The organism is Delftia sp. DLF01 (genome assembly GCF_014852125.1).
Lineage (GTDB): Bacteria > Pseudomonadota > Gammaproteobacteria > Burkholderiales > Burkholderiaceae_C > Comamonas > Comamonas acidovorans.
Genome location: NZ_JACVAZ010000003.1, coordinates 1 through 57,671, shown reverse-complemented (window position 1 = coordinate 57,671; position 57,671 = coordinate 1). Strand labels below are relative to the sequence as shown.

48 protein-coding genes and 1 riboswitch are annotated in these 57,671 nt (G+C 63.7%); of the genes, 30 read left to right on the top strand and 18 right to left on the bottom strand.

Annotated elements, in window-relative coordinates; translation table 11 throughout:
- Window positions 1-99: 99 nt before the first annotated feature.
- Entirely contained in the window at window positions 100-363 is a 264-nt protein-coding gene (locus IB269_RS15475; protein ID WP_013802460.1) for a hypothetical protein, read from the bottom strand.
- A gap of 212 nt (window positions 364-575) precedes the next feature.
- Here IB269_RS15475 and IB269_RS15470 point away from each other — a divergent pair, with 212 nt between their 5' ends.
- Both IB269_RS15470 and IB269_RS15465 read left to right on the top strand, forming a co-directional pair.
- Window positions 576-980: a hypothetical protein gene (locus tag IB269_RS15470; protein ID WP_192367579.1), complete on the top strand. Its 405-nt coding sequence runs from the start codon at window positions 576-578 to the stop codon at window positions 978-980.
- 155 nt (window positions 981-1,135) lie between these two features.
- A complete protein-coding gene (locus tag IB269_RS15465; protein WP_012205554.1) occupies window positions 1,136-1,456 on the top strand; it encodes a heavy metal-binding domain-containing protein in 321 nt (106 codons plus the stop codon).
- Between the two features lie 42 nt (window positions 1,457-1,498).
- Here IB269_RS15465 and IB269_RS15460 read toward each other — a convergent pair whose 3' ends face one another.
- Both IB269_RS15460 and IB269_RS15455 read right to left on the bottom strand, forming a co-directional pair.
- Window positions 1,499-2,443: an ABC transporter substrate-binding protein gene (locus IB269_RS15460; RefSeq protein ID WP_192367578.1), complete on the bottom strand. Its 945-nt coding sequence runs from the start codon at window positions 2,441-2,443 to the stop codon at window positions 1,499-1,501.
- A 5-nt stretch (window positions 2,444-2,448) separates the two neighbouring features.
- Window positions 2,449-4,353, bottom strand: a complete 1,905-nt coding sequence (locus tag IB269_RS15455) for a TonB-dependent receptor domain-containing protein (protein WP_192367577.1) — start codon at window positions 4,351-4,353, stop codon at window positions 2,449-2,451.
- A 69-nt stretch (window positions 4,354-4,422) separates the two neighbouring features.
- A riboswitch (cobalamin riboswitch) is annotated at window positions 4,423-4,650 on the bottom strand.
- A 95-nt stretch (window positions 4,651-4,745) separates the two neighbouring features.
- On the opposite strand from IB269_RS15455, the gene IB269_RS15450 reads away from it, so the two are divergent.
- Together IB269_RS15450 and IB269_RS15445 are read left to right on the top strand one after the other, a co-directional pair.
- The gene (locus IB269_RS15450) at window positions 4,746-5,135 is read left to right on the top strand and encodes a hypothetical protein (RefSeq protein WP_017406629.1); all 390 of its coding nucleotides are present in this window, start codon (window positions 4,746-4,748) and stop codon (window positions 5,133-5,135) included.
- A gap of 111 nt (window positions 5,136-5,246) precedes the next feature.
- Entirely contained in the window at window positions 5,247-5,438 is a 192-nt protein-coding gene (locus IB269_RS15445) for a helix-turn-helix transcriptional regulator (protein WP_192367576.1), read from the top strand.
- 9 nt (window positions 5,439-5,447) lie between these two features.
- Here the strand turns inward: IB269_RS15445 and IB269_RS15440 are convergent, their stop codons facing one another.
- Window positions 5,448-6,254: a sulfite exporter TauE/SafE family protein gene (locus IB269_RS15440; protein WP_192367575.1), complete on the bottom strand. Its 807-nt coding sequence runs from the start codon at window positions 6,252-6,254 to the stop codon at window positions 5,448-5,450.
- Window positions 6,255-6,382: 128 nt separating this feature from the next.
- Here IB269_RS15440 and IB269_RS15435 point away from each other — a divergent pair, with 128 nt between their 5' ends.
- The gene (locus IB269_RS15435; protein ID WP_013802455.1) at window positions 6,383-7,150 is read left to right on the top strand and encodes an AraC family transcriptional regulator; all 768 of its coding nucleotides are present in this window, start codon (window positions 6,383-6,385) and stop codon (window positions 7,148-7,150) included.
- On the opposite strand, the gene IB269_RS15430 is transcribed toward IB269_RS15435, so the two are convergent.
- On the bottom strand, window positions 7,147-8,358 hold the full coding sequence (locus IB269_RS15430; protein WP_192367574.1) for an MFS transporter: 1,212 nt from the start codon (window positions 8,356-8,358) through the stop codon (window positions 7,147-7,149). The two genes, IB269_RS15435 and IB269_RS15430, sit on opposite strands and share 4 nt — an antisense overlap.
- Window positions 8,359-8,434: 76 nt before the next feature.
- On the opposite strand from IB269_RS15430, the gene IB269_RS15425 reads away from it, so the two are divergent.
- A complete protein-coding gene (locus tag IB269_RS15425) occupies window positions 8,435-8,884 on the top strand; it encodes a winged helix-turn-helix transcriptional regulator (protein WP_192367573.1) in 450 nt (149 codons plus the stop codon).
- A gap of 3 nt (window positions 8,885-8,887) precedes the next feature.
- Window positions 8,888-9,379 carry a rod shape-determining protein gene (locus IB269_RS15420; RefSeq protein WP_225614155.1) on the top strand — a complete coding sequence of 164 codons (492 nt, stop codon included), beginning with the start codon at window positions 8,888-8,890 and terminating at the stop codon, window positions 9,377-9,379.
- 95 nt (window positions 9,380-9,474) lie between these two features.
- Here the strand turns inward: IB269_RS15420 and IB269_RS15415 are convergent, their stop codons facing one another.
- The 8 genes from IB269_RS15415 to IB269_RS15380 form a co-directional block, all read right to left on the bottom strand.
- Window positions 9,475-11,472, bottom strand: coding sequence for a TonB-dependent receptor domain-containing protein (locus tag IB269_RS15415; protein WP_013802452.1), 1,998 nt, complete (start codon window positions 11,470-11,472; stop codon window positions 9,475-9,477).
- 331 nt (window positions 11,473-11,803) lie between these two features.
- Entirely contained in the window at window positions 11,804-13,252 is a 1,449-nt protein-coding gene (gene cycA / locus IB269_RS15410; protein WP_192367571.1) for a D-serine/D-alanine/glycine transporter, read from the bottom strand.
- 276 nt (window positions 13,253-13,528) lie between these two features.
- Entirely contained in the window at window positions 13,529-13,939 is a 411-nt protein-coding gene (locus IB269_RS15405; RefSeq protein WP_071955864.1) for a polyhydroxyalkanoate granule-associated phasin, read from the bottom strand.
- An 82-nt stretch (window positions 13,940-14,021) separates the two neighbouring features.
- Window positions 14,022-15,113 carry an MBL fold metallo-hydrolase gene (locus IB269_RS15400; RefSeq protein ID WP_099750885.1) on the bottom strand — a complete coding sequence of 364 codons (1,092 nt, stop codon included), beginning with the start codon at window positions 15,111-15,113 and terminating at the stop codon, window positions 14,022-14,024.
- Window positions 15,114-15,281: 168 nt separating this feature from the next.
- Complete coding sequence (locus tag IB269_RS15395) at window positions 15,282-16,916, bottom strand: DHA2 family efflux MFS transporter permease subunit (protein WP_013802448.1); 1,635 nt, start codon at window positions 16,914-16,916, stop codon at window positions 15,282-15,284.
- A 45-nt stretch (window positions 16,917-16,961) separates the two neighbouring features.
- Window positions 16,962-18,323, bottom strand: coding sequence for an efflux RND transporter periplasmic adaptor subunit (locus IB269_RS15390; protein ID WP_192367570.1), 1,362 nt, complete (start codon window positions 18,321-18,323; stop codon window positions 16,962-16,964).
- A gap of 132 nt (window positions 18,324-18,455) precedes the next feature.
- Complete coding sequence (locus tag IB269_RS15385) at window positions 18,456-19,931, bottom strand: efflux transporter outer membrane subunit (RefSeq protein WP_192367569.1); 1,476 nt, start codon at window positions 19,929-19,931, stop codon at window positions 18,456-18,458.
- A gap of 70 nt (window positions 19,932-20,001) precedes the next feature.
- Window positions 20,002-20,538, bottom strand: coding sequence for a MarR family winged helix-turn-helix transcriptional regulator (locus IB269_RS15380; protein ID WP_043791990.1), 537 nt, complete (start codon window positions 20,536-20,538; stop codon window positions 20,002-20,004).
- A 531-nt stretch (window positions 20,539-21,069) separates the two neighbouring features.
- Between IB269_RS15380 and IB269_RS15375 the strand changes: the two genes are divergently transcribed.
- The 8 genes from IB269_RS15375 (at window position 21,070) to IB269_RS15335 (ending at window position 33,763) form a co-directional block, all read left to right on the top strand.
- Window positions 21,070-21,762, top strand: a complete 693-nt coding sequence (locus IB269_RS15375; protein WP_192367568.1) for a hypothetical protein — start codon at window positions 21,070-21,072, stop codon at window positions 21,760-21,762.
- 184 nt (window positions 21,763-21,946) lie between these two features.
- Window positions 21,947-26,035 carry an RHS repeat protein gene (locus IB269_RS15370; RefSeq protein WP_192367567.1) on the top strand — a complete coding sequence of 1,363 codons (4,089 nt, stop codon included), beginning with the start codon at window positions 21,947-21,949 and terminating at the stop codon, window positions 26,033-26,035.
- Window positions 26,032-26,358, top strand: coding sequence for a hypothetical protein (locus IB269_RS15365; RefSeq protein WP_192367566.1), 327 nt, complete (start codon window positions 26,032-26,034; stop codon window positions 26,356-26,358). The genes IB269_RS15370 and IB269_RS15365 overlap by 4 nt, the downstream gene beginning before the upstream one ends.
- Window positions 26,359-26,463: 105 nt before the next feature.
- On the top strand, window positions 26,464-27,360 hold the full coding sequence (locus IB269_RS29255; protein ID WP_318652161.1) for an RHS repeat-associated core domain-containing protein: 897 nt from the start codon (window positions 26,464-26,466) through the stop codon (window positions 27,358-27,360).
- Complete coding sequence (locus tag IB269_RS15355; protein WP_192367565.1) at window positions 27,311-27,601, top strand: hypothetical protein; 291 nt, start codon at window positions 27,311-27,313, stop codon at window positions 27,599-27,601. Before IB269_RS29255 ends, IB269_RS15355 begins: the two co-directional genes overlap by 50 nt.
- A gap of 415 nt (window positions 27,602-28,016) precedes the next feature.
- Window positions 28,017-32,477, top strand: coding sequence for an RHS repeat-associated core domain-containing protein (locus IB269_RS15345; RefSeq protein WP_192367563.1), 4,461 nt, complete (start codon window positions 28,017-28,019; stop codon window positions 32,475-32,477).
- Between the two features lie 437 nt (window positions 32,478-32,914).
- The gene (locus IB269_RS15340; protein WP_225614154.1) at window positions 32,915-33,370 is read left to right on the top strand and encodes a hypothetical protein; all 456 of its coding nucleotides are present in this window, start codon (window positions 32,915-32,917) and stop codon (window positions 33,368-33,370) included.
- Between the two features lie 3 nt (window positions 33,371-33,373).
- Complete coding sequence (locus IB269_RS15335) at window positions 33,374-33,763, top strand: hypothetical protein (protein WP_192367561.1); 390 nt, start codon at window positions 33,374-33,376, stop codon at window positions 33,761-33,763.
- 249 nt (window positions 33,764-34,012) lie between these two features.
- Here the strand turns inward: IB269_RS15335 and IB269_RS15330 are convergent, their stop codons facing one another.
- Together IB269_RS15330 and IB269_RS15325 are read right to left on the bottom strand one after the other, a co-directional pair.
- Window positions 34,013-34,483 (bottom strand): macro domain-containing protein, encoded by a 471-nt coding sequence (locus IB269_RS15330; protein ID WP_192367560.1) that lies wholly within the window; start codon window positions 34,481-34,483, stop codon window positions 34,013-34,015.
- 68 nt (window positions 34,484-34,551) lie between these two features.
- Window positions 34,552-34,866: a DUF4148 domain-containing protein gene (locus IB269_RS15325; protein WP_192367559.1), complete on the bottom strand. Its 315-nt coding sequence runs from the start codon at window positions 34,864-34,866 to the stop codon at window positions 34,552-34,554.
- A 331-nt stretch (window positions 34,867-35,197) separates the two neighbouring features.
- Between IB269_RS15325 and IB269_RS15320 the strand changes: the two genes are divergently transcribed.
- From IB269_RS15320 to IB269_RS15305, 4 genes are all read left to right on the top strand, one after another.
- Window positions 35,198-35,935: an AzlC family ABC transporter permease gene (locus IB269_RS15320; protein ID WP_192367558.1), complete on the top strand. Its 738-nt coding sequence runs from the start codon at window positions 35,198-35,200 to the stop codon at window positions 35,933-35,935.
- 3 nt (window positions 35,936-35,938) lie between these two features.
- On the top strand, window positions 35,939-36,235 hold the full coding sequence (locus IB269_RS15315; RefSeq protein ID WP_012205574.1) for an AzlD family protein: 297 nt from the start codon (window positions 35,939-35,941) through the stop codon (window positions 36,233-36,235).
- A 63-nt stretch (window positions 36,236-36,298) separates the two neighbouring features.
- Entirely contained in the window at window positions 36,299-36,643 is a 345-nt protein-coding gene (locus tag IB269_RS15310) for a FlxA-like family protein (RefSeq protein WP_192367557.1), read from the top strand.
- A 281-nt stretch (window positions 36,644-36,924) separates the two neighbouring features.
- Window positions 36,925-38,508, top strand: coding sequence for a methyl-accepting chemotaxis protein (locus IB269_RS15305; RefSeq protein WP_192367556.1), 1,584 nt, complete (start codon window positions 36,925-36,927; stop codon window positions 38,506-38,508).
- A 155-nt stretch (window positions 38,509-38,663) separates the two neighbouring features.
- Here the strand turns inward: IB269_RS15305 and IB269_RS15300 are convergent, their stop codons facing one another.
- On the bottom strand, window positions 38,664-40,607 hold the full coding sequence (locus tag IB269_RS15300) for an AMP-dependent synthetase/ligase (RefSeq protein WP_192367555.1): 1,944 nt from the start codon (window positions 40,605-40,607) through the stop codon (window positions 38,664-38,666).
- 276 nt (window positions 40,608-40,883) lie between these two features.
- Complete coding sequence (locus IB269_RS15295; RefSeq protein WP_012205578.1) at window positions 40,884-41,519, bottom strand: GntR family transcriptional regulator; 636 nt, start codon at window positions 41,517-41,519, stop codon at window positions 40,884-40,886.
- Between the two features lie 114 nt (window positions 41,520-41,633).
- Between IB269_RS15295 and scpA the strand changes: the two genes are divergently transcribed.
- The 5 genes from scpA to IB269_RS15270 all read left to right on the top strand — a co-directional run bounded on the left by scpA (window position 41,634) and on the right by IB269_RS15270 (window position 49,855).
- Window positions 41,634-43,811, top strand: a complete 2,178-nt coding sequence (gene scpA, locus IB269_RS15290; RefSeq protein WP_013802440.1) for a methylmalonyl-CoA mutase — start codon at window positions 41,634-41,636, stop codon at window positions 43,809-43,811.
- A 25-nt stretch (window positions 43,812-43,836) separates the two neighbouring features.
- The gene (gene meaB, locus IB269_RS15285) at window positions 43,837-44,883 is read left to right on the top strand and encodes a methylmalonyl Co-A mutase-associated GTPase MeaB (protein WP_225614213.1); all 1,047 of its coding nucleotides are present in this window, start codon (window positions 43,837-43,839) and stop codon (window positions 44,881-44,883) included.
- A 56-nt stretch (window positions 44,884-44,939) separates the two neighbouring features.
- Window positions 44,940-46,472, top strand: coding sequence for an acyl-CoA carboxylase subunit beta (locus tag IB269_RS15280; RefSeq protein ID WP_012205581.1), 1,533 nt, complete (start codon window positions 44,940-44,942; stop codon window positions 46,470-46,472).
- 215 nt (window positions 46,473-46,687) lie between these two features.
- The gene (gene accC, locus IB269_RS15275; protein ID WP_099750875.1) at window positions 46,688-48,736 is read left to right on the top strand and encodes an acetyl-CoA carboxylase biotin carboxylase subunit; all 2,049 of its coding nucleotides are present in this window, start codon (window positions 46,688-46,690) and stop codon (window positions 48,734-48,736) included.
- 147 nt (window positions 48,737-48,883) lie between these two features.
- Window positions 48,884-49,855, top strand: coding sequence for a chemotaxis protein (locus tag IB269_RS15270; protein WP_012205585.1), 972 nt, complete (start codon window positions 48,884-48,886; stop codon window positions 49,853-49,855).
- A 36-nt stretch (window positions 49,856-49,891) separates the two neighbouring features.
- Here IB269_RS15270 and IB269_RS15265 read toward each other — a convergent pair whose 3' ends face one another.
- On the bottom strand, window positions 49,892-50,986 hold the full coding sequence (locus tag IB269_RS15265; RefSeq protein WP_192367553.1) for a LacI family DNA-binding transcriptional regulator: 1,095 nt from the start codon (window positions 50,984-50,986) through the stop codon (window positions 49,892-49,894).
- 156 nt (window positions 50,987-51,142) lie between these two features.
- On the opposite strand from IB269_RS15265, the gene IB269_RS15260 reads away from it, so the two are divergent.
- From IB269_RS15260 to eda, 6 genes are all read left to right on the top strand, one after another.
- Complete coding sequence (locus IB269_RS15260) at window positions 51,143-51,730, top strand: gluconokinase (RefSeq protein WP_225614153.1); 588 nt, start codon at window positions 51,143-51,145, stop codon at window positions 51,728-51,730.
- A gap of 18 nt (window positions 51,731-51,748) precedes the next feature.
- Complete coding sequence (locus IB269_RS15255) at window positions 51,749-52,255, top strand: TRAP transporter small permease (RefSeq protein WP_192367552.1); 507 nt, start codon at window positions 51,749-51,751, stop codon at window positions 52,253-52,255.
- A 12-nt stretch (window positions 52,256-52,267) separates the two neighbouring features.
- The gene (locus tag IB269_RS15250; RefSeq protein ID WP_013802434.1) at window positions 52,268-53,548 is read left to right on the top strand and encodes a TRAP transporter large permease; all 1,281 of its coding nucleotides are present in this window, start codon (window positions 52,268-52,270) and stop codon (window positions 53,546-53,548) included.
- A gap of 28 nt (window positions 53,549-53,576) precedes the next feature.
- The gene (locus tag IB269_RS15245; protein WP_192367551.1) at window positions 53,577-54,596 is read left to right on the top strand and encodes a TRAP transporter substrate-binding protein; all 1,020 of its coding nucleotides are present in this window, start codon (window positions 53,577-53,579) and stop codon (window positions 54,594-54,596) included.
- Between the two features lie 110 nt (window positions 54,597-54,706).
- Window positions 54,707-56,533, top strand: coding sequence for a phosphogluconate dehydratase (gene edd / locus IB269_RS15240; RefSeq protein ID WP_192367550.1), 1,827 nt, complete (start codon window positions 54,707-54,709; stop codon window positions 56,531-56,533).
- Window positions 56,518-57,156 carry a bifunctional 4-hydroxy-2-oxoglutarate aldolase/2-dehydro-3-deoxy-phosphogluconate aldolase gene (gene eda / locus IB269_RS15235; RefSeq protein WP_192367549.1) on the top strand — a complete coding sequence of 213 codons (639 nt, stop codon included), beginning with the start codon at window positions 56,518-56,520 and terminating at the stop codon, window positions 57,154-57,156. The genes edd and eda overlap by 16 nt, the downstream gene beginning before the upstream one ends.
- Window positions 57,157-57,671 lie beyond the last annotated feature (515 nt).

The window sequence follows — 57,671 nt, the reverse complement described above, 5'->3', positions numbered from 1 at the left end:
GGTCTTGCCCTCATCTGTGGTCGCGCGTACTACCCCGCACGGCCGCAGCGATCACGCCAGATGGAATATCCCGCGTTACACCGGCCTGGCAAGGCAGCCCTAAGCTTCCAAGCTGCGAACGAATTCGCTCCCCACCTCGACTCCTAGAAGCGAGTCCACGGCCGCCACCCGCTTCAGCGCTTCGTCGGCGCTGAAGCCATTTCCCTCCAGCACGGCCAATGCATCGTTGTGCAGGGCATAGGCCAGGTGCGCTGCGATCCGTACGCTCGGATCCGCATCCACGTTGCTCCCCAGATATCCGCTAAGGAGAAGACGGATCTCGTATATGGCTTTCGCCAGGATTTTTGACTCATTGGTGCGCATGGGATGGTCCTGCCATGAATACTGGCGACTGTGTACCGGAACCATGAATGTAAGTACTTGGGCCATCTACGGCCCGGCGTGATGGCGGGCATCAAGGCAAATCTCGCCATACTTTGCGACACAATCCGCCTCTTGAATACCTCTGAAGGAGATGGCCTGTGCCAGTGCCCCGCCATTGGATCGAATTCGTTGAGGACTGGCGTTCCGAACCCATGGCCTACTGGGTGCATGCCGAGCAAGAGGTTGGGCTCTGGTGCCGCGCCAGCCGTTACCTGCCCTCGGCACCTGCTCACATTCCCCACAAGGGCTTTGCCGTTCTCTGCGTGGAGTTTGGGGCGCATGTACTGCGTTTTTCCTCTGCGGCTCAGCTCGATGAGTGCATTCGTGTACTTTCCATGAAACCCTTGCCCACATCGCGCCAGTTGTCCAACCTGCGCGTCACGTCGCTGGGGCCAAACGGGCATTGGTTGAGCCGGCTGCCGGTGGCGATCAAATCCGGAAAGGCAAGAGGGCGGGTGGTGATGGGGCTTGAACAGACGCGGGCAGCGATAGTAGGCAAGTCCGATGGGGGGACGTGCCAGAACTCGGCTGAGCGGACCAATGCCCTGGCGAGCTGACAGCATCATTACAACTGGCACAGACTGCACCGCAGCAGCGGCCAAGTCGCTCCGTGTCTAGGATCAAATCTCCAAACAATCGCTTGACGGTTCACAGCTAGTCCGGCCGAGTGGCGAAAGCTCGGCACTCCCATCACCAACACCCAGGAGCTTCAATGATCATCACCACCACCCCCCAGATCGAAGGCCGCCGCATCACCCGCTACTGCGGCGTGGTCGCGGGCGAGGCGATTTTGGGCGCCAATGTGTTCAAGGATTTGTTTGCCGGGCTGCGCGACATCGTGGGCGGGCGGTCGGCCACCTATGAGCGCGAGTTGCAGCGGGCGCGCGAGATTGCGCTCAAGGAGCTGGAGGAACGCGCCCAGGAACTGGGCGCGAATGCCGTGGTGGGGGTGGACCTGGATTACGAAGTGCTGGGCCAGGGCAACGGCATGTTGATGGTGTCTGCCAGCGGCACGGCCGTGGTGCTGGAGTAGGCAAGGCTATCGGCCAAGCGGGTCAAGCTCTGGCCAGCGAAGTCAACGCGGCGCCGTGCCCCGCATCTCCAGGCAGCGGCCCAGCGCCCGCGCTGCCTCGCCCAGGCGCGGGCCGGGTCGGGAGACCACGTCCGTCTCGACCAGGTCCAGCGCGCAGATGCGGCCTGAGCGCACGGCGGGCATGCGGCTCCAGCCGGGGCGGGTGGCAAAGCTGGCCGATGGCGTCTGCGGCGTGTGGATGATGAGTTCTGGCTGCTGGCGCAGCACGTATTCGGGCGTGATGCGGGGGAAGGGCCCCAGGTTCTGCGGCAGCACATTGCGCGCGCCCAGGCGCTGCAGCAGCTGGCCTATGAATGAGTCCGGCCCCGCCGCATAAGGCGTGGCGTCCACCTCGAAATACACCTTCTGCCCGGCGGGCGCATGCGCCGCCAGCGCCTTGGCCTGCTGGTCCACCTCGGCCTGCATGCGCGCCAGCAGGGCGTTGGCGCGCTGCACCTGCAGCAGCTGGTCGAGCTTGTGCAGCACCTGCTCCAGCTGCGCCATGTCGTTGGCGTCCAGCGCCAGCACCGGAATGCCGAAGCGCTCCAGCTGCGCGATGACGGGTGCGGAATACGCCATCAGCACCACGTCGGGCCTGAGCCGCACGGTGGCCTCGACCAGCGGGGCAAAAGTGTGGCCCAGCTTGGGCAGGGCGGCCACGCGCGCCGGGTGGTTGGAGAACTCGTCCACGCCCACGATGCGCTCACAGGCCTCCAGCGCGCACAGCGATTCGGTCAGCGAGGGCAGCAGCGAGACGATGCGCTGCGGCACGCGCTCCAGGCGCACCTGGCGCCCGCGCATGTCGGTAATGGTGTAGGGAGTGGCTGTGCTTGTGCTGCCTTGGCTCGCGTCTCCCGTCTTTTGCGCATGGGCGTTGCTGGCGCCGCCCGCGCAGGCCAGGGCGGCGATCAGCAGCAGAAGGCGGGGCAGGCGCACAAGCAGGTGCATGGCGGTCAGGGCAGGGGAGTCCAGCGCACGCTGACGAACACGGTGCGGCCTGCGTTCGCATAGCCGCGCGTGGGGGCGTAGTCGCGGTCGGCGATGTTGTTGACCCGGGCCAGCAGCGTCCATTGCCTGGTCAGCTGGCGCTGGGCGTAGAGGTTGACCACGCCGTAGCCGCCCAGCTTGAAGGTATTCGCCTCGTCTGCGTAGCGGCCGCTGTACAGCTGCGCTTCGCCGCCCAGCGTCCAGCCGGCCGCCTGGGTGTCGGCGTTGAGCTTGAGCATGCGCTTGGAGCGGTAGGGCAGCAGCTTGCCGGTCTCCAGGTTCTCGGGGTTCATGAAGTCCAGCGAGGCGCCCAGGTTGGCGCTGCCCAGGCGCGTGCTGCCCGACAGCGTCAGGCCGGTGATTTCCACGCTCTGCCAGTTGCGGTAGCAGTTGCAGGGAACCGCGCTGTTCCAGTCGTATGTGATGAGGTTCTTGAACTTGTTGCGGTAGACCACGGCCGAGAGGCGGTTGGCACCGGCCGCATAGTGCAGGCCCGTTTCCACGTTGGTGCTGCTTTCGGGCTTGAGGTCGGCCGCCGCCTGGCCCGTGAAGCGCTCGTACAGCGTGGGCGTTCTGAAGGCCGTGCCGGCCGATGCCACCCAGCGCCAGCGCTCGTCGATCTGCAGGCCGTAGCCCAGGCCGCCCGTGGTCTTGTTCTGCTGGTCGCGCACCTGGTCGTGGCGCAGGTTGGCGTCGAACTGGTGGCGTCCCTCCGTCAGGCGCCAGCCGGCCGACAGGGAGTTCTGCACGCGCCGGCTGTCGGTGTTCTGGGTCCAGGCGTATTGCGTGTCCAGCTTGTCCTCGCGGCGCTCCAGGTCGATGTTGAAACGGTGCTGGCCCAGCGTGAACAGGTTCTGCAGCAGGTAGTTGGTGGAGCGGCCCTTGGCGCTTTCGGGCGACTGGGTGTGGCGGTCGCTTTGGCTGTCGGTATGGGAGATCTGGACCACGCTTTTGTAGATGGCGTTCCAGCCGGCCTGCCAGCGCAGGCTGCCGGTGGTGTTCTTGACCACGTCGTAGTCGTCGAACGGCGGCGGGCTCTGGTCGTAGTGGGTGCGCAGGCGGCTGTGCAGCAGGCTGGCATCGATCTGGTGGATGCCCGTTTTGTAGCCCGCGTTCAGGCCCAGCGAGGTGTTGCTGTAGCCATCCTTGTCCGGGTTGGGCGAGAAGGTGTTTCCGGGGTAGACGTCGAAGCCGTCACTGCGCTCGTCAGCCAGGTTCAGCCCATAGGTGAAGCCGTTGGCACCGCCCTGAAATCCCGTGGCGAGCTTGCTGGTGCCCTGGTTGCCTATGCCGGCCTCGGCATAGGCGCGGGTCTGGCCGTCCGCCCGCTTGGTGAAGATCTGGATCACGCCGCCCATGGCGTCTGAGCCATAGATGGCGGCGGCCGGGCCGCGCAGCACTTCGATGCGCTCGATCTGCGCCAGCGGCAGGGTGGACCAGACCGCGCCGCCCTGCAGCTCCTGCGAGCTGTAGCGCACGCCGTCGATGAACACGGCAGTGTGCTGGTTGCTGGTGCCGCGCAGGTAGACCGAGGTGACCTGGCCCGGCCCGCCATTGCGGTTGATCTGCACGCCCGGCACCTGCACCAGCAGGTCGGCCACGCCCGTGGCGCCGCTGCGGGCAATGGTCTCGGCGTCGATCACGGTCATGTCGGCCGTGACGGTGTGCAGGGACTGTTCGCTGCGCGAGGCAGTGACGACCACGGTATCGAGCTGGGAGGCCTGTGCGCGCTGCGCCTGTTGTGCCTGTGCTTGGGCCTGGCAGGCCAGCAGCGAGGCCGCAGCCAGGGCGGACAACGTGCGCAGTACGGGAAACGCCGAGGGCGAGCGAAGAGCGGCGCCAGGGGCGCGCGCGAGGGCGAGGGTGTGCATGGATGCGAGCCAGTTGCGCGCCAGCGACCCCGCCGGCACGGAAACCACAAAGACCGGCTGCGCTGCATGCGCGGCCGGCCGCCTGTTGGCCGGTATCCAGACTGGTGACGCACTCGCCAAGGCCTTCCCGGGCTGTACGCCCAGTGGCACGGGTTTGGCGGGGGCCGGTGCCATGCACGCGGCGTTTCACTCACTGTTGCGGGGGCAGTACATGCGGGCGGCTTTATCTGGCCGCCCCATGTTTCCCGTTTAACCGCAGCCCCTGGGGCTGCTGGCACCAACGGCGGCGATTGTACGGCGGGGCGTTCAGTACCGATGTAAAGCTTGCTTGACATGTCCGCGGATGGCATTGCACAATGTCAAGCATCCTTTACACATTGCGAGAGACTTCCATGAATCAAACAACGGTCACCAACCGCCGCTATCAGAAGGAACTTGGATTTGCGCTGCTGCTCTACATGGCGCTGCTTGTGGGGGCGCTTTTGCTCAGCGCCGACATGCAGGCCGGGGCCCTGCGCACGGCGCTGCTGCTGAGCCCCATGCTGGCGTTTGCGCTGGCCGTGCGGGCCATCGTGCGCCTGGTGCGCGATACCGACGAGTTCCTGCGCAAGTCCATGCTGGAGCAGCTGGCGATTGCGGCGGCGGGTACGGCGGGCCTCACCTTCACCTACGGATTCCTGGAAATGGCAGGTTTTCCCAAGCTCAGCATGTTCATGGTATGGCCCTTGATGGGTGCGCTCTGGGTGGCGGCTTCGGTGGCCCACTGGCTGCGCAGCCGATGAGCTGTTCCGCCAAAGTGCCCCTCCCATGAAAAATGACCCCCGCGCTCCCCTTGCTGTGCAAGGTCCGCTGCCCCCCGAGGGGGTGCCTTTTCATCTTGGGGCGGCCCTGCGATGAAAAACACCATCCGTGAACTGCGCGCCGAGCGCGGCTGGAGCCAGGCTGCGCTGGCGGACCTGCTGGGCGTGTCGCGCCAGACCGTGAACGCGATCGAGACAGGCCGCTACGACCCCAGCCTGCCGCTGGCATTCGCCATCGCCCGGGTGTTCGAGACCCGTATCGAGTCCATCTTTGAAGAGGGATGAGCGCCGCGTTCAGGCCACGATCATGACCAGCAGCACCAGGCCCAGCAGGGCCAGGTAGGCCTTGGCATGCAGGGCATCGGGAATGCGGCCGATCAGCGGGGCCGCCAGCCTGATGCCGGTCCACGATCCGGCCGTCAGCAATGCAAAGGCCTGCAGGTCCACATAGCCCACATGCCAGGGGCCCAGCCCCGCGCCCCGCGATGCCAGCATGTAGGCAGCGGTGCCCGCCACGGCCATGGGCAGGGACAGCGGGCTGGCCATGGCCGTGGCCGCCGCCATGCTGGCGCCACGCCTGCGCATCAGCGGCACGGTCATCACGCTGCCGCCCACGCCCAGGAAGGCTGCAATCGCGCCAATCGCCAGGCCTGCGATGGCGGCGGGCCTGCGGCCCATGGGCTGCAATTGGGCGGTGGTGCCGTGCACGAAGCCCGGGCGCAGCAGCGCGTCGGCAATGGTCAGCGCAAGGTAGGCAATGAAAGCCCAGCGCACCCATTCCCCGCTGATCCAGGTGGCGGCCGCCGCGCCCGCCACGGCGCCGGCCGCGATGAAGCCGGCCAGTGCCCGCACCTGATCCCAGGGCAGAGCGCCCGCGCGGTGCTGGCGCAGCGTGGCCATGGAGGCGCCGAAAATCATCACGCAGGTGGAGGTGGCCACGGCAATGTGCATGGCAGCCTGGCCAACGGCGGAGTCCGCGCCGTGGATGGAGGTCAGCAGCGCATAAAGCAGCGGAACGGCCACGAAGCCGCCGCCAAAGCCGAAGAGCACGGTGGTCACGCCGGCAAGCACACCGAAAGCCAGCAGCAGGAGAGGGAACACAGACAGTCCTTTGGAAAAAACGAGCAAGGACTGAACCTTAGGATGCTGCGGTTTGGCCTGCTTTCGCGGATAGGTCAATAATCCTCGAATTCCTGCCAAAGCCTGTTGGCTGTTTTCCGGACATCCCCATGCTCAACATCCCGCTGCATTCCGTGGACGCCGTGGCTCGCGACGTGCTGGCCATCGGCACCGACTACACGCCTGGCACGCTGCTGCCCACGCACAGCCACCGGCGTGCCCAGTTTCTCTATGGGATGAGCGGGCTGATGGAAGTGGAAACCGACGACGGCGCCTGGACCATCCCGCCCTACAGCGGCGTGTGGATTCCGGCCAGCAAGCCGCACAGCGTGCGCATGCAGGGCGTGAGCACGCGCAGCCTGTACATCGAACCGGCTGCTGCGCCTCGCCCGGGTGTGCATTGCGAGGCCCTGGTCGTCACCCCGCTGCTGCACCAGCTGCTGCTGTCCTGCGCCGACCTGCCGGCGCTGTACGACGAAGCAGGCCGCGACGGCGCCCTGGTCACGCTGGTGCTGCATGAGCTGGCCTCGGCCCGCAGCCTGCCGCTGTTCGCGCCCATTCCCCGCGATGAAAAGCTGGCCGCCCTGTGCAAGCAGTTCCTGGCCCAGCCCAGCATCCGCGCCACGCCCCAGGATTGGGCACAGGCGTTGAACAAGAGCCTGCGCACCTTCAGCCGGTTTTTCCAGCAGCACACAGGCATGGCCTTTGGCGCCTGGCGTCAGCAGGCCTGCCTGCTGGCGGCGGTGTCGAGGCTGTCTGCGGGCGCATCGGTCACGCAGGTGGCCCTGGACCTGGGCTATGACAGCCCCAGCGCGTTTTCCACCATGTTCCGCAAGGCGCTGGGCCGGGTGCCTTCGGAGCTGGTGAGCCGGGTCTAGGCGGGGACGCTGGCCTGGGCAGCCGTCTCCCGCGTCATGGCCCAGAACACCAGGGCCGCCAGGCTGAACGCCGCCCCCGCCACGCAGACGCCGTGCCAGCCAAACCGCGCGTAGGCGTTGGTGGAAATCAGCGCGCCCAGCCCGCTGCCCACGGCATAGAACAGCATGTACAGGCCCACCAGCCGGCTGTGGGCCTGCGGGTTGCTGCGAAAGATCAGGCTCTGGTTGGTCACATGCAGGGCCTGGCCGCCCAGGTCCAGCAGCACGATGCCGACTACCAGCGCCCACAGCGATTGCTCCAGCAGCGCAATCGGCGCCCAGGCCAGCAGCAGGATCACCAGCGCGCCCAGGCTGGTGCGCTGCGCGAAACCCTGGTCGGCCCAGTGGCCGGCACGGGCTGCTGCCAGTGCGCCCACCACGCCCGCCAGGCCAAAGGCGCCGATGGCCGTGAGCGACAGGCTGTAGGGCGGTGCGCTCAGCGGCAGAACCAGGGCGCTCCAGAAGATATTGAAGGTGGCAAACATCAGCAGGGCCAGCATGCCGCGTGTGCGCAGCATGCGGTCCTGGCGCAGCAGCTGGAGCATGGAGGCGAGCAGCTGCGTGTAGCTGGGTGCATGCAAGGGCACCGCCAGCCGGGGCAGCTGCCGCCACAGGAGCCAGGCCAGGGCCAGCATCAACAGGGCCGAGCAGGCATAGACGCCACGCCAGCCAGCCAGGTCACCCACGGCGCCGGCAAACACGCGCGCCAAAAGCAGGCCGATGAAAACCCCGCCCTGGGCCGCGCCCACCACGCGCCCGCGCTCATGCGCCTGGCTGGCGCTGGCCGCATAGGCGATCAGCCCCTGCGTCATGGCCGTGCCCAGCAGGCCCACGGCCAGCATGCCCGCCAGCAGCAGAACGGCCGAACGCGCGGTGCTGACGGCCGCCAGAGCCAGCACCAGGCCCAGCAACTGCAAAAGCATGAGCCGCCGCCGCTCCAGCCGGTCGCCCAGCGGCACCAGCAGCAGCAGCGCCAGCGCGCAGCCGGCCTGCGTGGCGGTGACCACGCCGCCCACGGCCGCATGGCTGATGCCGAAGTCGGCCGACAGCGCCTCCAGCAGCGGCTGGGCGTAGTAGACATTGGCCACGCTCAGGCCGCTGGCAGCGGCGAACAGCAGCACCAGGCTGCGCGGCATGCGGACCGTGTCCGGAGCAGGGAAGGCGTTCATGGGTTGAATCCGGTTGCAAAACAAAACTGGTTGGATGCTAGTTGAACCAGTTTTGAAATGCAACCACAATGACGTCATGAAAGAAGACACCCGTCCTGACACACCGCAGCCCTGTCCGGTGGCCCGCTCCCTGGATGTGATCGGCGACCGCTGGTCGCTGCTCATCGTGCGCGATGCCTTCGATGGCATCAGCCGCTTTGGCGATTTCCAGCGCAGCCTGGGCGCGGCCCGCAATATCCTGGCCGACCGGCTGCGCCGGCTGGTGGAGGCCGGCATCCTCGAAACCCGCCCGGCCGCAGAAGGCTCGGCCTACCTGGAATACGTGCTCACGGCCCAGGGCCTTGAGCTGTTCCCGGTGATCGTGGCCTTGCGGCAGTGGGGTGAAGGCCATCTGTTCGCGCCGGGCGAACCTCATTCGCTGCTGCTGGACCGCCAGACCGGCCAGCCTGTCGCGCCCATGCTGCCGCGCAGCGGGGATGGCCGGGCCTTGCTGCCGGGCCAGACCGTGGTTCAGAAAATCGATTGATGGATGTCCATGCTCTCTGCCTTCCTACCACTCATCTACGTACAGATTTCTCCCAAGCGCCTGACGCTGAAGGATCCGAAGACCGGGCAGACCCTGTCGGAGGTTCCCGAGCTGGCCCTGAGTCCGCCGCCCCGGCGCCGGATTCTCGCGGCCGGCCCGCAGGCCAGGCTCGCGGCTGCATCGGAGCCTGCCGAAGTCGTCAATCCCTTCGCCCACCCGCGTTCGCTGATATCGGACTTCATCCTGGCCGAGCAGCTTCTCAAGTACCAGCTCAGGCGCATGCATCGGCGTGCTTGGCTGGCGGCCTCCCCGCACATCGTCATCCATCCGCTCGGCGACCCCGAGGGCGGATTCACCCAGGTGGAACTGAGGGCCTTGCGCGAGCTGGCCAACGCGGCCGGCGCCTCGAAGGTGAATGTCTGGACAGGCCGGCCCTTGACAGACGAGGAATTGCTGACGCGCAAGCCCCCTGCGCAGGGCGGTGTCTGGGAGTGAGGCTTTGCTCCTCGCCATGAAAAAAGCGCCCGTCACAACGGGCGCTTTGTCTGGGTCAGCGCAAGGGCCGATAACGCGCTATCAGAACCGCGCCATCAGAACCGCGCCGTCATCCCCACGAAGTAGGTACGGCCGCCGTTGTCATAGTTGGCGCCGATGGTGCGGGTTTCCTTGTCGGCCAGGTTGATGATGCCGGCGCGCAGGGTGAGGGTGTCGGTCACGTTGTAGTTCATGGACACGTCAAAGGTCGTATAGGCCTTGGCGAAGGTGGTGGCCGTGCCCGTGGTCACGACTTCCTTGCCCACGTGGCGGGCGCTGAACATGGCGGACCAGCCCTGGCGGATCTGCCACTGCAGCGACGAGTAGATGGACAGCTCGGGCACGGCCAGCAGCGAGGCGCCCGTGCTCAGGTTCTTGGACTCGAACATCTTGGTGATGTTGGTGTTCCAGGTCAGGCCCTTGGCCAGGGGAACGTTCACGAAGCCTTCCAGGCCGCGCGTGCGGGCACGCTGGGCGTTGGCCATGCGGGTCCACCAGAAGCCGTTGTAGAAGCCCAGCGGCTGGTAGTCGATCTTGTTCTTGAAGTTGGTGTGGAAGTACGTGGCGCCCAGGGCCCAGCCATTGCGGTCCCAGCTCGTGCCCAGCTCGAAGTTGGTGCTGGTCTCGGGCTGCAGGTCGGGGTTGCCGGCCATGTAGCAGCCGCGCGTGCCGTCGGCGTTGACGCTAGTGCTGGTCCAGCCCATGCCGGCCAGGCTGCGGCAGCCGTTGCCCCCGGATTGCGTGGCGGCGCTGGCCGAGTTTTCCTTCAGGTTGGGCGCACGGAAGCCGCGCGAGACGCCGCCGCGCACCGTCCACTCCGAGGCCGGGTGGTAGACCAGGTAGGCGCGCGGGCTCCAGTTGTTGCCGTATTTCTGATGGTGGTCCATGCGCAGGCCCAGCGTCAGCGCCAGGTTCTCGCGCAGGAAGATCTGGTCCTCGCCGAACAGCGCCCAGGTGGTGGCGCTCAGGCCCGAGCCCGAGACCGGGCGCCCCGCGTAGTCGATGGGCGCCAGGCCGATGGTGTCGCGGTTGTCCAGCGACTCGCGGCGCCACTGCATGCCCAGCGTCATGGCCTGGTCCAGGCCCCACAGCTTCAACGGCTTGTCGATGCGGCCGTCCAGCGTGGTTTCCTTGGAGTTGTTGCCGATGGTGTCGCCCTTGTCCTCGTACTTGTTGTGCACGAGGTTGAGCTTGGAGGTCAGGTCGCCCCAGCGGCCGTCATGGCTGAGGCCGAACTTGGTCTGCTCCAGCTTGCTCAGGCCCCAGGGATAGACCACCTGGTCGCCCGACGCCGTGCGCGCGTCGGAGCCCGTGGCGCGCTGGATGCCTTGCGCGGCCTCGATGCCGATCACCTGGTCGGGCGTGAGCTGCCAGTTGAGCAGGGCGTTGAGGTTTTGCTTGCGCGAGCCGGCCGTGGACTGGTAGGTGCCCGGGAAGCCGCCCGTGCTCTCGTCGGCTGCGCGGTCCGTGTAGTTGCCGCCCAGGCGCAGGCCGAACTTGTCGGACAGCGGGCCGCTGATGTTGAAGCCCAGCTGGCGCGTGTCGCCGCGGTCGCCGTCGGAGGGCTTGCTGTAGTTCAGCGTCGTCGAGCCGCTCCAGCGCTTGCCGATCTTGCGCGTGATGATGTTGATCACGCCGCCCATGGCGTCCGAGCCGTACAGCGAGGACATGGGACCGCGCACCACCTCGATGCGCTCGATCATCTCGGGCGAGATCCAGTCCAGATCCTGCGAGCCCAGGTCGTCGCGGTAGTTGATGCCGGCAGAGTTGCCCTGGCGCTTGCCGTCCACCAGGATCAGCGTGTACTTCTCGGGCAGGCCGCGCAGCTTGATCTTGGACTGGGCGCCCGTGCCCGACAGGCCGCCGGTCACGCCGGGAATGGTGGACAGCAGCTCGCCGATGCTGGTGACGGGCTTGCGCTCGATGTCCTCGCGGGTAATCACGCTGATGCTGGCCGGCGCTTCCTTGATGTCCACGGCCGTGCCCGAGGCCGTCACCACCACGGTGGACAGGGACGTGTCGGCCTTGTTGTCGGCTGACTGGGCATGGGCCATGGATGTGCATGCCAAGGCGGCGCAAAGAGGAAGCGGGCGGAGCACCGAGATTCTGACCATCTTTGTAAAGTTCCGGTTTGGTTAAAAATCAAGGTGCGAATGATAACGATTTGTATCCACATCTTTTTGTTGGCGTAAAGACAGTTGTATTTTTGTTTACTCGTTATCTAACTGCTGGACAGGCCAAAGATGCTGTGCACAAGTTTGGTGCGCAGCAAGAGGGGCAGCGGAGGCGCTGAGGGAGGCGCTGAAGGGGGCCGCAGAGGGTGCGCGGGCGCCAAAGGCCCCTGCAATGGCCGCCCCCATGCGCAGGGGGGCGGCCGGGAGAGGGTCAGCGCGGTTCGGCTGCCGTGCCCGCAAGGGCGGTGGAACGCTCCGCCGACTGGCGCGATGCCTGGCGGCGCACGAACTGGTAGGCGATGGCCAGCAGGGCAAACCAGACCGGCGTCACCACCAGCGCCTGGCGCGTGTCGGCCTGCAAGGTGAGCAGGCCCAGGATGGCGGCAAAGAACACCAGGCAGGCCCAGCACATGGCCACGCCGCCGGGCATCTTGTAGCGCGAAGCCTCATGCAGGGCCGCGCGCTGGCGCCGGTAGGCGATATAGGACAGCAGGATCAGCGACCACACGAACATGAACAGAATGGCCGATACCGTGGTGACCAGCGTGAAGGCTTCCACAAGATCGGGCACCACCCACATCAGAAACGCGCCGGCCAGCAGGCAGGTGCAGGAAAACAGCAGCCCGCGCGAGGGCACGCTGCTGCGCGACAGCCGGTGGAAGGCCCGGGGCGCATCGCCCTTGAGTGCCAGGCCGTAGAGCATGCGGCTGGTGGAGAACACGCCGCTGTTGGCCGACGAGGCAGCCGAGGTCAGCACCACGAAATTGATCACGCCCGCGGCGGCCGGCAGGCCTGCGAGCACGAACAGCTCCACGAACGGGCTCTTGCCGGGCACCACGTCGCGCCAGGGGGTGACGGCCATGATGGCGATCAGGGCCAGCACGTAGAACACGATGATGCGCACGGGAATCGAATTGATGGCGCGCGGCAGCGTGCGCTCGGGGTCCTTGGCCTCGGCCGCCGTGGTGCCCACCAGCTCGATGCCCACGAAGGCGAACACCGCGATCTGGAAGCCCGCGAAGAAGCCCATCATCCCGTTGGGGAACATGCCGCCGTCATTCCAGAGGTTGGACAGGCTGGCCGTGCGGCCCGCAGGCGAGACGAAGGCGGCCCCCACCATGTACAGCCCCGTGCCCACCAGGGCCACGATGGCCACGATCTTGATCATGGCGAACCAGAATTCGATCTCGCCGAACAGCTTCACCGTCAGCAGGTTCAGGCCCAGCAGCAGGCCCACGCAGGCGATGGCCGGTGCCCACTGCGGCAGGTCCGGGAACCAGAACTGCGAGTAGGCCGAGATGGCGATCACGTCGGCAATGCCCGTGACGATCCAGCAGAACCAGTACGTCCAGCCCGTGAAGAAGCCCGCCCAGGGGCCGAGCAGGTCGGATGAGAAGTCGATGAAGGAGCGGTACTGCAGGTTGGACAGCAGCAGCTCGCCCATGGCCCGCATCACGAAGAACAGCATCACGCCGATGATGGTGTAGACAAAGATGATGGACGGGCCGGCCAGGCTGATGGTCTTGCCCGAGCCCATGAACAGGCCCGTGCCTATGGCCCCGCCGATGGCGATGAGCTGGATATGGCGGTTGGTGAGATTGCGCTGCAGGTCGTCTTGACCGTGCAGGCCCTGGCCGGCTGGCGGGGCCTTGTGTGTCATCAGAGAACTCCGGGGAAGACTGGCAAAGCGATGGCAGAAAGGGGGAATCCGCCTGCCGCGGCCGTGTTTTCAGTCTCTGCATGGAGTCCATGCCTGGAAATGCGGCAGCGCAGCAAAACGGAACGAAGGCCGCGAGGATACCCGAACCTCGCCCTCGCATCGGCCCTGCCGCGCCGCCGCGCTCCGGTGAATGGAGCGGGCTTGATATGGGTGGATCAGCCGCGTTGAGCAGCGATCAGTCGCACTTGGCCGTGCTCATGCCGCGCTCAGCCGTGCTCAGCCGCGCGCCAGGCGCTTGGCATTGGCCACCGCCGTGCGGTGCACGGGGGCCAGGCCCTTGCCCACCACGCCCCACATGGCGTTTTGCCATTGCGAGGCCTGCGATGCCAGGACTCCGCCGTTCCAGCTGGAGGTGCTCCAGGGGGTCCAGCACATGCGCATCCAGGCCTGCATCAGGGCCTGGCTGGCAACCATGGACTGCATGCCCATCGCCGCCCAGGATTGCTGGAAGGCTGTCTGTTTCTCGGACACCATGCGTGTGAATTCACGCCGGTCCCGCGCGGAGGGATTGGCACCTGCCATGGCCATGCGGGTAAGGCGATGGGCCACGACCTGGGGCGCTGCGACGGCCAGGTCGGTGGCCTGGCGGGCGACCAGGGCGGCCCGGGGATTTTTGCGATTTGCCATGTGCACTCCTGAAGCTGGGTTCACTTTATCCAGATGGATGCCGGCCCGCGTAGGCCGATGACGCAATGCAGCAAAAACGGATTTATCGCGGCTGGGCCTGTGGCGCTGACGCGGCTGCGTCCTGCACGGCAGGGGATACCAGGGCACGCCACCAGCGCTCGCCTGCATGGGGGGCATCCAGGTCCACGCGCTCGCCCATCATGGGGGTGGCCACGGCAATGCCGTGCTCGGCACCCAGGGCCAGCACGCGCTCGAAGGGGTCCCACCAGGCATGCATGGCCAGGCTGAAGGTGCCGTTGTGAATGGGCAGCAGCCAGCGTCCGCCCAGGTCGCGGTGGGCCTGCACGGTCTGGGCCGGGTGCATGTGCACATAGGGCCAGTGCGGGTCGTAGGCGCCGGTTTCCATCAGCGTGAGGTCGAAGGGGCCGAAGCGCCGGCCGATTTCCGCAAAGCCGTCGAAATAGCCGCCGTCGCCGCTGAAGAAGACGCGCAGCGTGTCGGCGCTTGCCAGGTCCTCGATGACCCAGGACGCCCATAGCGTGCGGTTGCCGTCGCGCAGGCCCCGGCCCGAGAAATGCTGGGCCGGCGTGGCCGTGAAGCGCAGGCCGTCCACCTGCACGTCCTGCCACCAGTCGAACTGGCGCACCTTCTCGGGGGCCACGCCCCAGTCCATGAGCCGGTCGCCCACGCCGAGCGTGCACAGGAAGAAGTCGACCCGGGGCGCCAGGGCGCGGATGGTGGCACGGTCCAGATGGTCGTAGTGGTCGTGCGAGAGCACCACGCCGCGCAGCGCGGGCAGTTCATGCAGGGCGATGGGCGGCGCATGAAAGCGCTTGGGGCCGATGAAGGAAAAGGGCGAGGCGCGCTCGGCAAACACCGGGTCGGTGATCCACCAGCCGCCGCGCAGCTTCATCAGCAGCGTAGAGTGGCCCAGGCGGTACAGGCTGCGCTCGGGGGCGGCGGCCAGGTCCGCCGGGGTGAGCCGCTGCACGGGCAGGGGCGCCGCAGGCTCGGTGTCCTTGGGCTTGTTGAAGAAAAAGTCCCACATCACCTTGGCGTCGGGCTGGGGCGCGTTGGCGGGGCGGGGATGGACGTTGCGAAAGCGCCCGCCCACCGACTGGGGTGATTGGGCGTAGTCGGCAATCGGGGCGCGGAAGATGCGGGGTGTTTTCACGGTGCTCCGTCGGTGTTCAGGCCGCCGCCATCATGGAACCGGTGGCGCAGCCCTGTCGAGATGGTGGTCTTGGCGGCCCGATTCAAGGCGCCTTGCGTGTCGTCATGTAAACAAAAAAGGAGCTGCCCCTGCACGCAGCTCCTTGTCGTGATGGCCGCAAGCTGGGCCTCAATGGGCGCCGGCCGCCTCGGCACCGCCGGCATGGCCCGCAGGGCGCCTGGTCATCCAGATGAGCACGATCAGCACCAGGAACAGCACGGACGACGCCAGGAAGATGTCGTCCGCCGCCCGCGTATAGGCCTGCTGGTCGATAAGCCGGTTGATCTGGGCCAGCGCCTGCGCCTGGCTCAGACCTGCGGCCTGCAGCCCCTGCAGGGTGACGCCGAACACGCCCTGGCCCTGGATCAGCCCTTCGGTCAGATGGGCGTGGTGCAGCGCGGCGCGGTTTTCCCAGAGCGTGGTGGCGATGGAGGTGCCCATGGCACCCGCCGTGATGCGCACGAAGTTGCTCAGGCCTGCGGCGGCCGGGATACGGTCCGGCGAGATGCCCGACAGCGTGATCGTCGTCAGCGGGATGAAAAAGAACGCCATGGCCCCGCCCTGGATCAGCGTGGGCACCAGGATGTGCATGAAGTCCGTCTCCACCGTGAAGCGCGAGCGCATCCACAGCACCAGGGCGAACACCACGAAGGCGCCCGTGGCCATCTTGCGCGGGTCCCACTGCGTGACCTTGCGGCCCACCAGCGGCGTCAGGATGATGGCGAAGATGCCCACCGGCGCCAGCGCCATGCCGGCGGTGGTGGAGGTATAGCCCATCCACTGCTGCAGCCACAGCGGCAGCAGCACCACGTTGCCGAAGAACAGGCCGTAGGCAATCGACAGCGCCACCGAGCCCGCCGCGAAATTGCGGCGCATGAACAGGCGCAGGTCCACCACCGGGTGCGCATCCGTCAGCTCCCAGACCAGGAAGACCACGAAGCTCACGATGGCCAGCACGCACAGCGTGACGATCTCGCCCGAGGCGAACCAGTCCAGCTCCTTGCCCTTGTCCAGCATCAGTTGCAGCGCGCCCACCCACAGCACCAGCAGGGCCAGGCCCACGGAGTCGATGGGCAGCTTGCGCGTGGGGGTCTCGCGGCTGCGGTAGATGCTCCAGGTCATCAGGGCCGACAGCAGGCCCACGGGCACGTTGATGTAGAAGATCCAGGGCCAGGAGATGTTGTCCGTGATCCAGCCCCCCAGCAGCGGCCCGACCACGGGCGCCACCAGGGTGGTCATCCCCCACAGCGCCAGCGCCACCCCGGCCTTGGCCGGCGGGTAGCTGGACAGCAGCAGCGTCTGCGACAGCGGGATCATGGGGCCGGCGACCAGCCCCTGGAGCACGCGGAACAGCACCAGCATCTCCAGCGACGAGGCAAAGCCGCACAGCCAGGAGGTCAGCACGAACAGCAGCACGCTCATGGTGAACAGGCGCACGGCGCCGAAGCGCTGCGTGAGCCAGCCCGTGAGCGGCACCGAGATGGCGTTGGCCACGCCAAAGCTGGTGATCACCCAGGTGCCCTGGCTGGGGCTGACGCCCACGTCGCCCGAGATCGCCGGAATGGCGACGTTGGCGATGGACGAGTCCAGCACGTTCATGAAGGTGGCCAGCGACAGGGCCAGCGTGCCCAGGGCCAGCTGGGCGCCCTTGAGCGGTGCGGGCCGTGCGGGCATGGCAGGCGGTGCCGAGGGTGGCGCGGCAGGCGGCACGGTCGGCCCGCCCGGCTGCGCCGGCTCCGGCACGGCGGTGGTAGAGGAAGTCATAGGCAGTCCGCGTAGGTTCTGGGAAGGCGGGTAAGCGATGCCTGCTTACTTGGACTGCGTGGCCTGCGCGTCAACCGGCGCGGAGGCCACTGCGGCTGGCGCCTTGCCCTGTGACCTGTCTTGCGCATCGGCCATGGCGACGGGTGGCAGCTCGGGCAACTGCTTGAGCGGCGCCACGTTCTGGCCTGCCACGATGTGGGCGATGCGTTCCTCGGCCTGCGGCAACGCCATGTCGTAGATGGAGGTCTGAGCCACGGGGGCATTGCGCGTGGCGGTTGCCAGGACTTCGCCCTGCTGGTCGCGCACGTCCACCTTGGCCTCCATCGACAGGCCCACGCGCAGCGGGTGCTGGGCCAGGTCTTCCGGCGCCAGCGCAATGCGCACGGGCACGCGCTGCACCACCTTGATCCAGTTGCCGGTGGCGTTCTGCGCGGGCAGCAGCGAGAAGGCCGCGCCGGTTCCTGCGCCCATGCCCACCACAGTGCCGTGGTAGCTGATCTTGTCGCCGTAGACATCGGCCGTCAGCTCGGTCTTCTGGCCGATGCGCAGCTGGGCCAGCTGGCTTTCCTTGAAGTTGGCATCCACCCAGAGGTTGTGCAGGCCCACCACCGTCATCAGCGGCGCGCCCGAGGCCACGCGCTGGCCCAGTTGCACGCCGCGCTTGGCCACATAGCCTTCCACGGGCGAGACCAGGCGCGTGCGCTGCAGCGCCAGATAGGCCTCGCGCACCTTGGCGGAAGCGGCGATCACGCTGGGGTGCTCTTCGGCGCTGCTGCCCTTGGTCTGGGCTTCGGCAGCGGTCAGCTGCGCCTTGGCGGCGCGCACGGCGGCTTCTGCTGCCGAGGCGGCATTGCCTGCCGTGCGGGCCAGGGACTGGGCGTGGTCGAACTCTTCCTTGCCCACGGCGCCCGTGGCCAGCAACGGGCGGCGGCGGTCCACGTCCTCGCGGGCGCGGGCGGCATCGGCCTGCAGGCGGGCCAGGTCGGCCTCGCGCTGGGCCACCTGGGCCACCAGGGGCGCATTGTTGGCGTACAGCGTGCGCACCTGGCGCACGGTCTGGGCCAGCTGGGACTCGGCCTGGGACAGGGCGACCAGGGCATCGGCCGAGTCCAGCTGCACCAGCAGCTGGCCGGGCTTGACGTAGTCGGTGTCGTCGGCGCCGATGCTGATCACCGTGCCGCCGATCTGCGGCGTGATCTGCACCACGTTGCCCGCCACATAGGCGTTGTCCGTGGTCTGGTAGTTGCGGGCCACCATCCAGTGCCAGCCGCCCCAGGCGACGGCGGCCACCGCGACGGCGGCGGCGATGAGGGTCAGGCCCTTGCGGCGGCCCTGCGGATTGGCCACGGGCGAGGCTGCGGCCGGTGCGGCGGCAGGGCTGGGTGCTTGCTTGTTGGTGTCGGTCATGGTGTACGGCGCTTTGTTATCTGTGAATGTGGTTGTGCGGCCGGGGCAGGGAGCTGGCGGTCTGTCACGCTGGCTGGCGGTCTGCCCGGTGGAGGGTCAAGAGTGCGTTGGATTCCTGTGCGGGTTGCAATCTCAGTGCTGGCTGACCTGCACGGCAGCCGTGCCATCGGTCCAGCCGCCGCCCAGCGCCTTCATCAGCGACACGCGCGTGTCCAGCGCACGGGCGCGCAGGTCCACGTCCAGGCGGCGCTGGGTGATCACCTGGGTTTCGGTGTTCAGCACCGTCACCTGGCTGGCCAGGCCCGCCTTGTAGCGCTGCACGGCAAAGTCGTAGGCGCGTTCGGCCTTCTCCAGCGACTCGGCCTGCAGCTGCTGTTGGCGCACCAGCGATTGCACGGAAGTGATGGCGTCGCCCGCTTCCTTGACCGCATCGAGCACCACGCCGTTGTACTGGGCAATGGCGGTGTCCAGGTCGGCCTGCGTGCCGCGCAACTGGGCGCGCAGGCGCTTGCCGTCGAACAGGGGCAGGCGCAGCGCGGGCGTGATGCCCATCTGGCGCGAGCTGCCCTTGAACAGGTTGTCCAGACCGATGGCATTGAGGCCGATGAAGGCCGTGAGATTGATATCGGGGTAGAAATCCGCCCGCGCGCTCTCTATGCCCTGCGTTGCGGACTCCACGCGCCAGCGCGCGGCCACCACATCGGGGCGGCGGCCCAGCAGGTCGGCACCCAATTGGCCAGGCACGGCCTGGATCTGCAGCGCGGCCAGACGGGGCGACAGCTGCAGCTGCGCCTCGGGCACCTGCCCGCAGAGCACGGCGATGGTGCGGCGCGCCAGCGTGATCTGCTCGTCCAGCATTTCGATCTGGGTGCCGGCATCGGGCAGGCCGGCCTGGGCCTGGGTCAGCTCCACCTGGCTGTCCAGCCCGGCGCGCGTGCGCTGCTGGCTCAGGTCCAGCAGCGACTGGCGCTGGGTCAGCGTGCGGCCAGCCACATCCTTTTGGGCAATCAGGCGAGCCAGCGCCACATAGCTGCGCGCCACCTGGGCGGCGAGCTGGTTGGTGGCGGCGGCGCTGTCGGCCTGGGCGGCACGGGCCTGGCCCAGGGCGGCCTGCAGGTCGGCGGCATGGCGGCCAAAGAAATCCGGTGTCCAGCTCAGGCCGGCCTGCAGGTTGCCGGTGTTGTAGGTATGGCCGGCAATGGGTGCGGGCACCAGGCCGTTGGCGCTGTAGTGCTGGCGCGTGGCGTCGACGCCGAGCGTGCCGCGCACATCGGTGGCCGTGCTGGTGGCCGTGGCCAGGGCGGCAGCCTTGTCGAAGCGGGCGCGGCTCATGGCCAGGCTGGGGCTGCCCTGCAGCGCCTGGGCGATCAGCGAATCCAGCTGGGCATCGCCCAGGGACTTCCACCAATCGGCGGCGGGCAGGCTGGTATTGGCGCCTGTCTCGGACTGGGCCGTCAGACCCAGGTCGGAGGCGCCCAGCCGGGCCAGCGGCTCATGGGCCGGGCCCTGGGAAGCACAACCGGCCAGGGCCAGCGCAGCGCACAGGGTGGCCGCTGCGGCGGCCACGCGGCGGGGCGCGGCGGACACGGAAACAAAGGATTTGGGCATGGTGGTCTGCCTGTTGGGGGTCAAGAATCAGGAAATCGGAAACCGGGGCGGAAAAAGGGGGCTGGCGCTGTCAGCCGACAGGCGTGGCAGGCGCAGGGGCCGGCGGCGCAGCTTCCGGCGCGCGCATTGCATCGCCGTTGGCCAGCAGGCGGCGCAGCATGTCCAGCAGCTGGCGGGACTCGTCATGGCTGAAGCCGGCCATATGGGCATTCATCACGCTGGACAGCACCTGCGGCACCTTGGCCGCCATAGCACGGCCTTCATCGGTCAGCACCAGCTTGACCACGCGCCGGTCCACCGTGGAGCGCTCGCGCCGCAGCATGCCCTTGGATTCGAGCCGGTCCAGTGCCCGCGTGATGGAGGCCGGATCCAGCCCCAGGTCACGCGCCATGCCGGCATTGGTGGCGTCGCTGCACAGCAGCAGCTTGTACAGCGGCAGCCACTGCACATAGGTCAGCTCATGCTCGGCCAACTGCGCATCGGCCTGCTGGAGGATGGAGCTGAGCACCTTGCGCATGAGGAACCCCACGCTCTCGAAGGGCGTGTAGCTGCCAGGGCTGTAGAAGTCCGAGGGCTGCAGGCCGTTGGGCAGGGGTGGCTGGGTCATGGTGTCTGCGGGTGAAATAATTGACTGCGCAATGATTGTTGCGGCAATTATTGCAGAAGCACACGCTGGATGTGTGCCGGGGTCGGGGGTGGGGTTTTTCCCAGGACGCTGTGGGATGTCTTCTGCGGTGACTCAAGCATCTGGATGCGTCTTTTGGTCAGCCGACAGTTCTGGAGGCAAGTGCGAAGCGGCCATTTGGCATTGGCCTGCCCGTATCGCTCATGGCACTGCGCTTCATGGGATTGGCGTTTGTGATGAATGCGACATCGTGAATAGTTGCTGTGCTAACCTTTTTCCCGGCACGACACCAATTGCCTTGATGATTCCAGGTATTTGCCCTTGCCCATCTTGGAACGGGGGAAATTGATGTGTTTCTTCATTGCGATTGTTTAAGATGATCTTCTTTATTGTGTAAGATGTAGGTATTTTATGGAGGGTGCTTTGCCATTTATTTTGATTTCAATCTGATGGTTCATTCATGAGGGGTATTTGAGAATTGAAAGGTAACCTCCTTGCTGGATAGTTCTGCAAATGCTTAAATTTCACAGTGCCATGATTTATAAAGAACTTGGACTTCTTCTTGCTTTTGCTATTTTTCCGTCATACGGTAGTTCTGAGACATTGCCGTTGATAGATTATATTTGGCATGATCCTTCCTATCCGCCTGAGTCGAATTCTGTTTATATCATCAACGGATATTTTGATAAGCCGGAGAAGGCATGTAAGGCATTTGTAGAAAAACTAGGAGGTATGGGGCTTCCTGTGGCATTTACACACCAGTTTTTAGATGTTGTGCCAAATACGCCAAATTTGTTCTGTTACGCTACGGCCATTGCGTACCCGGCGAGCGGAAATTATTCTTGGATCTTCTATACAAAATTCATACCATACACCATAAAGATAGAAGGCCCCTCAAGCACCTCTGCGTTACCAAGTCTTTCCGGCCCTGTTCATCAGAGAATCAGCATTACACGAAATGATGGCACTGGAGTTCAAACTCAATTCTATCTTCAGTATAACAATCATTCCGCTCCAGGAACTTCATTGACCGAGACTCTGCAAACGGATGAAAACGGGGTCTATGAGTTCCTTTACGTTCCTCCGTATTTCAAGGGGATAAGCTTCGATTTCAACGTGCGTTGTAATAAATGTGGAAACGTGGATTACAAAAGTATTGTTGTGGCGCCTGTCGAGCTTTCTCCGCAGATGTGCACTCGTGAATGAAATGATTGGATGGGGAGGGGCCTCTATGTATTGTTTCAAATATTTGCTTTCGGGAATCTCTTGCGCAAATTTCTTGCTGAAGAGATATTTCAGTCAATCGTTGGTTTGCCTATTTTTCATTCTGGCAGCTGACTATTCTTTTTCTCAAAGCGTTCCGGACACTCCTCGAAATATCCAGTCCCACATGGACTGGATTGACCAGGGTGCACAGCCGTTGTCGTTTGCGCATTATTTCAACAGCGGCGACGTTGATGGGGAAGCCGATGTTGGGATGGGCAAGGGCTGGAAGCATTCTTGGATTTCCCGGGTCAAATTGCCAACGAACCAGGGGGCGGAATTTTCGTCCAGCGTATCGGTGCAGATGCCTGATGGAACATCCGTGCTGTTCTTCAAGGGCAATAGTCAGTCTTCTGCCTGGGTGGCCGCCTCTGGCATCGACCGGATTCAAGGCACCATGGGGGGTCAGTGGAAGTACTATCGTGCCAGTGATGACAGCTGGTGGCATTTCGACAACAAGGGCTGGCTCACGCGGATCGTGATGCGCAATGGCTGGGCGTATCAGGTAACCCAGACCGAGGGCAAGGTGACGTCCGTATCCAACTCCTTCGGACGGCAGTTGAACTTTCTCTATCGGACTGATGGGCGGCTGGATTCGGTTCAATTGCCTGATGGCAACTCTATCAACTACAGCTACAACGCCAACGGCAGTTTGAAGGCTGTCAAATTCAACGATGCACAGACTCGGGCCTATGCCTATGAAAGCACGTCATTTCCCGAATTGGTGACGGGTATTGCAGATTCGCAGGGAAATCAATTGATGGGCTTCTCCTACCAGGGAGATGGAACATTGACGGAAACCAGACGCGCCGGGGTGCAGGGTAGCTATGCTGTTTCCACTTCTGTCGCAGCCAATCTCCCTGCGGGCGGTGCGATGCTTCCAGTAGGCACGCACGACCCAAATTGGTACAAGGCGTCGGTGACCACCACAGCTCCCAATGGCTCGGTAAATACTCGAAATTACGAAGGAACTGCCACCGGCGTGCGTGTGGTCAGCCAGAGCAACGCCCGGTCAGGGAATACATTCAAGGAAGAAATCGGTCAGGACCTCTTGCCATCTTTCAAGGAAGATTTCATGGGCAACAGGATCAGCTACCAATGGGACACGCAGCGGCAGCGGCTCACCCAGGTAACGGCTGCATCCAACCGTGCTGAAGCCCAGGTCACAAAGATTGCGTGGCACCCGACCCTGTCACTGCCCACAAAAATCACAGAAGCGGGTCGCATCACCGATCTTGGCTATGACGCGGGCGGCAACCTGATCAGTTCTGTCGTCACGGACGTTGCAAGTGGCAAGGCGTACTCCAACACCTGGTCCTATAACGCGCAAGGATTGGTCGCCAGTCACACCGATGCCGCCGGCCGGTCTTCCTTCGGCTATGACGCCAAGGGCAACCTCAGCACCGTCACCGATCCGCAGGGCCGTGTCAGCCAGTACAGCCACGACGACGCAGGGCGGGTGGTGACAGCTACCAATCCGGCGGGTCAGACAAGCACGTATGCATACAGCCCCAGGGGGCAATTGACGCGTTTCGCTACGGCAGGTCTGGAGACAGTGCTGACCTACTTGCCCAATGGCCAATTGGACACCCTGCGTCTGGCCAGCGGCCATTCCATAACCTATCAGTACGACAATGCCCAGCGCGTCATCGGCTGGAGTGACAACCGTGGCAACTCTGCGCAGTACACCGTGGACCAATGGGACAATCGAACCAATGAAACCATCAGCTCCGGTGCCTCGCAGGTGGCCTTCCAGGTGCAGCGTTCCATCAACAACATCAATCGGGTAACCAGTGAAACGGTTGGTGGCGATCAGAGCGTCAGCCTGTCATATGACGCCAATGGCGACCTGACGGAAACCAGCAACGCGCTGAATCAACGCACCAGGTTTGCACTCGATGGCCTGCAGCGGCTGAACCGCGTCACCAATCCCCTCGATGCGGCCGCCAACCTCAGCTACAACGCCCTGAACGCCGTCACCGCCGCCCAGGACTTCAAAGGCGTCACCACCACCTACACCCGAGACGCCCTGGGCAACGCCAAGGCCGAAGCCACCCCCGACGCCGGCAACATCACCGCTACCTATGACGCCCTGGGCCTGATCGCGACCGCCAAGGACGCCGCAGGCCGCACCCTCGCCGTGCAGCGCGACGCCCTGGGCCGTCCCACCCAACTCCAGTACGGCAGCACCGCAACCTCCACGCTGCGCTACGACCTGCCCGGCAACACCTACAACGGCCCCGGCGCCCCCAAGGCCAGCACGGGCCACCTCAGCGAAATCCAGGACCCCGGCGTCACCACCCAATACCAGCGCGACATCCTGGGCCGGGTGCTGCGCAAGAGCCAGATCCTTGCCAATGGCGACACCAAGTCGCTGATCCACTCCTATGTACCTGCCGGGCAGGGCGGAGGCGGAGAACTGCAAAGCATCACCTACCCCAGCGGCAAGCAGGCCACCTACCTGTATGACAGCACAGGCCAGATCACGGGCCTGCAGTGGAACGGCCAGCCCCTGGTCACCGGCCTGGCCTGGAGCCCGCTGGGACAGCCCACCGCCTGGCAATGGGCGGGCTTTGTGCAGCAGCCCGGCGCCACGGCCACCCTGGCCGAGCAGCGCAGCTACAACACGGCAGGCCAACTGGCCAGCAGCCAGTTGCTGAACCTGACCTGGGATGCTGCAGGCCGCATCAGCCTGATCCAGCAGCGGCACATGCTGCCGGGCACGGCGGCGGCCCAGCAGGCCAAGCTGTCCAGCGCCTTCAGCTACGACGCCGTGGGGCGCCTGACGGCCAGCGCCCACAGCGCGCCTGCAGGCCTCACGCTGCCCACAGGCTGGAGCCTTGCCGACACCATCGAGCTCAGCGCCTCCGGCTATGCCTGGGACGCCAATGGCAACCGCACCCAGGTGCACTACAGCAATGCCCTGGCATCGGGCACGTCCACGCTGCAGCGCAGCTACCAGACGGCTGCGGGCACCAATCGCCTGCAAAGCTATGCCCAGACGCTGCAGCGCCCGGGCAGCGCGGCGCAGAACAGCAACGTGACCTTCAGCTACGACGCTGCGGGCGCCCTGGTCAAGAAGGGAGACAACCACCTGCACTACGGCGCGGACGGCCGCATCGCCAAGGCCGGTGAATACGCAGACGCTGCCGACGCACGAGCGGTCAGCTACGTCTACAACGCCCTGGGCCAGCGCGTGCTCAAGAGCGATGCCCGGGGCGCAGGTCAACCGGCCACGCTGCAGACCCTGTATGCCGAAGACGGCATAGGCAGCACCGTGCTGGGCCAGTACGCCAACCAGCGCAGCGCCAATAGCGCAGCGCCTGCAGGCCAGAGCGACAGCACGGAAATCATCTACCTACCCACGGCCAGCGGCCCCATGCCCATTGCGGCAGAAATCAACGGCCGGCTGTACGCCATCCACACGGACCATCTGAACACCCCCAGGCGCCTGACCAGCCAGCAGGGACAGGTGGCCTGGCAATGGCTGATCTCGGGGTTTGGGGAGGTGCGTCCCACCACGGGCGACCGTGGCTACGGCCAGACGGTCAGCGGGCCAAGCTATGCGCAGGCGGTGAAGTTCGACCTGCGGTATCCGGGGCAGGTGTTTGATGAAGAGACGGGGCTGTCGTACAACCTGCATCGGTACTACGATGCGGCGACGGGGAGATACATCCAGGCGGACCCGATTGGGCTGGAGGGTGGGTGGAATCGGTTTGGGTATGTTGGGGGAGACCCATTGGGGGCTAGTGATCCCATGGGTTTAATGCCCCAGTGCCGTTGGCTCGGACTGGTTATGCACTGTTCGAATGTTAATCATCCAATTCCTGGCTATGAAAATCCTTCGAATCCACCATGGTCCTGGGGTAACGGTGGAATTACGGAAAATATGGGGGTGCCAAGGCCTTCGGATATGACGAGGCTGGAAGAGCGGCAGTGGGATCGTCATTGCAATGGTAATCCAGACCCATGCGGATCCTTAAAGAATGCAGTGAGAATCGCAATTGGAATGGCTATGACCAAGAAGAAAAATATGGAATTGGATCCCAGTGGCTTGTTCGGAACTATTGGCTGGGGAACCCATGCAACTGACTTGGCTGGGAGAATTGGGAATATAAATGCTATGATTGGTCTTGGTGAGAAATTGTCATGCGATATGAGTCAAGAAAAAATCTTGGCTCAGACTATATATATACCTAACAGGCCATTTAAATGATATTCAATATTGACTTTAGTATATTTTTGGCTTCTGGTGAATCATTTGGGCAAATTTCGGGAAAAATAGAATCCCAGGCGAATCCAGTTCCCGGTATGTCGATTGCATTTATTTTTCCTCTGAGGAAAACTGAGATATCACCATTTTCTCATTGGGATGGATCTTTGTGTATTGGAGAGGTTGCAATAATTCCGTTGCCATCGGATGCCGGGGATTTAAGTATTTCTCTTTCGGATCTTGTGATGCCATCCCGAGGTGAAGCAGAGCAGGTGGTCTCCTATTTTCAGGAAGGTTTCGGATTATATTTTGATCCAACTGATTGATCTTGCAGTCAAGGATATAATTTCATTCGTGAAGATCTGCACAACACACGCATAGGCCAGAGCGATAGCACGGAAATCATCTACCTACCCACAGCCAGCGGCCCCATGCCCATTGCGGCAGAAATCAACGGCCGCCTGTACGCCATCCACACGGACCACCTGAACACCCCCAGGCGCCTGACCAACCAGCAGGGGCAGGTGGCCTGGCAGTGGCTGATCTCGGGGTTTGGGGAAGTGCGTCCCACCACGGGCGACCGTGGCTACGGCCAGACGGTCAGCGGCCCCAGCTATGCGCAGGCGGTGAAGTTCGACCTGCGGTATCCGGGGCAGGTGTTTGATGAAGAGACGGGGCTGTCGTACAACCTGCACAGGTACTACGATGCGGCGACGGGGAGATACATCCAGGCGGACCCGATTGGGCTGGAGGGTGGGTGGAATCGGTTTGGGTATGTGGGTGGTAACCCGCTGAATTACATTGATCCTGAAGGATTGGTGTTCCTTGACCTAACGACGTTTGAAGGTGCAAAGCGCAAAACCACTCTCGATCAAGCTGTGCAGGCAGGCGCATGGACTAGGCTTGTTACTATGCCGTCAATTGGTACGGGATTAAGTTCTTCAGCGATGGGGTTGTTTGGCTCAGCGACTATCCCTGCGTGCTCATCTGCCGCGAATTGGTACATGCTTGGGTCAGAAGCTGATACGACATTTTTGAATTTAACTTTTCGAGAGAAAATGCTTTACGAAGTTGGTCAGAAGACTACTGCCTCGTATGCAAGATATGCAAAACTTTCTCCCGTTGAGCGAGGGGCAGCGATGGTTAGCGAGCTTGGCTGGTGGCGTGCTCTTGTCCCTGAGGTGGGAGGATTAAGCTTGGGTATTGGTTCCACGTTTGGAACAGGTCCAACGCCTTGGCTAAGATGGCTTCTGCCAAAGGCTTTAGGAAGTGCGGGCCTTGGAGCAGCGCTATCTGGTGATGCTGAGCAATGCTCTTGTGGAAGATAGAAAAAAAATGACAGTTTTCACGTTAATTTATGGATTAATTTATTTCGGAATCTGGCTGTTTGTCTATAACTTGTTGAAAAATCATTTATCAGGTTGGATTGCTGGATTTGCGGGGGTGGTTGTGGTGCTCTTGTTTCGATATTTCTTGATTTGGAGCGGAGAAGTTTCAATGCGCCGCCACCAAAGAAAGAAGGGAATTGAAGAAATGGAGAAAAATATTTCTTCAAGGGAAGATGTCTAATTGAATGGCGCGCATAGCTTCTTTGGGACATCGGCTGTGCGTGTCAATTTTTCACTCTGAAAATTATGCAGCGACTAATAATTCTCATTGCGGAAGAGATCAACGGTCGGCTGTATGCCATCCACACGGAACACCTGAACACCCCCAGGCGCCTGACCAACCAGCAGGGCACGGCCCACGGCCCCATGCCCATCGCGGCAGATGGTTAACGGTCGCCTGTATGCCTTTCACATGGAGCACCTGAATGCCCCCAGCGTCTGAGAAAATTAAGGGAAATAATATGCTTTGCTCATTGATGAGCTTGATAAGATCAATTGCTTGCGTGATCTTTTTTTTAAGTGGAGGTTTGGCGCATGCAGTTTTGCCGTATAAGCTGCAATATGGTCCTGCAGTTTGGATCGGAGGACCTTGGGATATGCCTTGGCTTGATTCTGCTGAGGAAGCCTGTGATGTTGGATTTTCCGCTCGAGCAGAGATTTGGCAATCGCCATGGAGTGTCATCAAATCGACGCCATACATTAAATATGATCCCCAGGGTTTTGCCAATGAATGCAAAATTACCCGCCTAAGGGATGGTCAAGGCGACTGGGGGAATCAAGATTTTGGCCTGAACCACAGAAGAACTGTTTGCCCAGCAAACAGTTCTTCCGCGTCTGGCGGGTGCAACTGCGATTCAGGTTATCGCGAGGATATCATTTTAGGTGTTTGTCAGCCAATCGATGTAATTACTGACGAATATGCTGCTTGCAGCCGTAGTAATTTTGGAGAAACGGCGCAAGATGGTTTTAGGATTGGCCAGCCAATTCTTCCTGCGACGAGGGAGAAGTATCGATCTGAGGTTGATTGGCGTGACGGAGGTGCAGCTCCTTTGTCCATGGTGCGGACATATCGGAGTAGCTGGGGTCAGGATGCACCGAGGATGAATTCTGGATTGGGTCGTGTCTGGAGTCATGGCCATTCAATTTATTTGAAAACAAAAATATCTCCTTCCGAATCAAAATTGACGGTGTATTTTCCAGAGGGGGGAGTACGAACGTTCTCAAAATCTGGTGCCTCACAGGATTGGATTGCTGATGACGGTATTGATGAATTGACGCAGGAAATTGATGGGTGGGTTTACAGAAAATCTAATAGTAATTTAATTTTGTTCTTCTCTTTGGATGGAATATTGCGTAAAAGGGTGGAACAAGGAAGTTTTGTTTTAAATTATTTTTATGACGAGAAATATCGCCTGGATAAAGTTGAAAACAATTTTGGCAGATCGTTGCGGTTTTCTTATAACGAATCCGATCAGTTGATTCTGGCCTTGCTGCCTGATGGCCGTAAAATAAATTACGTTTATGATGGCAGCGGTCGTTTGATTGGGGTGAATTATCCAGACGGCCAGAGTCGTGGATTCCTATATGAGAAAGCCGGTTTTCCTCAGGCATTGACTGGTATCGTTGATGAGGCAGGAGTACGGTGGGGAACGTTCGACTACGATGACCAAGGCCGAGCCATAAGCACTGAACTGTCCGGTTCTGTGGAGCGCTATCAGGTCAGCTATCCTTCCACCAATACTGCAAGCGTGCGCGATCCGTTGGGAACCACGCGAAACTATGTTTACTCTGTAGTTGCCGGCCGATTGGCGGTAACGAGCGGATCCTTACCATCAGGATTCGGCGGCGCTGATGCTGCGCTTCGTGTACAGGACAGTAATGGCCTGATCACTAGCGAGAAAGATTTCAAAGGCATAACGACTGCGACGACATGGGATGCGGCTCGCAGGCTTCCCACTTCAATCATCAGGGCATCAGGTTCCCCTGAGGCGCAGGCACGTACCATCCATTGGCATGAAAGCCTCAATCTCCCAGTCATGATCAAGGAAGCTGGCAGAGTTTCGAGTTATACCTATGATAGCCAGGGGCGCGTGCTGTCTGAGTCTGTCTCGGATTCCGATATTTCTCCTGATGTCAATCGAACAAGAAAATGGACCTATACTCCCCAAGGTTTGCCAGCTTCTATTCAGGATGCGAATGGGGGAGTCACATCATATTCCTATGATTCACGCGGAAATATGGTGACCGCGACCAATGCGCAGGGACATGTGACAGATTACAGTTATGACGATGCCAATCGCATGGTAACGCTTAGCCGCCCCAATGGATTGGTGACTTCCTATGCCTATGATCCTCATGATCAGATAATTTCCGAGAGTGTGAATGATGGGTTGGGGAATGCATTGGTTACCCAATGGGGTTACAAGCCCTATCGCAGTTTGGAGTCCATCCGCCTACCAAGCGGCAAGAAGCTGGAATATTCCCATGATGCGGCACATCGTGTCATAGGCTGGAGCAGCAACCAGGGTTCTGCCGGTTTATATGTATTGGACGCAGCAGGTAATCGCATTGCCGAAACCATCAAGGATGGTGCAACCAATGTGGCTTACCAAGTGCAACGGTCCATCAATGCCGTCAACAGGGTTGGCAGCGAGACCGTGGGTGAGGTGCAGAGCGTCGGTTTGACCTATGACGCGAACGGCGACCTTGCCACGGCCCGCAACGGCCTAGGGCAGACCACCACTCTGGACGTTGATGGTCTGCGCCGCCTCACCAAAATCACCGACCCTCTCAACGCCAGCGCATCGCTGTCATACAACGCCCTGGATGCAGTCACCGCCGCCCAGGACTTCAAAGGCGTCACCACCACCTACACCCGAGACGCCCTGGGCAACGCCAAGGCCGAAGCCACCCCCGACGCCGGCAACATCACCGCTACCTATGACGCCCTGGGCCTGATCGCGACCGCCAAGGACGCCGCAGGCCGCACCCTCGCCGTGCAGCGCGACGCCCTGGGCCGTCCCACCCAACTCCAGTACGGCAGCACCGCAACCTCCACGCTGCGCTACGACCTGCCCGGCACCACCTACAACGGCCCCGGCGCCCCCAAGGCCAGCACGGGCCACCTCAGCGAAATCCAGGACCCCGGCGTCACCACCCAGTACCAGCGCGACATCCTGGGCCGGGTGCTGCGCAAGAGCCAGATCCTTGCCAATGGCGACACCAAGTCGCTGATCCACTCCTATGTACCTGCCGGGCAGGGCGGTGGTGGAGAACTGCAAAGCATCACCTACCCCAGCGGCAAGCAGGCCACCTACCTGTATGACAGCACGGGCCAGATCACGGGCCTGCAGTGGAACGGCCAGCCCCTGGTCACCGGCCTGGCCTGGAGCCCGCTGGGACAGCCCACCGCCTGGCAATGGGCGGGCTTTGTGCAGCAGCCCGGCGCCACGGCCACCCTGGCCGAACAGCGCAGCTACAACACGGCAGGCCAACTGGCCAGCAGCCAGTTGCTGAACCTGACCTGGGATGCTGCAGGCCGCATCAGCCTGATCCAGCAGCGGCACATGCTGCCGGGCACGGCGGCGGCCCAGCAGGCCAAGCTGTCCAGCGCCTTCAGCTACGACGCCGTGGGGCGCCTGACGGCCAGCGCCCACAGCGCGCCTGCAGGCCTCACGCTGCCCACAGGCTGGAGCCTTGCCGACACCATCGAGCTCAGCGCCTCCGGCTATGCCTGGGACGCCAATGGCAACCGCACCCAGGTGCACTACAGCAATGCCCTGGCATCCGGCACGTCCACGCTGCAGCGCAGCTACCAGACGGCTGCGGGCACCAATCGCCTGCAAAGCTATGCCCAGACGCTGCAGCGCCCGGGCAGCGCGGCGCAGAACAGCAACGTGACCTTCAGCTACGACGCTGCGGGCGCCCTGGTCAAGAAGGGAGACAACCACCTGCACTACGGCGCGGACGGCCGCATCGCCAAGGCCGGTGAATACGCAGACGCTGCCGACGCACGAGCGGTCAGCTACGTCTACAACGCCCTGGGCCAGCGCGTGCTCAAGAGCGATGCCCGGGGCGCAGGTCAACCGGCCACGCTGCAGACTCTGTATGCCGAAGACGGCATAGGCAGCACCGTGCTGGGCCAGTACGCCAACCAGCGCAGCGCCAATAGTGCAGCGCCCGCAGGCCAGAGCGACAGCACGGAAATCATCTACCTGCCCACGGCCAGCGGCCCCATGCCCATTGCGGCAGAGATCAATGGCCGGCTGTACGCCATCCACACGGACCACCTGAACACCCCCAGGCGCCTGACCAACCAGCAGGGGCAGGTGGCCTGGCAGTGGCTGATCTCGGGGTTTGGGGAAGTGCGTCCCACCACGGGCGACCGTGGCTACGGCCAGACGGTCAGCGGCCCCAGCTATGCGCAGGCGGTGAAGTTCGACCTGCGGTATCCGGGGCAGGTGTTTGATGAAGAGACGGGGCTGTCGTACAACCTGCACAGGTACTACGATGCGGCGACGGGGCGGTATATGCAGGCGGACCCGATTGGGCTGGAGGGTGGGTGGAATCGGTTTGGGTATGTAGGTGGTGATCCTCTGTCTTTTGTCGATCCCGAAGGACTGCAGTTTCTTGACCTGACGACGTTTGCGGGAGCAAGGCGTAATACGACGCTGGACGATGCAGTAAGAGCGGGTGCGTGGACTAGAGCCGTGACGCTTCCCGCCGTCACTACTGGTCTTACACCTTCGGCAATTGGTTTGGTTGGTTCTACATCTGCACCATTGTTTTGTCCGGCAACCACTACGGTGACATCTTGGGCGCCAGCGGGGATCGTGCCAGATTTGGCGGCAGGCAGATGGGTAATGCAGGGTGGCCCCACGTCGTGGAACTACATCCGAACTGGAGTTTGGGGACCCAGGTTTACGCCAGGGCAAGGACTGTCTTGGCCTTCCTATCCGCTAACCAATTCCGTCACGGGAACTGCGACGGTTTCATGGCCAACAGGATTGGCTAATTTTTGGAGAGGTATTTTTGGACAAAGGCAGATAGTTCCGTGAAAACAAATCTTCTCGACAACATATTAATTATTTGTTTCACTGCAAAGCTCCTGTGGAACGTGATAGTTCCTGCGGTCACTGAGTGGAGGTATCGACTGTGGCGCCAGGGAGCCTTGAAGCAAGAGCCGCAATCGTTCCACATGGTCATTGGTTTCGAGATTGCCACGCTGATTATTTGGTCTACTTGGCACGGCTACAAGCAGGGGTCTTTCCTTCAATGTCTCATCTTGTTGCTAGTGGGTGCAGGGCTAATAACGGCTTCATATGCTTTATGTGCGTTGATAACAAGATTTATAAGGAGCAAACCCTAATAGGTAGTTTCGCAAGAGATAACCAGCAAGATTGAGTTGGAGGGATAGTGGAATCGGTTTGGGTATGGAGCCAACAACCCGCTCAACGATGTGGACCCGCAAGGCCTGCACCCCGTGCTGGCAAGAATGCAAGGCCTGTACTACCGGTACGGTCCGGCGATCACGGAGTTCATTGCCGGGGCGTCGGGGGTCAACGGGGCGTTGGCATCGCCTGCGGCGATCAGCCCGCTGGTGGCGCAGATTCCGACGGGGGGTTCGCGGATGTTGCCGATTGCGCGGGGGATTTCTGAAGGGGTTGAGTCGGGGGCGTTTTGCACTACAAACGCCGTAAGAAAGATAAGTTTCTCTAACGGATTTTATGAAGCCGCTGGCTCGCCATTTAAATTTTCTGAATATTATTATCATAAATTATGGAGTACTGGACGAGGGGCTCCTTTCTTGCAAGCTGAAGAAATTCTGAGTACGGCTACTTCCATTTCTCCAGATCGAATGAATGGATTCTATAAGTATCTTAATGGAAATCTGGAAATGGTTTACAATCCGAATTCAAAGGAGGTTTGGCATTTAATGCCGGTAAGGTAAATTATGAATAATACTGGAATTACTAGATTGTATCTTGAGTACTCATTGGGTTCTGGAAAAAAATCCGTATTCGTAGAGGAGTCTTTGGCAGATTTTTGTTCTAATGCTTCAAGCATTGATCAGTTGTTGCAGGAATTTTTTGATTGGCAGGGGGTAAGGGATTTATTCATTGAGGCATGCGGAAGAATATCCATTTGTGATTTTGGTGAGAGTGCAGATGTTATAAATGGATTGATGTTTATCCAAGAGCTTGGCGCAAAAGCTCTGTGGAAGTATCATATTGAGCTTGATGAAAATATAGAGAATTTCGTTAGATCATTTGACCGCTTGGATCTTGAGTCAGAGAGAAAAAGATTGCACCAAGAGATAAGAATTAACAAGCTTGGATTTTGATGAAAATACTTACGTCTATCGCGACGGAGAACAAAGTCACCAATCTGTTATCCACACTAACCACCTGAACACCCCCAGGCGCCTGACCAACCAGCAGGGTCAGGTGGCCTGGCAATGGCTGATCTCGGGATTTGACGAAGTGCGGCCCACCACGGGCGCCCGTGGCTACGGCCGAACCGTCAGCGGCCCCAGCTATGTGCAGGCGGTGAAGTTCGACCTGCGGTATCCGAGCTTTGACCGTTACAACAACTATCGTGCCTTGCCAAAAACGACCAGCACAACCACTGCTTTCGTTTCGACTTGGGCAATGGTGTTCTTCATGATGCGGATGGCAGTGTCTTCATTCAAGCCTCCAGATCCGCAACCGATGAGGGGAAAGGCTACGGATTTGAAGCCGTGATCGTTGACGAGTTGAAGGGCCGACTGTGTGGACTTCTCAATGGAGAGTTGTGACGCCCTCCAAAGAAGATTGATACCCGCCACATGGATGATGCCTTTGAAAGGCAGTCTGCCGGCAGATGTCAGGACGGCATCGCCCAGAGGAATGGGGCCGGCCCGCGCAACCTCCAGGAATGGCTGCAGTCCCCCCTTGCGCTTGATTGCGCCGGACACGCCTTGGGGGATCAACAGCCACCAGGGAATGATGTTTCTATTCCATGAGTTGACGATGACTTCAACGTCCTGGTCCAGAAGGTCGCCGTTGACTATGCGGATATTCATGGAGTGAGGGGCGATGCTCGCAGGTGCGGAAACTGCACAGTATCTCGCGCCTCGCGTCACCCCAACGCTCACTTGTCTTGAGCCACCGCATGCCCTTTCTCCAGCCTTGCCACGGCCTCGCGGTAAGCCGGACTGGCACGCAGCTGCTGGTAACGCTCCAGGCCGCGCTGGTATTCGGTGGAGCGGACATCGATCTCGCGGTCCGAGACATAGGTGAGTCCGGCGCGGTGCCACATTTCCAGGTCGGCCAGCACCTGGGCGCGGCTGAGGTCGGTGGGGGCAGCAGTGGAGGAGGGCGTGGCGTCCTGGGCGAGGGCGGTGCCGGCCAGGCCCAGGCTGAGGGCGGTCAGGGCGATGAAGCGGGTGACGTCGGAAGTGCGCATGGGGAACCTTTCAGGTGAAGCGAAGTGATGAGGGCTTCATGGTCCCGCCGCCGCCCTGGCCGGCACAGCCGTTTGCGACGCACTGCAGCATGGCGGGAGCCAATGGCCTTTGGGTTTCGTGAAATGTCAGGAGGGCAGGCGCGGCCATCCGAGGAGCGCCGCCAGCCATGGAAATGGGTTGAGCGGCGCTTGTGCAGCGCTTGAGCGGCACTTGTGCGGCAGATTATTTCCAGTTGCTCGAATAAATCGGCATAAACGTCCGTGAAATGGCGGATGGAAGCATGAATCGGCAGCAAATTCCAGCTGCGCAGGCCGACAATCGCCGCTCTCCATGTCTTCATCCATTCCACTTTCCCCCGCTGCCGTTTCGGCAGATTCCGTCTCCCGCAGTTCCGAGGCCTTTCGCGGCTTCAGGGATGCGATTCCCGTGATGCTGGGCTTCGTGCCCTTTGCCCTGGTGCTGGGCGCCCAGGCCGTGCAAAAGGGGCTGGCACCGCTGGAGGTTCCTCTCATGACCGGGATGAACTTCGGCGGCGGCTCGGAGTTCACGGCCATACGGCTATGGACCTCGCCGCCGCATGTGCTGCTGATCGTCGCCATGTCCTTCCTGGTCAATTGCCGGCACATCCTGATGGGTGCGGCGCTGGCGCCCTATCTGCGCCATCTGCCCAGGCGCCGTGCGCTGCCGGCCCTGTTCTTCATGTGCGATGAAAGCTGGGCGCTGGCCCTGGCAGACGCGCAGCGCAGTGCCGCCCAGCGCGTGAGTCTGCCTTACTACATGGGCGTGTCGGCGGGCCTGTACATGGCCTGGGTGTCGTGCACGGCGGCCGGTGCCTTTCTGGGGCCGCGCATTGGCGACCTGGAGCAGTACGGCTTCGACATGGCGTTCACCGCCGTGTTTCTGGTGCTGCTGCGCGGCATGTGGAAGGGCGTCAGGCCTTGCCGGCCCTGGCTGGTGAGCCTGCTGACGGCGGCCCTGGTCTACAAGCTGGTGCCTGGCGCCTGGTATGTGGCGGCCGGCGCCGTCTCTGGCCTGGTCTGCGCGGCCTTGCTGGCGCCCAGGAGCTGAGCGATGGAAGCCACAACCTTGCTGACGCTGGTGCTCATGGCGTGCAGCACGTACTTCACGCGGGTGATCGGCTACCTGCTGCTGCGCGGGCGCACGCTGAGCCCGCGCATGCAGTACGTGATGGAAAGCCTGCCGGGCTGCGTGCTGATCTCGGTGATTGCCCCGGCGTTTGTGTCCGAGCGGCCGGCCGATCTGCTGGCCCTGGTGGTGACGCTGGTGGCGGCGAGCCGGCTGCCCATTCTGCCGACGGTGCTGATCGGCATTGCATCGGCGGGAGCGCTGCGGCATTGGCTGGGGTGACTACTGGCGGGGCAGCGGTGTTTTTGGCCTTCAGTTCGTGCGCCGGTGGTCGATGTACGGGGCATGCAAGTCTCATCCTCCACATCGGCTTCCGCCTCGGGAGCCGCTTCATCCTCCGGCGGCAATGACATCACTGCGTTGCAGCGCAAGCTCAAGGAGCTGCAGCAGGCGCTCAAGGAAGTGTCTTCCGAGAACATCGACGCCAAGGCCAAGCAGACGAAGGCCAAGCTGCTGCAGTCGCAGATCATGATGGTGCAAAGCCAGATCGAGGCGCTCATGCGCGCCAGGCAGCAGGCCCAGATCGACAAGCAGCGCGAGCAGCAGCAGGCGGCCGAAGCCAAGTCGCCGTCCCAGCCGAAGAGCAACAAGGCGCCCGGACTGGGTGGCGTGGTCGACGTCTACGTCTGATTGGACATGGCTCGTGCTTTCACGGGCCATTTTTTTTATGATGTCAATGTAACTTACATGAATGGATTGGCCGTGCCTTAGATGGGTTGGCCTGGCAACGGGGCTGAGGGCAGGGGCTGGGCATCCTCACTGTGGCGGGCGTCTTTACACATCTCGCGGAACTTATTGAGTTTTGTCTCTCAAGAAATCGGCCATCGCTACCGATAAGGCAGCTAATGTGACTGCCTGGATGCGATAGCGATGGCCTATACCGACGGCAGCACTGGGCCAGAGGTTCTGCGATGAAAAAACTCAGCGATGTGCGTATCGGTACCCGGCTTACAGCCGTCTTTCTTGTCCTGCTGGTCTGCCTGATGGCCGTAGGGGGCGTCGGCGCAAGGGCGCTGGGCCATGTGTTTTCGGGCACGGAGACCCTGTACCAGGACCGTGTGGTTCCACTCAAGCAGCTCAAGCAGATTGCGGATGCCTATGCCGTCAACGTCATAGACACGGTCAATAAAGCCAATGCGGGCCTGATCACGGCGCAGGAGGCATCGGCCAGCATCTCGGGCACGCTGCCCGCGATCGAGGCCGCCTGGCGCAGCTACTCGTCCACCCAGCTCACAGCGCAGGAGGCCATGCTGGCCAAGCAGGCCCAGGCACTGTTCGCGCCGGCCAACCAGAGCATCGACAAACTGCTGCAGCGCCTCAAGCAGCTGGACGGCAAGAAGGCCGGCAGCCTGGACGAGTTCGACGGCGCGCTGTATGCCAGCATCGACCCCATCAGCGCCAAGATCGGCGAGCTGGTCGAGCTGCAGCTCAAGACGTCGGAGGATGTCTATGGGGACTCCAGGGAGGTTTTTGCACGGTCGCAGATGCTGATCTACGGCTTTGTGGCGGCGGCCGTCATCCTGGCCGTGGCCCTGGGCTACATGGTTACGCGCTCCATCACGGTGCCGTTGAAGTCGGCCGTGGAAGTGGCCCGGCACATCGAGCAGGGCGACCTGGCGTCCGAGATCCAGGCCACTGGGCGTGACGAGGTCGGCGACCTGCTGCGCTCCATGAGCGCCATGCGCGAGTCGCTGGCAAACATCGTTGGCGATGTGCGGCGCGGCGTGGAGTCGGTGACCACGGCCTCCAGCCAGATCGCTGCCGGCAACCAGGATTTGAGCAGTCGCACCGAGCACCAGGCCTCCAGCCTGCAGGAAACGGCGGCATCGATGGAGCAGCTGGCCGGCAACGTGGGCCAGAGCTCCGAGAACGCGCGGCAGGCCAGCGCCCTGGCCGTGCGTGCCAAGGAGGTGGCCGGCGTGGGCGGCGGCGCGGTCGCCAGGGTCATCGGCACCATGGACGAAATCTCGGCCAGCAGTGGAAAGATTGCCGAGATCACGGGCGTGATCGACTCCATTGCCTTCCAGACCAATATCCTGGCGCTCAATGCAGCGGTGGAGGCCGCGCGGGCTGGCGAGCAGGGCAGGGGCTTTGCCGTGGTGGCCGGGGAAGTGCGCTCCCTGGCCCAGCGCAGCGCCTCAGCGGCGCGGGAGATCAAGGCACTGATCACGGCATCCACCGACAAGGTGCGAACAGGCGGCAACCAGGTCCGGGAAGCAGGCAAGGCCATGGATGCCATTGAAGCCCAGGTGAGCGAGGTGGCGTCGCTGATCGAGGCCATCTCTGCCTCCAGCGTGGAGCAAAGCGGTGGCCTGGGGCAGATCACCCAGGCCGTCTCCCAGATGGACCAGGTCACGCAACAGAATGCCGCCTTGGTGGAAGAGTCGGCAGCCGCTGCAGCCAGCCTGGAACGGCAGGCGCGGGTGCTGGCACAGGCGGTGGCCACGTTCCAGATCAGCTCGGTGAAGGAGATCGGCATGGTGAGCCCGGCCTGACACTGGCAGCGGCTTGACGCAGACCCGGGAAGAGCGTGCGCAGTGCGCTCTTCCTTTCTTTTGATCAATTCAATGTAACTTACATAAATTGAATCCATATCAAAAATAGAAAAAGCCACCGTTTTGAGCAGCGGCTGCTTGTCAGAAAAAGGGGATCAACCCGCGCTGTTGCGGCCTTGCCAGCGCTCGGCAGGCTTGCTGTACATGGCGGCGATCTGCGACTCGAACCGGGTCATGAGGTTGTTGCGCTTGAGCTTGAGAGTAGGCGTCATCAGCCCGTTTTCTATGGTCCAGGGCTCCAGCTCCAGATGCACGGCGCGTGGCACGGCATAGCGGGCAAAGCTGGCCACCTGCTTTTCGATGCGTGCCAGTGCCTCGCGTTCGGCGGCGGAGTGGTTCAGGCTCTTGGGGTCTTCGGGATCCAGGCCCAGGCGCTGGGCCATGGCCTGCCATTCGCCGCGCTCGATGACGGCCACGGCGGCGATGAAAGGGCGGTCTTCGCCCACGACAAAGACCTGGGTGAAGAACGGGTCGCCGGTAATGGCCAGCTCCAGGTCGGCCGGTGGAATCTTTTCGCCGGTGGAGGTGACGATGATTTCCTTGATGCGTCCCTGTATGCGCACGCGCCCGTCCTCGATCACCGCCTGGTCGCCCGTGCGCAGCCAGCCGTCGTCGGTGAAGGTCTTGGCGGTGTCTTCGGGGCGCTCCCAATAGCCGCGCATCACGCAGGGGCCACGCACCTGCAGTTCCCGGTTCTCGCCAATCCGCACCTCCACGCCGGGCAAGGCGTGGCCCACGGTGGCGGGGTGGTTGTCCTCCAGCGTGTTGGCGCAGACCACGGGTGAGGTTTCCGTCATTCCATAGCCCTGGATCAGCGGCAGTCCCAAGCCCAGAAAACAGCGCGCAATCGTCGGCGACAGCGGCGCGCCGCCACTGACGGCCACGCGCACGCGGCCACCGAACTGGGCCAGCAGCGGCTTGGCCACCAGGTGGTTGAGCACCGGCCAGGGCAGCCATTGCATCCAGCCCGGCACTTCGGGCTGGGGCGCTTGCGCATCGGCAATGCCTTGTGTTTCACAAAATCGCTGCCAGCCCCTGGCCTGGGCCAGCTCGAACAGCTGGGCCTTGAGCGGTGCACGGGCCAGCGTCTCCATGACCTTGGCGTGCACGCGCTCGTAGATGCGTGGCACGGACACCAGCACCGTGGGGCGCTGGGTCTTGAGATCCTCTGCCAGCTGGGCCACTGAGCGCGCATAGGCCACGCAGGCGCCCACGGCCAGCGCCAGGTAGTAGCCAGCCGTGCGCTCGAAGGTGTGCGACAGCGGCAGGAAGGAGAGGAAAACATCGTCGCTGCGCGGCTGCAGCCGCTGCATCACCGCCTGCACGTTGGAGACCACGTTGCGGTGCGTGAGCATCACGCCCTTGGGCTTGCCCGTGGTGCCCGAGGTGTAGACCACGGCGGCCAGGTCCTCGGCAGACGGGGGCGGGGGCAGGGGGACTGCGTCGCCTTCAGCGAGCCATTGGGCCAGCGGCTGCACGGGGATCTGGCGCAGGGCCTCCCGTGCGGCGGCATCGCCTTCGGTTTCAGGCTCTGCGGCCCGGGAAGCCGGCTTGGCCGATGCCACGACCACCTTGCGCAGCGCAGGCAGGGCCTGGCCTGTGGCGCAGATCTTGTCCCAGGTGGATTGCTGTGCCACGAACAGCATGGACACCTGGGCGTTGGCCAGGATGTAGGCAATGCTGCCCGCGTTGTCTATGGCGTGCAGCGGCACGGGCACATGGCCGCAGCGCAGGCTGGCCAGGTCGATGGACATGGCGTCCAGACCGTTGGGCAGCAGGATGGCGATGCGCGATCCTACCGGCAGCTCCTGTGCGGCCAGCGCCTGCGCCCAGAGGGCCACACGCTCGCCGGCCTGTGCCCAGTTCAGGGTCTTCCAGCTGCGCGCATCCTCGTCATAGGCCCGGTAGGCTTCGCCTGCGGGCGTCTGCTGCACGCGCAGGGCCAGCATTTCCACCAGGGTGGAGGCCGTGGCCATGCTGGCATCGGCTGGCAGGCTCATGGCCAGGGAAGGGGCGCGGGCTGGGTCTTGGATGCTCATGCGAGGAGGGTGCAGGCCGAAGTGGATGTAGCCGCCGATGATAGCCGGGGCTTTCCGCAGGCCCTGGCGTCAGCTTCGGACATGAGAGGGCGCGGCGCACGCGTTTATGCTGCACTGCAGCGTTTTCGTGTGTCCACTCTGAAACCAACCAGGAGCCGCATGTCTGCCTACGTCGCCACCGTTGCACACCAGGCCCGATTCCAGACGGGGCGGCCGCCTGCGCGTCATGGCCGCGCCAGATGGTGCCGGCTGTGCAAGAGCGCCGAACGGCAGGCTTCAGGACGCCGCAGCCAGGCCGTTCTGGAAATGCTGACGCATGGCCTGGGCCGCTGCAGCGCCATCGCGGCGCAGCAGGGCCTGCATGACGGTCTCGTGCTCGGCCAGCGAATCCTCGATGCGGCCCTGCTTGAACAGCGACTTGTGGCGGTTGAGCTTCATCACCTTGCGCAGATCGGCCACCAGCTGGTTGCGCCAGCGGTTGTCGGCAATCTGCAGCAGCTGCATGTGAAAGCTCTCGTTGAGTTCGAAGAAGCGGTCTGCATCGCGCGTCTGCGCCTTGAGTTCCTCGTGGGTCTGCTGCAGGGCGGCAAGCTCTTCGTCGCTGCCCGATTCGGCCACCACCTGAACGGCATCGGATTCCAGCAGGCTCAGCAGGTGATAGACATCGGCAATGTCCTTGGACGACACCTCGGTCACATAGGCGCCACGGCGCACCTTCATGGTGACCAGGCCCTCGGCGGCCAGCACCTTCAGGGCCTCGCGCAGCGGGGTGCGGCTGATGCCGTATTCCTCGGCAATCTTCAGTTCGTCGATCCAGTCACCGGGCGCCAGCTCGTGCTCGAAGATGCGCAGGCGCAGCTTCTCTGCAACCTGTTCGTAGAGAGCGCGGGGAGTGAGGGTGTTTGTCGACATGTGGCCCGGATTGTATCGGTAAAGATATTTTGAATGAATAATTATGAATGATGTAAACTGCGGCAGCTCTGGGGCATGCCCTCAAGGGCACCTGTCATTCACGAGCCTGAGAACATGAGACAAGACCATCCGACAGCGCAGAACGGCCAGGAATTCGCAACTGCCGACCTGCAGAAATGGGCCCAGGCGGCCGCCAAGGCCGCTCCCGGGGGCGACATCCAGGCACTGCACTGGACCACGCCCGACGGCATCGACGTCAAGCCGCTGTACACGGCGGCAGACACGGCCAACCTGCCCCATACGGATAGCCTGCCAGGCTTCGAGCCCTACATTCGCGGCCCGCAGGCCACCATGTACGCGGGCCGGCCCTGGACCATTCGCCAGTACGCCGGCTTTTCCACGGCCGAGGAGTCCAACGCCTTCTACCGCAAGGCGCTGGCCGCCGGCGGGCAGGGCGTGTCGGTGGCCTTCGACCTGGCCACGCACCGCGGCTACGACAGCGACCATCCGCGTGTGACGGGCGACGTGGGCAAGGCCGGCGTGGCCATCGATTCGGTCGAGGACATGAAGGTGCTGTTCGACCAGATCCCGCTGGACAAGATCAGCGTGTCCATGACCATGAACGGCGCCGTGCTGCCCGTGCTGGCGGGCTACGTGGTGGCGGCCGAGGAGCAGGGCGTGGCCCAGGACCAGCTGTCGGGGACCATACAGAACGACATCCTCAAGGAGTTCATGGTCCGCAACACTTATATCTACCCGCCCCAGCCGTCGATGCGCATCATCGGCGACATCATCGAGTACACGAGCAGGAACATGCCCAAGTTCAACTCGATCTCGATCTCGGGCTACCACATGCAGGAGGCGGGCGCCAACCAGGCGCTGGAACTGGCCTTCACGCTGGCCGACGGCAAGGAGTACGTGAAGACCGCCACGGCCAAGGGCATGGATGTGGACGATTTCGCAGGCCGGCTGTCCTTCTTCTGGGCCATCGGCATGAATTTCTACCTGGAAATCGCCAAGATGCGCGCGGCCCGCCTGCTGTGGTGCCGCATCATGAAGGGCTTCGGCGCCAAGAAGGCCAAGAGCCTGATGCTGCGCACGCACTGCCAGACTTCGGGCTGGTCGCTGACCGAGCAGGACCCCTACAACAACGTGGTGCGCACCACCATCGAGGCCATGGCCGCCGTGTTCGGCGGCACGCAGAGCCTGCACACCAACAGCTTTGACGAAGCCATTGCGCTGCCCACCGAGTTCTCGGCCCGCATTGCGCGCAACACGCAGCTGATCATTCAGGAAGAGACCCACATCACCAATGTGATCGACCCCTGGGCCGGCAGCTACATGATGGAAAAGCTGACCCAGGACATGGCAGACGCCGCCTGGAAGATCATCGAAGAGGTCGAGGCCATGGGCGGCATGACGGCCGCCGTGGACTCGGGCTGGGCCAAGCTCAAGATCGAGGCCGCCGCCGCCGAGAAGCAGGCGCGCATCGACTCGGGCAAGGATGTCATCGTCGGCGTCAACAAGTACAAGCTGGCCAAGGAAGATCCCATCGACATCCTCGAGGTGGACAACGTCAAGGTGCGCGATAGCCAGATCGCACGCCTGAACCAGATCAAGGCCAGCCGCGATGCGGCCAAGGTCGAGGCCGCCCTTCAGGCGCTGACCCAGGCCGCCGAAAGCGGCGAGGGCAACCTGCTGGACCTGGCCATCCAGGCCGTGCGCCTGCGCGCCACGGTGGGCGAGGTCTCGGATGCTCTGGAGAAGGTTTTCGGGCGCCACCGCGCCGATACGCAGAAGGTGACCGGCGTGTATGCAGCAGCCTACGACTCGGCCGAGGGCTGGGAAAAGCTCAAGGGCGAGATTGACGCATCGTCTGAGCAGCTGGGCCGACGCCCGCGTGTGATGATCGCCAAGCTCGGCCAGGACGGCCATGACCGCGGCGCCAAGGTAGTGGCCACGGCCTTTGCCGACCTGGGCTTCGACGTGGACATGGGCCCGCTGTTCCAGACGCCCGAGGAATGTGCGCGCCAGGCCATCGAGAACGACGTGCACGCCGTGGGCGTGTCCACGCTGGCGGCTGGCCACAAGACCCTGGTGCCGGCCATCATCGAGGAGCTGCGCCGCCAGGGCGCGGACGATATCATCGTCTTCGTGGGCGGCGTGATTCCCGCGCAGGACTACGACTTCCTCTACAACGCCGGCGTCAAGGGCGTCTACGGCCCGGGCACACCCATACCGGCCAGCGCCAAGGATGTGCTCGAACAGATCCGCCAGGCCAACAGCCTCTGAGCCCGCCGCAGTGACTCCCAAGCAAATGCAAGACGGCATCCTGAACGGCAACCCCGCCGTTCAGCGCCGGGCCATGGCCAAGGCCATCACCCTGCTGGAATCCACGCGCGCCGACCACCGTGCGGCGGCCGATGTGCTGCTCACGGCCCTGCTGCCGCATACGGGCGGGTCTTTCCGCCTGGGCATCAGCGGCGTGCCGGGCGTGGGCAAGAGCACCTTCATCGAGACGCTGGGCCTGTTCCTCATCGCACGCGGCCTGCGGGTGGCGGTGCTGGCCATCGACCCCTCATCCACCGTGTCGGGCGGCTCCATTCTTGGCGACAAGACGCGCATGGAGCAGTTGTCCGTCCACCTGGACGCCTACATCCGTCCCAGCCCCAGCAGCGGCACCCTGGGCGGCGTGGCCGAGAAAACCCGCGAGGCCATGCTGGTCTGCGAGGCGGCTGGCTACGATGTGGTCATCGTCGAGACCGTGGGCGTGGGCCAGAGCGAGATCGCCGTTCAGGGCATGTGCGACATGTTCTGCCTGCTGCAACTGCCCAATGCGGGCGATGACCTGCAAGCCATCAAGAAGGGCGTGATGGAGCTGGCCGACCTGGTCGTCATCAACAAGGCCGACATCGATCCCCATGCCGCCACGCGCGCGCAGGCCCAGATCACCTCCAGCCTGCGCCTGCTGGGCATGCACGGCAATCCCGAGCACGCCCACCACGACGAGCGCCTGTGGCAGCCCAGGGTCATTACCATCAGCGCGCTCAAGCAAGAGGGCGTTGACGGCTTCTGGAGCGCGGTGGAGGAATTCCGCCGCCTGCAGCAGGCCAACGGCCGCCTGGCGCTGCGCCGCGAACGCCAGACCCTGTCCTGGATGTGGGAGCGCATCGACTCCGGCCTCAAGCAGGCCTTCCGGCAGCATCCGCAGGTGCGGGCGCTGCTGCCCCAACTGCAGGCCGACGTGGCAGCAGGGCGGATCGCGGCCAGCACCGCCGCAAGAAATCTGCTGCAGGCGCAGGCCGGGCCCGCGATGGCACCCGCTCCAGCGCCGGCGACAGCACCCGCCGCAGCGCCGCAGTGACCGCAGACAAGACAACACCAGCAACCCGTATCGTTAGACGTTAGAGGAATCGCAGCATGCAAGACATCCTGGATCAACTGGAGACAAAGCGCGAACAGGCCCGCCTGGGTGGCGGCCAAAAGCGCATAGACGCACAGCACAAGAAGGGCAAGCTCACGGCGCGAGAGCGCATCGAGCTGCTGCTGGACGACGGCACCTTCGAGGAATGGGACATGTTCGTCGAGCACCGCTGCACCGACTTCGGCATGGAAAACAGCAAGATCCCCGGCGACGGCGTTGTCACCGGCTACGGCATGATCAACGGCCGCCTGGTCTTCGTCTTCAGCCAGGACTTCACCGTCTTCGGCGGCGCACTGTCCGAGACCCATGCCGAGAAGATCTGCAAGATCATGGACCAGGCCATGAAGGTCGGCGCGCCCGTGATCGGCCTCAACGACTCGGGCGGCGCCCGCATCCAGGAAGGCGTGGCCTCCCTGGGCGGCTATGCCGACGTGTTCCAGAAGAACGTGCTGGCCAGCGGCGTGGTGCCGCAGATCTCCATGATCATGGGCCCTTGTGCCGGTGGCGCCGTGTATTCGCCGGCCATGACGGACTTCATCTTCATGGTCAAGGACAGCAGCTACATGTTCGTCACCGGCCCCGAAGTGGTGAAGACCGTGACGCACGAGGAGGTCACGGCCGAGGAGCTGGGCGGCGCCATCACCCACACCACGCGCAGCGGCGTGGCCGATATGGCCTTCGACAACGACGTGGAGGCGCTGATGATGCTGCGCCGCCTCTACAACTACCTGCCGCTGAACAACCGCGAGAAGGCGCCCGTGCGCTACACCTCGGACCCCGTGGACCGCGCCGACAAGTCGCTGGACACCCTGGTGCCCGACAACGCCAACAAGCCCTACGACATGAAGGAGCTGATCCTCAAGACCGTGGACGACGGCGACTTCTTCGAGCTGCAGCCCGACTACGCCAGGAACATCATCACCGGCTTTGCGCGCATGGACGGCCAGACTGTGGGCATCGTCGCCAACCAGCCCCTGGTGCTGGCCGGCTGCCTGGACATCAAGAGCTCCATCAAGGCCGCGCGCTTCGTGCGTTTCTGCGATGCCTTCAACATCCCCGTGGTCACCTTCGTGGACGTGCCCGGCTTCATGCCCGGCACCAGCCAGGAGTACGGCGGCATCATCAAGCACGGCGCCAAGCTGCTGTACGCCTATGCCGAGGCCACGGTGCCGAAAATCACCGTCATCACGCGCAAGGCCTACGGCGGCGCCTATGACGTGATGGCCTCCAAGCACCTGCGCGGTGACGTCAACCTGGCCTGGCCCCATGCCGAGATCGCCGTGATGGGCGCCAAGGGCGCCGTGGAGATCATCTTCCGCGAGGACAAGAACGACCCCGCCAAGCTGGCAGCGCGCGAGGCCGAGTACAAGGCCCGCTTCGCCAACCCCTTCGTGGCAGGCGCGCGCGGCTTCATCGACGATGTGATCCAGCCGCATGAGACGCGCAAGCGCATCTGCCGCTCGCTGCAGATGCTCAAGAACAAGCAGCTGGAAAATCCGTGGCGCAAGCATGGAAACATCCCCTTGTGAAGCACCCCCTGAGCGGCTCCGCCGCTTCCCCCTCTCTAACTCGCTTCGCGAGACACCCTCGGTGCGGGGCGGCGCGGCCGGCCTAGGCCCTTCCTCGGTGTCCCTCGCTTTGGTCGCGCCGGTTACTGACAGTGCTGGCGAAGCGCAAAACAGGGACAGCGAAGCTGACGACAGCTCCGGTTCCCATGATTTAGTTCCAAGAATGGGCTAAGAAGATGTTCAAGAAGATCCTGATTGCCAACCGCGGCGAGATTGCCTGCCGCGTCATCGCCACCGCCCGCAAGATGGGCATACAGACCGTGGCGGTGTACTCCGATGCGGACCGCGAGGCACGCCACGTCAAGCTGGCCGACGAGGCCGTGCACATCGGCGCCGCGCCCAGCCGCGAGTCCTACCTGCAGGCCGACCGCATCATTGCCGCGTGCAAGCAGACCGGCGCCCAGGCCGTGCACCCGGGCTACGGCTTCCTGTCCGAGAACGAGGCCTTCGCCCGGCGCGTGGAGGAAGAGGGCATCACCTTCATCGGCCCCAAGCACGCGGCCATTGCGGCCATGGGCGACAAGATCGCCTCCAAGAAGCTGGCCGACAAGGCCGGCGTGAGCACCATCCCCGGCTACAACGACCCCATTGCCGGCCCCGAGGCCGCCGTGGAAATCGCCAAGGGCATTGGCTACCCTGTGATGATCAAGGCCAGCGCCGGCGGCGGCGGCAAGGGTCTGCGCGTGGCCTACAACGACAAGGAAGCCTTCGAGGGCTTTGCCAGCTGCCAGAACGAGGCACGCAACAGCTTTGGCGACGACCGCATCTTCATCGAGAAATTCGTGCAGGAGCCGCGCCACATCGAGATCCAGGTGCTGGGCGACGGCCACGGCAACGTGATCTACCTGAATGAGCGCGAATGCTCCATCCAGCGCCGGCACCAGAAGGTGATCGAAGAGGCGCCGTCCCCCTTCATCAGCGACGCCACGCGCCGCGCCATGGGCGAGCAGGCCGTGGCCCTGGCCAAGGCCGTGGGCTACCAGAGCGCGGGCACGGTGGAATTCGTGGTCGGCAAGGACCAGGATTTCTACTTCCTGGAAATGAACACCCGCCTGCAGGTGGAGCACCCGGTGACCGAGTGCATCACCGGCCTGGACCTGGTCGAGCAGATGATCCGCGTGGCCGCTGGCGAGAAGCTGGCCATCGCGCAGGAAGACGTCAAGCGCAATGGCTGGGCCATCGAGTGCCGCATCAACGCCGAGGACCCGTTCCGCAACTTCCTGCCCTCCACGGGCCGCCTGGTGCGCTTTGCGCCGCCCGAGCAGACCATGTGGCAGGCCGACACCGGCCACCTGCACGGCGTGCGCGTGGATACGGGCGTCTATGAGGGCGGCGAAATTCCGATGTTCTACGACTCGATGATCGCCAAGCTCATCGTGCATGGCAGCGACCGCAACGACGCCATCGCCAAGATGCGCGAGGCGCTCAATGCCTTCGTGATCCGGGGCATCAGCTCCAACATCCCGTTCCAGGCCGCGCTGCTGGCCCATCCAAAGTTCAAGAGCGGCGACTTCAACACCGGCTTCATCGCCGAGCACTACTCCCATGGCTTCCACGCCGAGGACGTGCCCCACGGCGATCCCGACTTCCTGGTCGCCCTGGCCGGCCACATGAACCGCCGCTACCGCGCGCGCGCCGCCACCATCAGCGGCCAGATGCGGGGACACGAGCTCAAGGTCTCGGCCGACTACTGCGTGGTCGTGCTGGGCGCCGAAGGCCAGCACCAGTACCGCGCCGTGCAGGTCTCGGACTTCGACGCCGAAAGCCGCGCCAGCACCGTCACGGTGGATGGCAAGCCCTACACCTTCCGCAGCGAGACCCCCATGCGTGCCATGTGCGTGCAGGGCAGCTGCAACGGCAAGCCCTTCACGGCCCAGGTCGAGCGCGGCACGGCCAGGAACCCGCTGGCCCTGCGCGTCATCCACAACGGCACGCAGATCGACGCCCTGGTGCTCTCGCCGCGCGGCGGCGAACTGCACCGCCTCATGCCCTACAAGGCGCCGCCGGACCTGTCCAGGTTCCTGCTGTCGCCCATGCCGGGTCTGCTGGTGGACGTGGCCGTGCAGCCGGGCCAGAAGGTGCAGGCCGGTGAGAAGCTGGCGGTGATCGAGGCGATGAAGATGGAGAACATCCTGTTCGCCTCGCAGGACGGCGTGGTCGGCAAGATCAGTGCAGCCAAGGGCGATTCGCTCGCGGTGGACGATGTGATCCTGGAATTCGAGTGATTCCTGCGCCGCGGGGCGGTGGCATGCATGAAGCATGTCGCCGGCCGCCCGGCGTTGCTGTTCCGACTCAGGTGCAATAAATTTTTGCTAAATCCGAGGCGCTCGCTTTAGAATTTGTAAAAAGATGTGTCACTCTCCAGGACCGGCATGAACCTCAATTCCAAGGCAGCTCAAAGAGAGATCGACGAGCGCACCAACCTCACCAGCAACAACAAGTTCGAGCTGCTGCTGTTCCGGCTGGGCAGCGACTCCGGCCTGGGCCAGTCCGAGCTGTTCGGGATCAATGTGTTCAAGGTCCGCGAAATCGTGGCCATGCCGCACATCACGCCCATCGCGGGGGGCACGGCCCATTCGCTGGGTGTGGCAAACCTGCGCGGGCAGGTGATCCCGGTGCTGAATCTTCCCGCCATCATGGGCTGCAAGCCCCAGACCGGCTTGAACATCATGCTGGTCACCGAATATGCGCGCACCACCCAGGCATTCGCGGTGGAGTCCGTCGAGGACATCGTGCGCCTGGATTGGAAGCAGGTGCTGTCGGCCGAGGCCAGCGGCACCGGCGGCAAGCTGGTCACCAGCATCGCCCGCCTGGATGGCGACACCGACAACTCGCGCCTGGCCCAGGTGCTGGATGTGGAGGCCATCCTGCAATTGGTGTCTCCCACCGACGCCCAGGAAATCACGCCGGAAAAAGTGGGCGCCAGGCTCAAGCTCAAGCCCGGCGCCATCGTGCTGGCCGCCGATGATTCCTTCGTGGCGCGCTCGCTGATCGAGAAGGAGCTCAAGGTCCTGCAGGCACCGTATGAAATGCTCAAGTCCGGCAAGGAGGCCTGGGACCGCCTCAACGCCATTGCCGACAGCGCCCAGGCAGAGGGCCTGACTGTGGCCGACAAGGTCGCCCTGGTGCTGACCGACCTGGAGATGCCCGAGATGGACGGCTTCACGCTCACCCGCCACATCAAGCAGGACGCGCGCTTCCATTCCATTCCCGTGCTCATCCATTCCTCGCTGTCCGGATCGGCCAACGAAGACCATGTGCGCAGCGTTGGCGCGGACGGCTACGTGGCCAAGTTCGCGGCAGAGGATCTGGCCGAGACCCTGCGCCGCCTGCTGCCGGGCTGATGGCCACGGAGGAGGGCGCACAAAGCCCTCTTCGCTTCAACTGCTCTGCCGCACCACCAGTTCGTAGCCCAGATCCACGCTGGGCGGATGCACGGCCTCGCCCCGCATCAGCTGCAGCAGCATGCGCGCACCTTCGGTGCCGATATGGCCGCGCGGCGTGCGGATGGTGGTCAGCGGCGGCACCATCTGGTCGCTGCCGGGCAGGTCGTTGAAGCCTGCGATGGCGATCTGCTCGGGCACGCGTATCCCCCGGCGCAGAGCCTCCAGCAGCGCACCCTGGGCGATGTCGTCGTTGCAGAAGAACAGGGCATCGACGGCAGGGTCCAGGCGCAGGGCCGCGTCCAGCAGCTCGGCGCCCAGCGCCATCGACGTGGGGCGGGGCCAGAGCAGTTCCAGGGCGGGGTCATGCAGGCCCGCCGCCTGCAGGGCATGGCGGTAGCCCGCGGCGCGCTGCATCACGCGGGCATCGAGCTGGCCTGCGCAAAAGGCAATGCGCCTGTGTCCGCGCTCCATCAAGTGCCGCGTGATGGCGGCTCCGGCCTCGGCCTGCGAAAAGCCCACGCTGGGCGCACCAGGCTCGCCGCCCAGTTCCATCAGGTGCACGCAGGGGACCTTGCTGGCCTGTACCAGTTCACGCGCAGCGGGGCTGCGGTCAAAACCCGTGAGCAGCAGGCCGGCCGGGCGCATGGGCAGGTAGGTGCGCAGCAGCTGTTCTTCTTCGGCCCGGTCGTAGTGGGTCACGCCGATCAGCGCGTGGTAGCCCGCAGAGAACAGCACCTTGTGAACCGCCTCGATCAGGTCCACGAACAGGGTGTTGGACAGCATGGGCACCAGCACCAGCACCTGGGCGCTTTTCTGCGAGGCCAGGGCGCGAGCGGCGGGGTCGGGCACGTAGCCCATCTGCGCGGCGGCCGTGCGGATTTTCTCGACCAGGGCCGGGTCCACGCGGCGCTCGCCGCGCAGGGCGCGCGAGACCGTCATGGGGCTGACGCCAGCGGCCTGTGCCACATCGCTGAGCGTGATGCGCCCGCTGGCCCGCGAGGAGCGTGCGCGTCCCGTGGCGGGCAGGGCCGGGCCGGTAACATCGGCGGAGGGCGATTCTGGGGAGGCAGGCGGAATCTGACGGGCCAAGGGATTGTCCTAGGTCGGGGGCGGGAGGGTTGAAGATTATGATAGCGCTATCCCAATCATTCGAAGGCCCTTGCTCCTGCGTGTAAACCCGGACGAAGGCCTCTGAAGCACAACGAAATCCAAGGCAGACCCTGGTCTGCCAATTTTTGCAAGAACATGGATAGCGCTATCCCAACAACCACCGCGGCGGCCCCCGCAGACACCCACCCACGGGCGCTGGTCGTCATGGGCGTTTCCGGCTGCGGCAAGTCCAGCGTGGGGCAGGCCCTGGCCGATGCCCTGGGCTGGACCCTGCACGAGGGCGATGCCCACCATGCCGAGGAAAGCATCCGCAAGATGCAGGCCGGCATCCCCCTGACCGACGACGACCGCAGCGGGTGGCTGGACCGGCTGGCCCAGCTGCTGGCCCAGGCCATGCCGGGGCAGGGCGTGGTGCTGACCTGCTCGGCCCTCAAGCGCAAGTACCGCGACCGGCTGCGTGCTGCCGGCCCGGCCGGTGCCGTGGGCTTCGTGTTCCTGGACCTGAACTACGACACGGCGCTGCAGCGCGTGCAGGAGCGCGCCGGCCACTTCTTCTCGCCCGAGCTGGTGGCCAACCAGTTCGCCACGCTGGAACGCCCTGATGGCGAATGCGCCGTGCTGTCCGTGGACGCCACGCTGCCGCTGACCGACATCGTGCTCCGCGCCCAAAGCTGGCAGGTCCTGCCCGCGGCGCATGCCGACACCTTCTCCCAAAACCCATAACGCCAGGAGACAAGCCCCATGCAATCCGATTCCCCCGCAGTCCGGCCCAAGCCGCGCCTGCAGCACTTTGCCGAGGTGCTGATGGTGCTGGCCCTGGCCGGCATGGTCATTGCCGTGTTCATCAACGTGGTGCTGCGCTATGTGTTCCACACCAGCATCGTTTCCTATGAGGAAATCTCGCGCCTGCTCTTCGTCTGGCTGGTGGCCATTGGCGCCATCGTGGCCGCTTTCGAGGGCAGCCACCTGGGCTTCGACCTTGTGACTTCCCGCGTGGGGCCTGGCGCGCGCAAGGCGCTGTTCTGGGTGTCGCAGGCACTCGTCCTGGTCTGCATGGGCCTGCTGCTGTGGGGCTCCTGGGCCCAGGTGGAGGCCGGACTGAACAGCTACAGCACGGTGCTGGGCTACCCGCTGGCCCTGGGCGCCGCGGCCACCCTGGTGCTGGCCGTGGGCCTGCTGGTGGTGACGCTGCGCGACCTGCGCCGCGGCGCGCCGGCAGAAAGCCATGCCGAAACGACGGTCGAGTAAGGAGTACGCACCATGGTTGTGACCCTGATCTTTCTGGCCGTGCTGATTGGCGGCATGGTGATCGGCATGCCCATCGCCCAGGCGCTGGTGCTGACCGGCGTGGCGCTGATGTGGCACCTGGACTTCTTCGACTCGCAGCTGCTTGCGCAGAACCTGCAGGCCGGCTTCGACAACTTCCCGCTGCTGGCCGTGCCCTTCTTCATCCTGGCTGGCGAGCTGATGAACGCGGGTGGCCTGTCGCGCCGCATCATCGACCTGGCACGTGCCTATGTGGGCCATATCCGTGGCGGCCTGGGCTATGTGGCCATTGGCGCGGCAGTGCTGCTGGCGTCCATGAGCGGCTCGGCCATTGCCGATACCGCCGCCCTGGCCACCATCCTGCTGCCCATGATGCGCGACCAGAAGTATCCCGACAGCTACAGCGCGGGCCTGCTGGCCTCGGGCGGCATCATCGCGCCCATCATTCCGCCGTCCATGCCCTTCGTGATCTACGGCGTGACGACCAACACCTCGATCAGCAAGCTGTTCCTGTCGGGCGTGGTGCCGGGCCTGATCATGGGCGTGTTCCTGATCTTTGCCTGGTGGTCCATCGCCCGCAAGTACGACCTGTCGCGCGGCGAGCGGATGGCCTGGGGCCCGCGTCTGAAGGCACTGGCCAAGAGCTTCTGGGCCATGATGATGCCGGTCATCATCCTGGGCGGCCTCAAGGGCGGCGTGTTCACGCCCACCGAGGCGGCCGTGGTCGCAGCCGTCTACGCGCTGTTCGTGTCCATGGTGATCTACCGCGAGATGACCTGGACCCGGCTCTACGCCGTGTTCCTGGCCGCCGCCAAGACCACGGCCGTGGTCATGTTCCTGTGCGGCGCCGCCACGGTGACGGCCTACATGATCACCCTGGCCGACCTGCCCAACATGCTGGCCGACAGCTTCTCGGGCCTGCTGGGCAGTCCCGTGCTGTTCATGGCCACGATGATGCTGTTCCTGCTGGTGGTGGGCACGGCCATGGACCTGACGCCGACCATCCTGATCTTCGGCCCCGTGTGCGCGCCGCTGGCCGTCAAGGCCGGCATCGATCCCATCTACTTCGGCTTCATGTTCATCTACGTGGGCTGCATCGGCCTGATCACGCCGCCCGTGGGAACGGTGCAGAACGTGGTGGCCGGCGTGGGCCGGCTGCGCATGGAGACCGTGATCAAGGGCACGAACCCGTTCCTGATGGTCTATGTGCTGCTTGCCGTGCTTTTCGTGATTTTTCCGCAAATCATCCTGGCCCCTCTGCGCTGGATGCATTGATCCCTCACTACAACCCAAGGAGATGAACATGCGTATTCCCTTTGCACTCGCCGGCCTGATGGCCGCCGTCACCACGCTGGCCGCCACGGGCCAGGCCATGGCCCAGGACTTCAAGCCGCGCATCGTGCGCTTCGGCTATGGACTGGTCGATGAGTCCAACCAGGGCCGCGCGGCGCGCTTCTTTGCCAAGGAGGTCGAGAAGGCCACGGGCGGCAAGATGAAGGTGCGTGCCATCGGCAATGCCTCGCTGGGCTCGGACACGCAGATGCAGCAGGCGCTGATCGGCGGCGCACAGGAGATGATGGTCGGCTCCACCGCCACCCTGGTGGGCCTGTCGCCCGAAATGGCCGTCTGGGACACACCCTTCCTGTTCAGCAATGTCAAGGAAGCCGACGCCGTGCTGGACGGCCCCGTGGGCGAGAAGGTCAAGGCCACGCTGGAGCCCAAGGGCATGGTGGGCCTGGTCTATTGGGAAAACGGCTTCCGCAACCTCACCAACAACAAGCGCCCCATCGCCAAGATGGAAGACCTGGCCGACGTGAAGCTGCGCGTGATGCAGAACAACGTCTTCCTGGACAGTTTCAAGGCCCTGGGTGCCAATGCCGTGCCGCTGCCGTTCTCCGAGCTGTTCACGGCGCTGGAGACCCGTGCCGTCGATGGCCAGGAAAACCCCTTCAACACCGTGCTGTCCAGCAAGTTCTATGAAGTGCAGAAGTACCTCACGGTGTCCAACCACGTCTACAGCCCCTGGATCGTCACCGTCAGCAAGAAGTGGTGGGACACGCTGAGCCCGGCCGAGAAGAATGTGCTGCAGGATGCCGCCGTCAAGAGCCGCGAGTTCGAACGCAAGGACACGCGCGAGGAAGCCGCCAAGGCCCTGGCCGACATCAAGGCCAAGGGCATGCAGGTCAACGAGCTGCCCGCCGCAGAAGCTGGCCGCATGCGCGACAAGCTCGCGGCGGTGAATGCCGGCATTGCCAAGACCGTGGGCCAGGGCACATGGGACGAGGTGCAGGCCGCCGTCAAGCAGGCGCGGGCAGTGAAGTAAGCTTCGGAGCAGGGCCGGACGCACCTGGGAGGGATGCCCCGGCCGACATTTCCCATAAAGACAACGCGACAGAGAGAAAACGCGCACCAGCGCATCCGCAGGAACCCCGCATGAGCACCATCCACCCCATCGTCGAGCAGGTCACGCGCCGCATCCGCGAGCGCAGTGCCCAATCACGCGCCGCCTACCTGGAGCAGGTGGACGCCATGGCCGCGCGCCCGCCCGGCGCCCAGTCCATGGGCTGCGCCAATGTGGCCCATGCCTTTGCGGGCATTCCAGGCGGCGACCGCATACGCATCGTGGAAGAGAAGGCGCCCAACGTCGCCATCGTCACCGCGTACAACGACGTGCTCTCGGCCCATGCGCCGCTGGCACGCTATCCCGACATCCTCAAGGACGAGGCGCGCAAGCTCGGCGCCACGGCGCAGGTCGCCGGCGGCGTGCCAGCCATGTGCGACGGCGTGACCCAGGGCGCGCCCGGCATGGAACTGAGCCTGTTCAGCCGGGACGCCATTGCCATGGGCACGGCCATCGCGCTGTCGCATGACGTGTTCGACGCCGCGCTGATGCTGGGCATTTGCGACAAGATCGTGCCGGGCCTGCTGATCGGGGCCCTGCATTTCGGCCATCTGCCCACGGTGTTCGTGCCGGCCGGCCCCATGACCTCGGGCCTGTCCAATGGCGAAAAGGCCAAGGTGCGCGAGCAGGCCGCGCAGGGCCTGGTGGGCCGCAAGGAGCTGCTGGCCGCCGAAACGGCTGCCTACCACGGCGAAGGCACCTGCACCTTCTACGGCACGGCCAACAGCAACCAGATGCTGCTGGAGGCCATGGGCCTGCATGTGCCGGGCACGGCCTTCATCAACCCGGCCGAAGGCGAACGCGAACTGCTCACGCGCGAGGCCATGCGCAGCGTGCTGGCCATCACCAAGAACCGCCGCTTCGCACCCATTGGCCATGTGGTGGACGAGCGCTGCATCGTCAACGCCATGGTGGCCCTGCTGGCCACGGGCGGATCGACCAACCACCTGATCCATTGGGTGGCCGTGGCGCGTGCGGCAGGCATCGTCATCGACTGGAATGATTTTTCGGAACTCTCGGGCGTGGTGCCGCTGCTGGCCCGCGTCTATCCCAACGGCAGCGCCGACGTGAACCAGTTCCAGGCCGCAGGCGGGCCGGGCTACGTGATCGGCCAGTTGCTGAGGGCCGGCCTCATGCATGGCGATGTGCTCACCGTGCGGCCCGAGGGCCTGCAGGAATTTGCGCGCATTCCCGTCGTGGAAGACGGCCATCTCGTCTGGCACGAGGCCGAAGTCTCCGGCGACCTGTCCGTGCTGCGCCCGGCCGATGCGCCTTTCAGCGCCACGGGCGGGCTCAAGCTGCTGTCCGGCAACCTGGGGCGCAGCGTGATCAAGGTCAGCGCCGTGCCCGAGGACCGCCATGTGGTCGAGGCGCCCGCGCGCGTCTTCGACTCGCAGGAAGCACTGCAGCAGGCCTTCAAGGCCGGCGAGCTGGACCGAGATGTCATCTGCGTGGTGCGCTGGCAGGGTCCGCGCGCCAACGGCATGCCCGAGCTGCACAAGCTCACCCCGCCGCTGGCCGTGCTGCAGGGCAAGGGCTACAAGGTGGCCCTGGTCACGGACGGCCGCATGAGCGGCGCCTCGGGCAAGGTGCCCGCCGCCATCCATGTCTCGCCCGAGGCCTGCGTGGGCGGGCCGCTGGCGCGCCTGCAAGACGGCGACCTGGTACGCCTGGACGCCGTGGCCGGCACCCTGGCCGTGCTGGTCGACGACACCGAATGGCAGCAGCGGCCCCTGGCCACCATGCCGCAGGCACTGCGCCAAGCCAACGGCCGGGGCTTTGGCCGCGAACTGTTTGCCGGATTCCGGCGCCACGCGCTCAGCGCAGAAGAGGGAGCTTGCACATGGATCAACGACTGACGGCACTGGCCATCATGCAGGACGCGCCGGTCATCCCGGTCATCGTCCTGAACAACGTCGCACATGCCGTGCCCATGGCCCAGGCCCTGGTCGCGGGCGGCATCCGCGTACTGGAAGTCACGCTGCGCACGCCCCAGGGCCTGGCCAGCATCGAAGCCATTGCACGTGCCGTGCCCGAGGCCATCGTGGGCGCCGGCACCGTGCGCAGCGCCGCCGATGCCCGTGCCGCCGCCAGCGCCGGTGCGCGCTTTGCCGTGAGCCCCGGCTACACCGGCGCACTGGGCCAGGCCTGCCAGGCCCTGCAGCTGCCGCTGCTGCCCGGCGTGGCCACCAGCGGCGAAATCATGGCGGCCCAGGACGACGGCTTCAACGAGCTGAAATTCTTCCCCGCCGTACAGGCGGGCGGCACGGCCATGCTCAAGGCCTGGCAAGGCCCGTTCGGCGACGTGCGGTTCTGCCCCACGGGCGGCGTGTCTGCGGACAATGCGGCGCAATTCCTGGCGCTGTCCAACGTGGTCTGCGTGGGTGGCTCCTGGCTGGTGCCTGCCGATGCGCTGGAGCAGGGTGACTGGCAGCGGATCACCGCACTGGCCGGCGCAGCCAAAAACCTGCGAAGCGCCTGAGTCGCCATTGCCCCGGAACCAGCGGCCCCCAAGGGGCCGCTTTTGTTTGTCTGGGCCATCAATGGATGGGAACTTGAATCCATTGAAAATTATGCGTATTGCGGCAATGTTTGCGCAAAATGCAAAGTCAAGATGCGAGGAAATGAGGAATTGATTTCATAACACAACGTTACAATCATTGCTTATCCTTCAAACAGCCTTTTGACAAGACGATATCAATAGACTGTCTTGAAACATTCGCATATGCACAAGAATAATTGCCGCCTGAAGCTTCCGCCGCAATCATTCCTTACCGACCAAGAAAAATGCAATTGCCGTTGCAGGGCCTGAAAATAAAAATTGGCACTGGCGCCTCGCGGCGCCAGTGCCAATTTTTATTGGTCGAGCATCGAGCATCGAGCATCGAGCATCGAGCATCGAGCATCGAGCATCGAGCATCGAGCATCGAGCATCGAGCATCGAGCATCGAGCATCGAGCATCGAGCATCGAGCATCGAGCATCGAGCATCGAGCAT

Bases quoted from the DNA above. Each gene is read 5' to 3' on its own strand.
- IB269_RS15475 (WP_013802460.1), bottom strand. From the start codon at position 363: ATGCGCACCAATGAGTCAAAAATCCTGGCGAAAGCCATATACGAGATC.
- IB269_RS15470 (WP_192367579.1), top strand. From the start codon at position 576: ATGGCCTACTGGGTGCATGCCGAGCAAGAGGTTGGGCTCTGGTGCCGC.
- IB269_RS15465 (WP_012205554.1), top strand. From the start codon at position 1,136: ATGATCATCACCACCACCCCCCAGATCGAAGGCCGCCGCATCACCCGC.
- IB269_RS15460 (WP_192367578.1), bottom strand. From the start codon at position 2,443: ATGCACCTGCTTGTGCGCCTGCCCCGCCTTCTGCTGCTGATCGCCGCC.
- IB269_RS15455 (WP_192367577.1), bottom strand. From the start codon at position 4,353: ATGCACACCCTCGCCCTCGCGCGCGCCCCTGGCGCCGCTCTTCGCTCG.
- IB269_RS15450 (WP_017406629.1), top strand. From the start codon at position 4,746: ATGAATCAAACAACGGTCACCAACCGCCGCTATCAGAAGGAACTTGGA.
- IB269_RS15445 (WP_192367576.1), top strand. From the start codon at position 5,247: ATGAAAAACACCATCCGTGAACTGCGCGCCGAGCGCGGCTGGAGCCAG.
- IB269_RS15435 (WP_013802455.1), top strand. From the start codon at position 6,383: ATGCTCAACATCCCGCTGCATTCCGTGGACGCCGTGGCTCGCGACGTG.
- IB269_RS15430 (WP_192367574.1), bottom strand. From the start codon at position 8,358: ATGAACGCCTTCCCTGCTCCGGACACGGTCCGCATGCCGCGCAGCCTG.
- IB269_RS15425 (WP_192367573.1), top strand. From the start codon at position 8,435: ATGAAAGAAGACACCCGTCCTGACACACCGCAGCCCTGTCCGGTGGCC.
- IB269_RS15420 (WP_225614155.1), top strand. From the start codon at position 8,888: ATGTCCATGCTCTCTGCCTTCCTACCACTCATCTACGTACAGATTTCT.
- IB269_RS15415 (WP_013802452.1), bottom strand. From the start codon at position 11,472: ATGGCCCATGCCCAGTCAGCCGACAACAAGGCCGACACGTCCCTGTCC.
- cycA (WP_192367571.1), bottom strand. From the start codon at position 13,252: ATGACACACAAGGCCCCGCCAGCCGGCCAGGGCCTGCACGGTCAAGAC.
- IB269_RS15405 (WP_071955864.1), bottom strand. From the start codon at position 13,939: ATGGCAAATCGCAAAAATCCCCGGGCCGCCCTGGTCGCCCGCCAGGCC.
- IB269_RS15395 (WP_013802448.1), bottom strand. From the start codon at position 16,916: ATGACTTCCTCTACCACCGCCGTGCCGGAGCCGGCGCAGCCGGGCGGG.
- IB269_RS15390 (WP_192367570.1), bottom strand. From the start codon at position 18,323: ATGACCGACACCAACAAGCAAGCACCCAGCCCTGCCGCCGCACCGGCC.
- IB269_RS15385 (WP_192367569.1), bottom strand. From the start codon at position 19,931: ATGCCCAAATCCTTTGTTTCCGTGTCCGCCGCGCCCCGCCGCGTGGCC.
- IB269_RS15380 (WP_043791990.1), bottom strand. From the start codon at position 20,538: ATGACCCAGCCACCCCTGCCCAACGGCCTGCAGCCCTCGGACTTCTAC.
- IB269_RS15375 (WP_192367568.1), top strand. From the start codon at position 21,070: ATGCTTAAATTTCACAGTGCCATGATTTATAAAGAACTTGGACTTCTT.
- IB269_RS15370 (WP_192367567.1), top strand. From the start codon at position 21,947: ATGGACTGGATTGACCAGGGTGCACAGCCGTTGTCGTTTGCGCATTAT.
- IB269_RS15365 (WP_192367566.1), top strand. From the start codon at position 26,032: ATGATATTCAATATTGACTTTAGTATATTTTTGGCTTCTGGTGAATCA.
- IB269_RS29255 (WP_318652161.1), top strand. From the start codon at position 26,464: ATGCCCATTGCGGCAGAAATCAACGGCCGCCTGTACGCCATCCACACG.
- IB269_RS15345 (WP_192367563.1), top strand. From the start codon at position 28,017: ATGCCTTGGCTTGATTCTGCTGAGGAAGCCTGTGATGTTGGATTTTCC.
- IB269_RS15340 (WP_225614154.1), top strand. From the start codon at position 32,915: ATGCAAGGCCTGTACTACCGGTACGGTCCGGCGATCACGGAGTTCATT.
- IB269_RS15335 (WP_192367561.1), top strand. From the start codon at position 33,374: ATGAATAATACTGGAATTACTAGATTGTATCTTGAGTACTCATTGGGT.
- IB269_RS15330 (WP_192367560.1), bottom strand. From the start codon at position 34,483: ATGAATATCCGCATAGTCAACGGCGACCTTCTGGACCAGGACGTTGAA.
- IB269_RS15325 (WP_192367559.1), bottom strand. From the start codon at position 34,866: ATGCGCACTTCCGACGTCACCCGCTTCATCGCCCTGACCGCCCTCAGC.
- IB269_RS15320 (WP_192367558.1), top strand. From the start codon at position 35,198: ATGTCTTCATCCATTCCACTTTCCCCCGCTGCCGTTTCGGCAGATTCC.
- IB269_RS15315 (WP_012205574.1), top strand. From the start codon at position 35,939: ATGGAAGCCACAACCTTGCTGACGCTGGTGCTCATGGCGTGCAGCACG.
- IB269_RS15310 (WP_192367557.1), top strand. From the start codon at position 36,299: ATGCAAGTCTCATCCTCCACATCGGCTTCCGCCTCGGGAGCCGCTTCA.
- IB269_RS15305 (WP_192367556.1), top strand. From the start codon at position 36,925: ATGAAAAAACTCAGCGATGTGCGTATCGGTACCCGGCTTACAGCCGTC.
- IB269_RS15300 (WP_192367555.1), bottom strand. From the start codon at position 40,607: ATGAGCATCCAAGACCCAGCCCGCGCCCCTTCCCTGGCCATGAGCCTG.
- IB269_RS15295 (WP_012205578.1), bottom strand. From the start codon at position 41,519: ATGTCGACAAACACCCTCACTCCCCGCGCTCTCTACGAACAGGTTGCA.
- scpA (WP_013802440.1), top strand. From the start codon at position 41,634: ATGAGACAAGACCATCCGACAGCGCAGAACGGCCAGGAATTCGCAACT.
- meaB (WP_225614213.1), top strand. From the start codon at position 43,837: ATGCAAGACGGCATCCTGAACGGCAACCCCGCCGTTCAGCGCCGGGCC.
- IB269_RS15280 (WP_012205581.1), top strand. From the start codon at position 44,940: ATGCAAGACATCCTGGATCAACTGGAGACAAAGCGCGAACAGGCCCGC.
- accC (WP_099750875.1), top strand. From the start codon at position 46,688: ATGTTCAAGAAGATCCTGATTGCCAACCGCGGCGAGATTGCCTGCCGC.
- IB269_RS15270 (WP_012205585.1), top strand. From the start codon at position 48,884: ATGAACCTCAATTCCAAGGCAGCTCAAAGAGAGATCGACGAGCGCACC.
- IB269_RS15260 (WP_225614153.1), top strand. From the start codon at position 51,143: ATGGATAGCGCTATCCCAACAACCACCGCGGCGGCCCCCGCAGACACC.
- IB269_RS15255 (WP_192367552.1), top strand. From the start codon at position 51,749: ATGCAATCCGATTCCCCCGCAGTCCGGCCCAAGCCGCGCCTGCAGCAC.
- IB269_RS15250 (WP_013802434.1), top strand. From the start codon at position 52,268: ATGGTTGTGACCCTGATCTTTCTGGCCGTGCTGATTGGCGGCATGGTG.
- IB269_RS15245 (WP_192367551.1), top strand. From the start codon at position 53,577: ATGCGTATTCCCTTTGCACTCGCCGGCCTGATGGCCGCCGTCACCACG.
- edd (WP_192367550.1), top strand. From the start codon at position 54,707: ATGAGCACCATCCACCCCATCGTCGAGCAGGTCACGCGCCGCATCCGC.
- eda (WP_192367549.1), top strand. From the start codon at position 56,518: ATGGATCAACGACTGACGGCACTGGCCATCATGCAGGACGCGCCGGTC.